Consider the following 57,671-nt stretch of genomic DNA (forward strand, 5'->3'; position numbering starts at 1 on the left):
AGTTCACGGCAAACGGCTCAGGGTCGCTGCTGATCGACCCTCCGTTCACATGAAAGGTGGTCGTGCCGGTTCCCTGAATGCGGATTTCGCATTGAGCCGGTTGAGTCGTGGTGCGAGTGTTGTACTGCATCACACCTTCCCCAACCCATTGGCCATCATCCTCCCTGCGCCGGAGCGGGACGGTCGCCTCAACATAGGCATCGAATCCATTGGAACTCATTTGCATGCCGAATTGAGGATGCATAAAATTCATCGGTTCCTGAACAATGTGTGACTTGAATTCAAGGACATAAGCCGAAGGGGCTAATTCCCATTCTCCATCCTTCTCTTCCGCCACTCCTGCACGGGAAACGGCCTTGACCCGGAACCCACTATGTGGGACCCGCGTTCCCGGCGCTCGATAGGTGAACGTGGCAGGTCTGCTGATCTCCGATCCTTCCTCCCTCGGCGACACACGGCCATTGCCCTCTCTGGGCCGCTCTTTCACCTCCTTGAATTTCGCTGGTACGAGTGCTTGGTCTTTTTTCGTACGCAGTTCGGTCTTGACGGGCGTCGATGCATTCGGCTCGAACTTCTTGGTTTTCGTGGGGGGATTGAAGATAATCTCCACGCAGGTGTTGGCTGTGGTCCATTCACCTTCAGCAGCCAAGTAGAACGGCCCGGAGAATATCGTCACGGCCAACAGCAATGTGTTCATCGCTTCACTTTGGCCTTCACTTGCCAGCGCAGAATCCCATTCCGAGACCGACCAATTTAAAAATTGCGACGGCATGCCTCCCGTCCGACGATCAGGTACGAACCGGACATGCTGCCGCTGATGCGCAAACCTGGTCGGCGTATTCGTCCCTCCCTGCCCGATCACCAACGACGCATCGAGGTCGACGTATTGCAGCATGGCATCATCACCAACGCGGCCTTTCAAGGTGGCGTGAATGCTTCGGGCGTTGTACTCCGTTCGCACGCCATTGGAATAGTTGATCGTCTGGTCCACCACGAGCGTAAATTCATAATCCCCTTCGACGGCATAGGCTCCTACCTCACCGGAGTCGGCTGAAGGACATTTCCTGGCATAGCCGCCGTTGATGAGCGAGAAACCTTTGCGGTCGCCGGCCGTTTCTTGTGTGTTGCCTTCCTCAATTCTCCATTCCCGTGATTTTCTGCCCACCGCATCGGGAGGAATGGGGATGTTCACTGAGCCCTTCGTGATGGTATACCTCTCTCGTTCACCTCCTGGCGCCATGGCCTGCGCAAGTTGAAACGAGCTGTCGGATGGCCCTGCGGCTAAGATGCGGCGAGGTGCGTGATGGGGCTTGCCGAGGCTGTTCTTTCGTCCGGACGCTGGTGAGGGGCAATCGGCGACGGTCGGACCGAGTTGTGCCTTGAAGTTGTCGAACAACTGCTGATCTAATGTTTGCGCAACCGACTCGGCCTGTGGGCCAAGCAATTGCTTGAACGACTTTCCATCTTTTCCGAAAAACAGCTGCGTACTGCCAAGGCCCTGAACAATTTTCGTCAAGGCATCGCACGGGCCTTTGACGTCTTTGAATAATTGCAGCGACTCCGGGTTAACCCGCACCTTCTTCCACTGGCCCTGTTCATTCGGTCCCGGTTCGAGGGGAGGCAACTGAATCGGCGGTGGGCCCTGTTCCACCGACTTCGCAACCGCCATAGCCGGCCCACTGGGTGGCACAGCTGATGTTGAATAAGCTTTCTTGGGATTGTACTCAGGCGGATTCGACAAAGGCAGGTGTTTGTCGCCACTGCAACTGACACTGAACAGCATCGTGGCAAGAACGATCAGTAATTGCAGGCCTCGCTCATGCATCGGTGTCACCTCTCTCCCGCTTGCTCTCCAACTCCTTCCACTACCTCCATGCTGAGCCATTCCAAAAACTCCTGATTCCTGGCGTTGAAGTCCTTCTTTATCCCGGTTCTCGTCGGCATGTTGACCGATTCCAAAATTCCGAAGAGATCATCGTGGAGCGCGTCCGTAACTCCTCCGCATGTCCAGGAGCCTTGCTCATTCGATGTGGTGAACCCAAACTGAACATCCATGGACTCGCTCTTCGGGTTGACATGTGCCGTCACAAGCCAGTGCTCAGTACGGGACGCCGATCCGCACGTTCCATATTTCACATGCCGGACTACCATGGGGCGAACCAGGTTGATTTCTCCACGAAACATGCCTTCGGCGTGCGGGACCGGTTCAAGCAGGATCTCGAACTGCACGGTGCCATCGAACTGTGCAAAGCCGCCCTTCGCCTTGAGGGACTGCGGATCAGCCTGAATCCGATTGTGAAACCGGAGCCGCAGGCCTGAGTCCGCCAATTCCCATTCTCCATCCTGGGCTTCTGCGACTCCTGCACGGGAAATGGCCTTCACCCTGAATCCACTGTGCCGCATGCGCGTCTCCCGTGTCCGATAGGTAAACGTGGCGGGCCGGTCGCGTTCAGACTTCTCCTCCCTTGGGGTCACAGTGCCATTCCCTTCACGTGGCCGCTCTTTCGCTTCCTTGAACTTCGCAGGGACGCTGGCTTGCTCCTTGTTGGTCCGCAGTTCCGTCTTCACTGGGAACGATCTGTTCGGAGCAAATCTCTGCGTCTTCGTGGCCGGGTTGAACACAATGTCCACACAGGTATTCGGGTGGTTCCAGTAGTCTTTGGCGTGGGAATACACTTGACCTGAAAAAAAGGCCACGAGCGCCGTCAACGTTCCGAGCAATTGGGCATCTTTGATCTGAGCCTCCCCTTCAGAAAAACCCGATACCGTAATGATTCTTAATTCCTCGGGAAGACCCGTTCGCTGATTGAGCGTAAAGTAGCCACGATCACTATAGGAACGGGAATAGGGCGCAAGCTCGGTGCCGATATGCTGGAGCGTGACGGTGACCTCAAAATCCACCTGTTTGACCTTGGCATCATCATCGACCTCCCCCTTCATCAGTGTAGCGACGACGTGCCGCCGATAGAGTACTGCCTGGGTGCTACCATCTGATCCCGTGATCGCCCGCATCAGTAGGAAGGACCATTCAAACGTCCCGTCCACCATTCCCTTTCGATCGGGCCCCTCCAGGTGCGGGCATTGCTCCGCCATAGGGGCAATGACCATCTCATAGTGTTCTCGAATACCTTTCGTGGGTCGGTCCTCCTTGCCGATCCGCGTCATGGCATCCGCTGTCTTGTAGCCCACCCAACCTCGAGGAGGCTCTTCTACGCGCATCGGAGGATCGTCCACATCGTAGTCGCGCCAGTACGTGTCGGGCATGGTGGTCTGCGACAAGAGGAGCGGTTGACCAGAGGTGGTGTGTGCGAGCACGACACGTGGCGACGGAGAGCGATCAATGAAGCTGCTCTTGCGTGGCCGCACCGAGATCGGACAATCCACTGCCTCTGGGCCAAGCGACTGTCTCAGCCCCTCAGCTAGTTGCTCATCCATTCTGCGCGCGATCCCGTCGGCCTCCGGGCCCAAGGCTTTCCTGAGCGCCGTCCCCTCCTGACCTGCAAAGAGCTGCGTGCTGCCGAGACCTGGCACCAGTCTGGACAAGACCTCACAGGGGCTGGTTGCTCCCTTGAACAGCTGAAACGAGTTCGGATCGAATGGGACCTTCTTCCCTTCGTCCTTCACTTTCTGGCCTGCCTCGAGCGACTCAAGCTGGGCCTTGAGCCGTTCGAATTCGGTCGGCTTGCTTACCGTAGCTGGCGTGCTGGGTAATCCAGCTGGTGTTGTATAGACCTTTTTCGGATCGTACTCCGGCGGATTGGACGATGGCAGGTGTTTATCGCCACCGCAACCGGCGGTTAGGACTAAAACTGGGAAGATGAAGAGACGTCGGAATCGCATCCGTGACTCTTCCTGCCGGGACGGTCAAAACCGCTGAAGTGGCCGCCATGCTAGCCCACGGAATGAGATTCTTCAAGCCTGTCCGAAGCGAAAGCCTTCTATTTTCAGCTTTGCTGGGCCGTTGCTATCCAACTTGCCTTTGCGTACAATCCGGGCGGTTTTCCCACGAGGTGTCTATGCGATACCTGACATTATCGCTCCTGATCGCATTCCCTCTCACCGCCTACGCCGGCAACATCATAGACACCGATCTCATTTCGAGTAACAACTTTTTTCTGCCACCGAGCACAGAGAAAACCGTCTTCATCCAGGCCCGTAATTCCTCTGATAACCAAGAGGTCTCGCTTCACGATCTGGGTGCACGGCTGAGCGCCAAGGGATATCAGGTGGTGAACGATCCGGACCGCGCGCATTACGTCGTGCTGGCAAATATCGTCTACTGCAACATCACGAAGCCGGAGATGCCGGTGGAGGCGATGGTGGCAAGTGGCTACGGCTCGGCGTTCAATACGACCTTGGGCGCCATGCAAGGCCTCGCCAGCATGGCCAGTATGGCGGGACCGTACGGAGCGATGGGCGGCGCGGCGGCCTCGATGGGGTTGAGCGCGATTCAAGGGCTAGGGGATCTCTTCAGTTCCTCGTCGTCGGCTCCCAAAATGCCGGACGACGTGAACTATGCCTGCGTCGCCGACGTCCAGATCACCGAACAAAAGACCGGACAGCTTCCCCCCGGGATGAAAACGGGAACGGGGCAGGAGCCCGGTATCTACCAGACGAGGCTGGCCGCTGATGTGCATCAAAAGAAATTGAAAGAGGCCGAAGCAACGCCGCTGCTGCAACAAAAACTGAGCGCCGCGGTGGCAGGAAATTTCTAGTCATGACTTCGCATCGTCGCCTCACCCCTCACCCTTTACCCCTCACGATCTTGCTGTTGCTCACCCTAACAACCGGTTGTTCCAACGTCATCCGATCCGGCCTCATGAACAGCAACACCATCTTCATGGACCCCAGCACCAGTCGAACGGTCTATACCCAACTTAGGAACGCGTCCGAAAATCAACAAGTGACGTTGAACGAGGTGAATACGAAGCTGAACGCCAAGGGCTATCAACTCGTCCAAGATTCGGAACAGGCGAACTACTGGATACAGGCCAAGGTGATCTATTGCCACCAGGCCGCGGATGGGGTGTCTCCGGAACAGGTGGCCAAAGCCGGGCCCGGCGCCGGTATCAGCAGCGGAGGGACCGTGATGGCCTCGGCTGGTTCCATGGGTGACGAGTCCGGCATGGGTATGGCCGGAATGCCGGACATGAGCGCCATGATGCGGCAGGCCATGGCCATGAGCGGCGGAAGAGGGGAATTCGGTGGCATGGCCGGGTTTCCCGGTATGCAGGCGCAGCCCAAAGAAGACGGCGTGACCTACCTGTGCGTGGCCGATGTCCAAATTACCGACCGGAAGATCGGCAAATCGATCGGTCGGCCGACCGGCAGTCAGTCATCAGGCGGCGCGAAGGTGCAACTGATGCGAATGGTCGGCCACGTGCGGCAAAAAAGTTTAGATATCCCCGAAGCCACGCCAATCGTCCAAGAAAAAATCGCCACCGGGATTGCAGGACTGTTCTAGCCTCGATCTTTGTTCGAGGTGCATCGATTTGTCTTGGTGAAAGGCGGGAATCTCAAGTTTTGGAAAATCGTGAACGCCAATCCAGACAAGGCCTATTCTTTCTTCATGAGCAAGAACTGCTTTGTTGTTTTCGACAGTGAACCACCTGGCGGATACCGGGCTAACTTGCCGCCGGGCGACTGGGACGGCCCATTCAAATTGCCTGTCCCTTCACAAAACAGAGTCGTAACCATCTTCGGTCGTTCGCCTGAATATCAGGCCGCCCAAGAAAATTTCATCGAGAGCATTCATGGGTAATTCATTGCCTCTTTCGCTTATAGCTGCTTGGGTCATCTTTTTTGGTTTCGTTAACACTCATCAGCGCCATGCAATGAATTTTCGTGGTGCATCGCAAGGCTATCTCCTCGCTCTTCAAGCATCGGTGCTTCTTGGTAGCTTGGTAGGTCTTGGTCTCTTGGTTTACTACTTCATGCAGGTTGCATGGTACTGGCCCATCGTATTGTTTGCGGCTGGTAGTTTGGCAGGCGGGCTTTTATTCGGCTTGCTTGATGCCAAAATTGATCAGCTCGGCATGAGTATGGCTGCCTTTGTCGGCTGGCCTGCCTCAGCAGCATGGGCATACCTCATTATTCATGACATCCACCCCTAACAAACGCTTCGAGAGGTATGCTCCTCCATTAAGCTTCGCCTGCTGTGTCAGCGTTCTTCAAGCTGCACATTAGGCCGCATGGACCTCACGCTTATGCTAAATACCAACTGTCTGCTCGCGGTTGCTGAAGATCGGCCAGAGGCCTGGCCATCCGCACGTTGATTGCTGCACATCGATCCAGGCGTGTCAACGTCCCTGTTGCAGCAATCTCTAGTTCCGAACGTCAACCGTATTAAATAGTCCTGTACTTGTAACTTATTGAAACGCTTAACGGGTAAGGCGTATTGTTCGCCAACTATTCTGGCGTATTGCATGGGCAAAAATGCGCAGATCAGCTCCTAGGCAGATCGGTCTAAACACTGTTGGGGATCTTTATGAATGAGCAGCTTGCATATACATTGGCTGCCGCGTCCGTTGGGTTCGCTGCCGCCGCTTTCTTTTGTGCTGGCACTGCGCTACTGAGGCACAAAACTATGGTCGTCCTCGCTACTTCGTATTGGGACTATAACAAGGAACATGCGATCGCAATAGTTTCTCAATCAGCTCAGTACGCAGTCGGGGGACTACTTCTACTCGTTTCGTTTCTTATGCAAGTTGTGGCAGCTCTAGCATCCCCAACCAATCTGCTATCACTACATCCAGTTCTTGCAAACGCCTACATTTTTGTTCTTGCAATTCTACTTCCAACTGGAGCAGCAGCTTTCGGTCTCTATAAGCTATTACTCCGCTGGCGACTACCACTACTATTGCAAGAGTTAGAAGAAAATACGAAGGCATCATCATGATGATCTCTGACCCCTAACTCGGTGGGCGAAGAAGGAACAGGCCCCCGCCGCATCACCACGATTGGGGCGGGGCGTTCTACATTCTGAAAAGCGAGATTCACTTTCTCTGCGATGGGGAACGTCTACGTCACCACCGTGGGGGCCTAGTTGTTCACTTGATCCGCATAAAGGCCCGTACTAAATGGTCCTGCAGCCGCAATGCATTGAAACGATACGGTCATGGCGTATTATTCGCAAACAGTAACGCCGTATTAGACGGATAGCAATGGCAGACCGGGCACTTATGCGGATCCGCCTAAAAAAGCTGGACGTCTTCGGCAAAACGGTACAGGCTATGTATATCCAGGATCTAATCGAAAAGGTTGTTCGTCTTAGAATCTTCTACGACCGAAATCTCCACACCGACTCAATGCGTGGAAACGTGATCATTCTGTCCTCTGTTAGTCACGCTCTCCTGTCGGAACTGATCGAGGACGATCACTCAATCAGAAAGGAGGCACTCAACGGATTGCGAGCCGGAAGATCGGGGCACAGCGACTTCTATCGCGCGATCAACTCCGCGCTGCTGCTTGGCATAGTTCGAGAGTCAACAGCGAGAGGTCTTCATCTGTTGCGTAAGCTTAGAAATGATTTGGCGCACGGTGTCGCACTAATGGGGGACGATGCAGAAGTCTCCCAACGTATTCAGGCTATCTCCGAAGCGCTGAGTGCTGTTCCGAACGATGAGCCGAAGTGGGTTCTCCACGGTGTTGGTATCAAGTTGATTCACGGCATTTGTTACGACTACGCGGAATCTCACGGCTCGAGCAGAGATGCCGTGATCGCCGAATGGGAGCCAATCCGAAGACGAATCCTGAGTGAGGGTGTCTGAAGGCTCTTTCTCTGATCGCCTCGTTGAAACGGCAATAAGCATGCTTGTCGTTGTGTATACGGACAGCGATGGGCAGGTTCCACTCTTATGCGGATCGGCCTGAACATTGTTGGACGGTGCCAAGGAGAAACCGATGAAGACGAATGACTCGAAGGGCTCACGTGCTTTCCCTTTACGGGAAGCATACCCCTTCGCCGAAAAGCATGGACTCGGGACCGAATCGCGACAGATCCAAGACCTAGACCCGACATGGGACCGCCCGTATCGGACTACTGTCCGTCGTGGGCTCATGATTGACTTGCTTGTACGGAACCAGCTCTTTCAAGCGTTCAAGGAAGAGCACTGGCCATATGGCCTAACACTGCGCGGTGAGAAGGAAGCACGCAGATGCGTCAAAATTAAGGAAGAATTTGAGGCATTTCGCGACGGCACCAGTTCACCACCTCCTGAGTCTGAAGATGGAGGTGAAGTCGCGACCGAGAGATTTGCCCTTGAGGCTCATCTTCGCGATTATCTTGCTAGGGCACCTAACATCATCGAGCCCGGTCTCCGTCTCTACTCCGCCGGTGAAAGCGAAGGAGTGGAATTTACCGTGGACGACGGCCGTATTGACCTTCTGTTTGTCGATCGTGAAAACAAATTCGTTGTTGTCGAACTGAAGCTCTCCCGGGGGCGCAATAGAGCGTTAGGTCAGCTTCTCTATTACATGGGGTGGGTCGACACCAATCTCGGTAATGGACCCTGCCGCGGGATGATTATCGCGCCGGAGATAACCGATGATCTCGTCACCGCCGTTGCACGTGCGCCCGGTGTGACGCTGTTCTCTTACCGCCTCAACTTCACGCTGCAAAAGGCGTCGCCGTGACCAGCCCTATAACAACGCGCTGCGTCGGATATGGGTATGAACAGCGAGTCCTCAACCGAAAGCCCACGGGGTCGTTAGGTAGCATAGTACACAATCTCCAGCTTTGTAGAAGGCAGCGAGGTCATGGCGTTCCCGATCAGCATGGACCCGCATTGAATGTGGTCGAAACACAGGTGACGGTGTTGGCGTCGAACGAAGCGAGGCAAAGCTACGGGATCACTTTGCAGCAGGGCGAAGAGGGAACAGGTTCTCTGCCGCGAGGAGCGTGGCTGCAGTACGTCTTTGGTGTGAAAGCAGTAGTTCATTTTGCTTCGCTATCGTCAGAAAAGGTGCCGAACCATGCGTTCTAGGTGACCGCAAGCGGGCTTGCACTCGATTGCTTAAAACCTGAACGGGAGCGTTAGACCTGAAAGGAAAAGATCAATGTTGCTGCGAATCGACACGAAGTCGAGCTTGGCTACTCGCGTAAGTGGGGAGCGCCTCAAAACCTTTGGACTGGACGAACGCGGCTTCCAAGACGTTCTTTTTCGATCTCTTGACCGCCTTCTGCCCGACGAAGAGCTTCTCATGATTGCCCAATCGCGCCATTGGCAGGAAGAGCCTGACCTGCTGGCGCTAGACGAGCGTGGCCGCCTGTACATCTTCGAGATCAAGGTCTGGGAATCACGATCGGAAAACCTCCTCCAAGCGTTACGCTATGGCCAACTCTTCGGCGCCTATGATTACGGTGAACTCGACCAGCTCTTCCGAAAATTTGACGAAACAGGACGGTCGCTGGCAGACGCTCATCAAGCAGCGTTCGGCACAACCCTGAGTGAAACCGAATTCAATCGAAAGCAGGTCTTTGTCGTTCTAACCAATGGCTTGGATTTTCGCACGCGCCAGGCAGTTCAATACTGGCAATGGTCAGGGCTTGAAGTCCGGCCCTGGATCTACCGCGCATATGCTGATCGCGACGGATCCCTGCTCCTAGAGATCGGACGGTTCGCCGTTCAGGATAACCCTCACGAGGACGTTGCCGCTGGCTTCTACATACTGAACACAAACTACAGCAATGACCCCGCCGATCACGAAGATATGCTCCAAAATCGAAAGGCCGCAGCGTATTTCTCGCCGTGGAAGTACAAAATCGAACGCCTTGCGAAGGGTGACACGGTGTTCCTCTATCAGTCTGGAGTTGGAATCGTTGCGATGGGGCGTACTTCCGGAAGGCTGGAGAAGGCCTCGTACCACGGAGAGCCGAAACACAAGGACGAGGAATACTTCAGAACCTTGGAGCGGTTTCAGCGAATCGATCCGCGCGGTCGGGCACTCGCGGGTCAACACCGGCGTTATGGTGCAATGGAGAAGGTAGCGCTTGAGTAAAGTTCCATTCCCGGTTGAGGCAGTCGGCGAGTGGACTGTTTTTCGACCGTTCACCGCCCCTGGGATGTTTGCCTATCGGCACATTCAGGCAGATGGCCTTTGAACTTCCCAGACCATGCTGGCGGCGACATGACGCCCGAGCAGAGGCGTGAGGCCCTTGAGCGCGCCGTAACTTTGCACCGTCCACTCCCGCTCCGATCCCTAGACGGACACGCCTACGCTTGGATTATGAGGACTACCACTAATGGCTATGCACAATCCTCCCCATCCCGGGGAGTTCATTATCCAGGTCTATCTGGAGCCGAACAATCTGAGCGGCCGCGAACTGGCTGGGAAGCTCGGTGTAGCTGCCTCAACGCTGAATCGCATTCTGACAGGTACGAGCCGTATCAGCCCTGAAATGGCGCTACGCCTGTCCAAGGGCGCTTGGCCGTTCTCCGGAGAGTTGGTTGGCCATGCAGTACAACCACGATCTCTGGCACGCCAAGCAGCATGTGAAACTTGGCAAGGTCGGAAAAGTCCGGCTCACAGCGGCCTAACCGTTGCTTCGAGGAGGCACCGACATCATGAGCATTCACCCATTTGTCCTGAGCCCCGATCAACATGAGCCCGTATTGAATGTTGTTGGAACGCAGGTGACGGTGTTGGCGTCGAACGCGGCGACGCAAAGTTACGGGATCACCTTGCAGCAGGGCGAAGAAGGAACAGGTCCTCCGCCGCATCGCCACGATTGGGACGAAGCGTTCTACGTCCTGAGAGGCGAGATTCACTTTCTCTGCGACGGGAAAGCCTACGCCTGCACCGTGGGGACTCTCGTGCACGTTCCCGGAGGAACCGTGCACGGCTTTCGTTATGGAGCCGGTGGTGGTCAGATGCTCGAGATTACAGGAGCCGGCGCGCGAGCGGCTCAGATGTTTGCGGCCATCGACAAGGAGATTCCCCCCGGCCCACCGGATGTTCCCAAGCTGCTTGATGTGCTGAAGCGTAACGGGGTCACTGTTGCGGGGTGACCACACTGCGCACTTGACGGCCACGCGTCTGCCCTCCTGCGGATCGGTCCAAACAGTGTTATGCTTCACGAAAATCGAAGGTCAACACAATGAGCACGAAAGACTTATTAGATGAGGCAATGATAGAGAGCTTGGATGGGCCGGATAAGAAGCTCGATGAAATATGGGCTGAAGAAGCGGAAAAACGACTCAAGGCTTATCGAGATGGAAAACTCAAAGGCGTCTTGGACTATGAGGACTACCACTAATGGCTATGCACAATCCTCCCCATCCCGGCGAGTTCATTATCCAGGTTTATCTGGAGCCGAACAATCTGAGCGGCCGCGATCTGGCCGGGAAGCTCGGTGTAGCTGCCTCAACGCTGAATCGCATTCTGACAGGTACGAGCCGTATCAGCCCTGAAATGGCGCTGCGCCTGTCCAAGGCGCTTGGCCGTTCTCCGGAGAGTTGGCTGGCCATGCAGTACAACCACGATCTCTGGCACGCCAAGCAGCATGTGAAACTCGGCAAGGTCGGGAAAGTCCGGCTCACAGCGGCCTAACCGTTGCTTCGAGGAGGCACCGACATCATGAGCGTTCACCCATTTGTCCTGAGCCCCGATCAACATGAGCCCGTATTGAATGTAGTCGGAACGCAGGTGACGGTGTTGGCGTCGAACGCGGCGACGCAAAGCTACGGGATCACCTTGCAGCAGGGGAGGAAGGAACAGGCCCTCCGCCGCATAGTCACGATTGGGACGAAGCGTTCTACGTCCTGAAAGGCGAGATTCACTTAACCCTGCGACGGGAAAGACTACGCCTGCACCGTGGGGGCACAAAATTGAAACGATCAATGACTGGTGGTATCCGCAGTCCGTTGAATGGGCAATGTACTCCTTCAAGGGCAGGAGGTAGAAAGGAACAAAGGGTCTGACCCGTATTTCCTCACGATCTTATGCGGATCGGCCTAAAAACATAGTTAGGCAGCACAATCATGCCATTTTTAGCGCGATCTGCCAGCGACATCGAGGCCAACTGGAGTACAGGGGCCCAATCGATTTTTCGCCCGGAAACCCGGTACCCAGATTTGAAAAGGTGCGGCACTGGTCACATTTTGCAAAGCAGTACCTGTTGGCGTCCGAGTACCTACGTACCAGAGACGTTCCTCTCCTGTTGCCTTGGTTCCAAGTTACCGGTCATGCAATAGAGTGTTCAGTGAAAGCATTTATTTGTGCTGTTGAGGAGCACGTGCCTAAGTCCCATGATTTAGTAAAGCTGTTGGATACTGCTCTCGCATCAGGATTGCTTGCATGCAGGGATGATGTAGTTCACGTGATCGAGATCAACCATATCTACAGTCGGGATCTTCAAAGCCAAACGCGTTACAAAGCAAGATTTCCAACAGACAGATGGGAACCGATCAGCGCTTCAATTCTAGAACAGCAAGTATTGGCTCGAATCGTAAACGACTTTTGCAGACAGGCGGCTGACGCCAATGAGTGTAATGAGAGACCTCGCAGCTAACGTCTTTCGGTGGAAAGCACATATTTAGAGGTCATTTCTTGACCTTGCACTTCCTTCGGCAATCAAGAGAGAGAGAGAGTTGGCAAACTCAAGAACTACCCCACCAGCATCGTTTCTCCATGGCCTGGTTAACGCTGTTGTTGCCTTTCTATCTCGCATCATTCTGATATTTCATATATATTCTCCACATGAGCGCAACTCCCCTTACCCGTGACGAGGCGATTAGGCGGCTTCACACTGTTGAGTCCGAGATTCGGAGCCTGGGTGTTCGTCGGCTGGCGCTCTTCGGGTCCGTGCTTCGTAACGAGGCTCGCCCCGATAGTGATGTGGATGTGCTTGTCGAGTTTACCCCGACCGAGAAGACATTCGATCGCTTCATGGCGCTGGCGGATCTGCTCGAAGACACGTTGCAACACCGGGTTGAAGTGATCACCACGGAGTCCCTCTCACCGTTTATCGGGCCACACATCTTGGCCGAGGCAACGGATGTCCTTCGAGCCGCGTGACTATCTGCGGCATATTCTCGCGGAAGTCGAGTACCTCCTCGATCAGGGTCGGACGCTAACCTATGAGCGATTTGTAGCCGATCAGACGCTGCGGCGTGCGTTCGTGCGCAGCTTGGAAATTATTGGCGAAGCAGTGAAGAACCTGCCCGATGAGTTCCGGGCATCGCATCCCGAGGTTGCGTGGCGTCCGATCGCTCAGATGCGCGACCGCCTGATCCACGGTTACTTTGGAGTGGATTATCAGCTTGTATGGGATGTGGTGTCCAAGAAGCTTCCGGAATTGAAACGTAGCATCCAGCGGATCCTCGATTCACAGTAACTCCTCCGCGCAACAACTCGCATCCATGGTGCCGTAAATGCCGAAGCAGCTCCTCACGTTTCATACTGCGATGGAGGCTTCCTCAAAATTTCAACCGGCAGCCCCTAACGCCTCCTGACGATTGAGTTCCAGTGCTTCCCGTAGCGTGACTCGGAGCGTCTCAACCAAAGCCTCTCGGCTTCGTTCCTGACAATTTACACCTGGTACTTCCTCGATCCATCCTATCCACCATGCTCCACACGCCCGCCTCGCATGTGGCCCATCCAAGGAAGATCCCCACCGGCATCGCCGGACTGTTATAGGTCTCTTCGCTCAACTCCGATACTCTCACCGTTTTGCTTCCTACCTGTTATACTGACCCATTCCTTTATTCACTTCGAGAGTGATCGCCATGAGCTCTCCGACCTGGGACGAATTCGCCGAGCTTGCGCTGAAACGCATTGCGGCCTCAGGCGCCGAGTACGGCGATATCCGCATTCAGGACAGCCACACGGAACATATCGAAGGCGAAGATCGTCGAATCGCCACGGTTCGGGATGCCAGAGACATGGGCTTCGGCGTGCGCGTGTTGTATCACGGCGCCTGGGGGTTTGCGGCAAGCTCGATCTTGTCGCTGGAAGAAGTACCGCGGATTGCTGATCTGGCCGTCGAAATCGCCAAAGGGTCCGCATCGGTGGCCCTGGAAAAAGTACGATTGGCGCCGGAACCGGTTCATCGTGAGCGCATCGTTACGCCGTATCGCGTCGATCCCTTCAATGTGCCGTTGGAGAAAAAAACCGACTTGTTGCTGAATACGATGGAAACGTTGCACCGTCAATCCGGTATCGCACGAAGCAGCGCAAGTCTGTGGGCACGCCGGGACAGAAAATTGTTCGTGTCAACGGAAGGGTCGCACCTGGAATTTGATTTGCTGGCCGGGCAAGGGGACTGTGCCGCGACGGCGCTCCATGAAGGCCGGTTTGCCTCCCGCAGCTTTAACACGCCGCATCTTCGGAGAGGCTATGAATTAATTGAAGAGGCAGACCTTCTGCGAGAAGCAACACGCGTTGCTGCCCAGGCGATTGAAAAGGTGAAGGCCCCGGCGGTTGATGCGGGCCAGTATGACTTGGTGCTCGATCCGGAACATCTGTCGTTAACGATCCATGAGTCCTGCGGCCACCCGAGTGAATTGGACCGGGCGCTTGGGTACGAAGCCAATTATGCCGGGACCAGCTTCCTGACGCCCGAAAAACTGGGCAACTTTCGCTATGGCTCGCGGCATGTGAATTTGGTGGCCGATAACACCGAGCCGGAAACACTGGCCGCGACCGGCTTTGATGATGACGGAGTCTTGTGCCAGAAATGGGACATCGTCCGTCACGGAGTCTTCGTCGGATACTGTACGAACCGTGAAGTGGCGCCCAAGATCGGCGAATCCCGTTCGAGCGGCTCCAATCGGGCGGACGGATGGGGAAACATTCCCATGGTACGGATTGCCAACATCGGACTTGAGCCGGGTGAGGCGACGCGCGAGCAACTCATCGCCGACGTGAAGCGCGGCATCTATATCGAGGGGCATGGATCCTACAGCATCGATCAGCGCCGCTATAATTTCCAGTTCGGCGGTGACGCGTTCTGGTTGATTCAAAACGGCAGGCGCACCCATATGCTGCGGGACGTGATTTACCACGGTATCACGCCGGAATTCTGGAACAGTTGTGACGGTGTGGCCGACCGGTCGTCGCGCCGCCGATACGGCTTCATTACCTGCGGCAAGGGCCAGCCGGGCCAGTCCGGCTGGATGACGCACGCCGCCGCTCCCGCCAGATTTCGCCGCATTCAGGTGATCCGGGGAGAAGGAAGCTCATGACCGTCCTGAGCAATACTTGGCCGAAAATGACCAGTAGCGAGGAATTTCGCTTTTTGAGCGATCTGGTGCTGACCCGCGCCACCGCTGATCATACGATCGTGAGGCTTCGCGATCACCATGCCGGAACGACCAGATTTGCCAACAATCAGGTGGTTCAGAATGTCGATACCAGGCGCGGGACGTTGGCGATCACGGTCGCCTTCGGAGGACGGCATGGTACCGCCAGCACGACGGATTTCACCGCCGGGGCGATCCAGGAAACCTTGGCGCGTGCCGAGCGGATTGCTCAAGTCTCACCGGTCGATCCCGAATACCTTCCTCCCCCCCGTCCGTTTCCGTTCCCTGTCAGAGAAACCGCGAAATCGGAGACTGTGGCGGCAGGACCGGTCAAACGTCTGGAGTATGCGAATGAAGCCATCGGTCACTGCAGGATGGAGAACCTCATGGGGGCGGGCATCGTGGCGTCATCCGGGACTGCGGTCGGGATCGCGGCGAGCAATGGGTTGTTCGGCTATGAGTTACGAGGGGACGCGCGGTTCAGTCTCACGGTCCAAGTCGGAGATGCCACCGGATGGAGCGCGGCGGCGCATCGGTCGATCGATCATTTGAAAGTTCAAGAGCGGACCTTGGCGGCCATTGCCAAAGCCAAGCGAGGTCGAGACGTGTGCGAGATGCCGGCGGGGAGGTATCCCGTGATTCTGGAGCCGGCAGCCGTGGCCGGCTTGTGGGCATGGCTGATCTGGTCGCTGGACGCCAAGTCGTACATGAAAGGGACAAGCCCCTTTGCCGGCAAGTTGGGACAGGCGATCGTCGATGAACGATTGACGCTCCGGAACATGCCGGATCATGCCGAGCTCCTTGGCGAGGGATTCACCCATGAGGGTTTGCCCAGTACGTCGTCGGTGTGGATCGACCACGGAATCCTCAAGCAACTGGCGTACGACCGATTCACCGCGAAGGCCGAGGGAGTGGAGAGCATCCCGACGCTGGAGGCTCCGGCCCTGTCGATCGACGGTCTCCCCGCACAGCCGATTCAGGAGCTCATCAAGGACACGGAACGCGCGATTCTGGTGACGAACTTGTGGTACATCCGCCCCGTGAATCCTCGGGATCTCACCCTGACGGGGATGACTAGGGACGGGACGTTTCTCGTCGAAAAAGGGGAAATTCTCTCCGCGGTAAAGAATTTCCGCTTTCATGAGAGTCCGCTTCGGGCATTTCAGCACCTTAGCGGGTGGACTGCCCCGATGGAGGCGGTCAATTCGGAAACCGGGAAGATGCTGGTTCCAGCCTTGTCGTTGCCGGAGTTTCACTTTTCCAGCGTGACACGATTTTAAGATTGTCATCTTGTCATGAGGACTCCGAACCTCCTTCAGGGTCTCTCGGAATAAAAGGGTTGACTCTTCCATCCGTGAGGAGTAGGTACATCCTAGACAGAATAATAGATCCGAATGAACGGGATCCGCCCAGATGGCCCCACGATTCAACAAAGAACCCATCAACCTGATTCATCGAATTCCATCGCAAAAGCAGATCGATGAAGCGCGTCCGGTCAGCCCGCCCTACGGGCAGATTTTGCTCAACGCCGGAGCTCTATGCTGGCGCAAGGTTGTCGACCTCTTTGCATACGTGACGCGATACGAGGACGAGGGTCGTCCGCCTGTTCATAAACCCCTTGCCTTGCCTGACCACACCATGGACCGCAGTACGATCCAAGGGGACCACATCCCGTCCAATAGGGCGGGAGACCGAGTCCGCGAAGAAGAGGGGCCGACGGGTGCGACGGTCACGATTCTCCAGAAACCGACCCTCGGGTCGACGCTTGTTCAATCGGAGGAAGTCGCCGAACTGCGAGCCTGTCTGGTCGGACAGCAGGATGAGATTGCCCGGCTGACTTCACACATTCAAGAGCTCACGTCCTTGGTCACCTCTCAACAGCAGGTCCTCGTCCATCTCGGTAAAGAACTGGAAGCCGGCACGTTTGCGACGATGCCGACCGGCACGGCGGCGGCTTCCGTCAAACGGAGCCGTATCGTTCGGAAAAAGACGACGGAAAGCGAGACCGCCGATTCTCATCATGAAACTGAACGGCCGTTTCCGCACCATGAAAGCGAAAGTTCGTCCCTCAATCTGTGAGCCGGTGCCTGGGTGCTGACCGAATTTTCGACCGCTTCCTAAGCGCTCCATAAAAAGTGGCGCGTCATCTTCACGAATACCTGTTCCTCTAGCCAGGGGCGGGTCACCTCTGCTACAAGACCATCGATGATTTCCTTTCGAGTCCTGTTATGGATGGTCCCGTGGCTTGGTCTGCTGGCCATTGATCCGACCGCAGCGGCTGAACGCAATGGTTCACGGGTCCCTCTCTTCGACAACCTCGGGACTCTGCATCACCCCATCACCACGAGCTCCAAGGAGGCTCAACAATACTTCGATCAAGGCTTGCGGCTGGCGTACGCCTTCAACCATGAAGAGGCGATCCTGGCCTTCGAAGAAGCCGCGCGACGTGACCCCTCCGCAGCGATGGCCTACTGGGGCGTGGCGCTCGCATCCGGTCCGAACATCAACGCCAGGATGGACAAGGCTGCCGAGCGGCGGGCCTGGGAGGCCGTACAAAAGGCGCGCGCTCATCGCGCCCAGGTGAGCGCCGCGGAACAGGCCTATATCGACGCGATCGGGAAACGGTACGCTCCCACCGCGCAGACACGCTCGGCTCTCGATAAAGCGTATGCCGACGCGATGCGCGTCGTGTGGCGGCAGTTTCCGAACGATCCGGATGCCGGTGTGTTGTTCGCGGAAGCGTTGATGGATCTGCATCCTTGGGATTTGTGGACGGCGGCCGGAAAGCCTAGACCCGGCACTGAGGAGCTCGTGGCCACGTTAGAGTCGATTCTGGCGCGCTTCCCGGATCATCCAGGAGCCTGCCATTACTATATCCATAGCGTGGAAGCCTCTCCCGCGCCGGAACGAGCCGCGCCCTGTGCCGAACGCTTGCCCAACCTGATGCCGGGTGCCGGGCACTTGGTCCATATGCCGGCCCACATCTATGTACGACTCGGTCGATATCATGAGGCGGCTGAACGGAATGCCCATGCCGCGGAAGTGGATCGTCACTATCTGGCTGGGCGGAAGCCAACCGGCGACTATGCCGACGGCTACTACACCCACAATCTGCATTTCCTCTGGGCCTCCTTGGCGATGGAGGGGCGAAAAACCGAGGCCGTGAAGGTGGCGCGGCAACTGACGGGAACGATCACCGAAGACGAAGCGCGGAAGCACAAATGGAAGGAATTCTACCTTCCCGTCCCTTTGTGGTCGATGATCAGGTTCGGTCAATGGGACGACCTGCTGCGCGAACCGCCGCCTCCCAAGTCGCTGCGGCTGCAACAGGGGATATGGCGACTGGGACGGGGATTGGCCCTATCGGCATCGGGTCGCCTGCCCGGAGCCGAGGCTGAGCACGCGGTGTTGGCGAGCTTGGCCAATCGCTTTGGGCGCGACCGGACATCGGAAGACAAAACCGAACGAGCCCTGCTCAAGATCGCGGAACGGCTGTTGGCCGGTGAACTCACGATGAATCGGCGCCAGTACGACGAAGCCGTCAAATCGTTCACTGATGCGCTCAAATTGGAGGACGAGTTGTCCTACACCGAACCTCCGTTCTGGCCGATTCCGATTCGGCACTACCTCGGCGCTGCTTGGCTGAGGGCCGGCCAGCCCGGTAAGGCAGAAGCCGTCTATCGGGCCGATTTGGAGAAGAACCCGAAGAACGGGTGGGCCCAGTTTGGCCTCTTGCAAAGCCTCCGCGCGCAGCGGAAAGGGCGTGACGCGGATCTCGTGGAAGAGCAGTGGAAACAAGCATGGGAACATGCGGACGTCACGCTCACGGCCTCTCGGTTTTGACGGAGAGGCAGCGGACTGAAGGAGGGAGTGATGCGACTAGTCGTTGGAGTGATGGGTCCGGCCAAAGCACCGAAGAGGGACCTCGACAATGCCAGGATTCTTGGAGAATTCATCGCCCGGCGCGGTTGGGTCGTGTTGACCGGCGGTCGAGACGTGGGCGTCATGGACGCCGCCTGCGAAGGGGCCAAACGAGTCGGCGGAAGCTTGACCATCGGGATTCTGCCCACGGCCAAGGACAAGGTGTCCCGCCATGTCGATGTGCCGATCATCACCGAAATGGGCAGCGGCCGCAACAACATCAATGTCCTGACCAGCCACGTCGTGGTGGTTTGTGGACTGAGCGGATCGGGCACGGTGTCGGAAGTCGCCTTGGCGGTGAAGGCGGGTAAACCGGTCATCCTCGTCGAGGCTTCTCCCGCGGACGTGGCCTTCTTCCGCAAGCTGGACCAGCGGTTGGTGAAAGCCGCCGGATCACCGGAGGAGGCCATTGAGCTGATCATGAAGCTCATGGATGGTCGCCAACGACGGGCGCCTCGTCCTGGACAGGATACGTACGGGTACCTCCCCGTCTGAAAGCCAACGCCTGCGGACACGAACACCGGCTGAGTCTCCCACCCGCAACCTGCTGTACCGCCATCCATCTCTCATCGATTCCCGTAGTAAGATGTAAGAACTGTCGCCGTGCGACGACGATGGAGAAAAGGAGGACATCTCTATGACGACGCTCCAACGTGTGAGAATCATGGCAGTCGGGCTTGCGGTCTGTTCGGCTCTCGCGGACTGGCCGTCAAGCGGAGTTCAAGGCGCGCCCGCCACCGCGAAAGCGTACTTTGCGGGTGGTTGCTTCTGGTGCATGGAAGAGGCGTTCGAGAAGGTGGACGGAGTCGTCGCCGTGGTGTCCGGCTACATGGGCGGCACTGTCGCCAATCCGACCTACGAGGAGGTGTCGGCCGGCCGGACGGGTCACGCCGAGTCGGTCGAAGTCACCTACAATCCATCGAAAGTCACGTACCAGAAATTATTGGAGGCCTTTTGGCGCAACGTGGACCCCGTCACGCCGAACGCGCAATTCTGCGATCATGGGACTCAGTACCGCGCGGCGATCTTTTATTCAACCGATGAAGAAAAACGGCTCGCGGAAGATTCGAAGCGGGCGATCGAAACATCCAAGCGCTTTTCCCAGCCCATCGTGACCCAGCTGGTCCCAGCATCGACCTTCTATCCGGCTGAAGAGTCCCATCAGGACTACTATAAGAAAAACCCGCTCCGCTATAAGTATTACAAGTACGGCTGCGGCCGAGCCCAACGGTTGGAAAGCTTGTGGGGGAAGTCGTAGGAGCGGCGACCGAATGCGAAATTCTGTGGAGTGCTGACGGTGCCGGATCCGGTTTTCCAGAAAGTTCTTCTACCGCCATCTACAACTCACAGATCAGCAGAAGGTGCTCGGTGAACAGCATCACATTGGAGACCGCTCAAGTATGTCAGCGAGGAGGACTGGTTCTACGGCCTGGTTTTCATGATCAGGGTTCTGAGTCGTTCTCGCTGGGCCAGGCGAATGCTGGTGAACTCCAGGCCGAACTGCGTCCCATCGATCCAGCGCACAAGGGCCTGATCGACGCGGAGCGGCCATTTAAAATCATCAAGAAACAAAGACAATTTGAAGAGCATTCCGACCTTCACCTCAACTGATGATTCGGCTCTGCATCCATTCGTCGATACCTCCTGTACCGTTGCTTCGCCCTCGAAATCATCCTCGCCGAAGAAAAACATCCGACAAGAGAGGCTAATCCGTCTGCCACGCCGATCTTGCGGGTTTGGATCGATCGGCCCGAATTCACCCGATGGCTTCGATGTCACGGTGATGATCCTCTTCAAAACCAGGTTGGATCAGCCGTCTCTAGTGTACGCATCGGAATAACCTAGGCAAGCATAATCTATATTTCACCTAGGTGGACGTTTCTATCTTGTGCTCCACACGCGAAAACTTGATCCCATCTTGACGCCGGCGTCACCCTCTGCCACAAAGGACACCGGTCAGGAACACAACGAAGGAGTAGGGCGATGCGAACGGTCAGTCGGCGGATGGCGGATCTTGCCCAATCGGAAATTCGGGCGATGACGCAGGCCTGCGCGAGTATGAAGGGTCTCAATATGGCACAGGGTGTCTGTGACACGCCCGTGCCGCCGATCGTGCTCGAAGGGGCGGAGAAAGCGATCAGAGATGGGCAGAACGTCTATACCCGCTACGATGGCTTGCCGGAATTGCGGCAGGCGATCGCCGACAAACTCGTCCACTATAACGGGATTCGGGTCGATCCGGAAACGGACGTAACGGTCAGTTCCGGGGCGACCGGGGCCTTTCACTGTGCCTGCGCCGCACTCCTCAATCCCGGTGACGAAGTCATCCTCTTTGAACCGTATTATCAATACCATATCAGTGCGCTCGTGGCCGTCGAGGCTGTTCCGGTCGTGGTCCGGATGCAGCCGCCGGCATGGACCTACTCGATGGCTCGACTGGAGGAGGTGGTCACGTCGAACACGAAGGCCATCATCGTCAATTCACCCGGCAATCCATCGGGCAAGATATTCGATCGTGGAGAACTGGAGGCCCTGGCAGAGTTTGCGTGCCGGCACGATCTGTTCGTCATGACGGATGAAATCTACGAATACTTTCTCTATGACGGGCGGCGGCACGTGAGCATGGCTTCCTTGCCGGACATGGCTGAACGGACGGTCACCATCGGAGGCTACTCGAAAACGTTCAGCGTGACGGGATGGCGGATCGGGTACAGTACGGCTACACCGGCGTGGTCCAGGGCCATCGGCGCGATGAACGATCTGCTCTACGTCTGTGCACCGGCGCCGCTTCAAATGGGCGTCGCTCGCGGGATCAGAGAACTCGGCGACGATTTTTATCGAGGTTTGGCGCGAGACTATCAGCAGAAGCGCGACATGTTTTGCCGTGCCTTGGCTAAGGCGGGACTCACTCCTACGATCCCCCATGGAGCCTATTATGTCTTGGCGGATGTGTCCGGGCTTCCAGGGGATAGCGGGAAAGCGCGTGCCATGCATGTGTTGGAAACAACCGGCGTGGCCGGAGTGCCGGGAGAGGCCTTTTTCTCCGCTTCAGCGGGGGGCAACTTTATCCGGTTCAGCTATGCCAAGACCGACTCCGATCTGGAGGAAGCCTGTCGGCGACTGACGCAAGCCCGCTGGTAGAGGTTACGCCTGTGAGCGACTGTTCTTTGTCAGAAGAAGCACCCAGCAAGCGATCTGCTCGCCCATGGATCTGTGTGGTGCGTGACGGTTGGCGGTACGACTGCTTCGGCGCAACATTGCACCATCGGAGAAGGCTTCTCATTTCACGTGACGATGAGGATCTCTTTGACGCCTTTTATCAACACCGCTCCGGCACCCTAATTCATCTGCCCAAGCGATCACGCGAGGCTGTTGTCGATTCCGCGCGTGAGGAGTTTGAGTTGTCGCGTGATCCTGTCAGGGCATTGTGGGCTGGTGGCAATGATGCCGCTGTAACGGGGTTCACGGCGATTAAACGTCAGACGTCGTCCACGGCCATCGGAAATAGTGCCCCCTGCCTCCATGATGAGGAGGGTCCCTGCCGCCACATCCCATTCGTTTTCCGGCTCCAATGTGGCCACCGCCTCAATGCGGCCGGTAGCGGTCAGCGCGAGGACCCACGCAATAGAGCGGATGGGATGCTGGCTGGCAGACGGTTCCAGAGGGGCGAATCGGCCGATCTGTCGTTCCCAAGGATTCAGGGCGATGATCGAATGCGGACTGTTTCGCGCTGCTGGCGGGGCCACCGGTCGGTCGTTGAGTCGAAGACCTCCGCCCCGAGTCGCGGTGAATAATTCATCCGTGGACGGATTGAAAACACCGGCCACGACAGGCTGCCCCCGCTCGATAAGGGCGACCGAGATACAATACTCCGGCTCACCGGTGATGAACGCCTTTGTTCCGTCGATCGGGTCCACCAGCCAGACTCTCTCATTTCGAAGCCGGTCCGGTCCGTCCGGCGATTCCTCCGAAAGCCATCCGTCTCGTGGAAATGCGGCCATGAGGTGCGAATGGAGAACGTCATTCACGGCAAGGTCCGCCGATGTGACCGGCGAGCGGTCAGGTTTCTGCCTTGTCTCGAAACCGCTGCCAGCACACTGCAAAGCCGTCGCGCCGGCCTTCCGGATCACCTCGACGAGCAGGTTTCGTTCGTCGTTCCATGCCATGATGAAAGAGTAACAGGCCCACAGGCAGATGAAAAGAAACGATTGCGTGCCCGCTTGACCCGGCCCAAGAATCTGCGTACAAGCACGTCACGATGAAACTGGTCCAAAAACGGTCGAAGAAAACGGGGCTCTCACCAGGGACGCTCATTCACATCGGCGAACAGCGGACCGAACCCGTGACCATCAACCTGTTCAATTACGTCGGTGCCCGGTGCGAGGAGCATGTTGTCACGGATGTGAAGGGCCTTCAACTGCCTGCCGACGAATCTGTCACGTGGGTGAATGTCGGTGGAGTCCATAAGGTCGACGTGCTGGAAGCCTTCGGCAAGCATTTCGGTCTCCACCCGCTGCTACTCGAAGACATCGCCAATACGGACCAGCGTCCCAAGCTCGACGATTATGAGACGTATTTCTTTCTCGTGATGAAGATGCTCACGAATTCGGAGCGCGGGGATATCGTGGTTGAACAAGTGAGTTTTGTCCTCGGGCGCAATTATGTCTTGTCGTTCCAAGAAAACGGGACCGACGTCTTTCGCTCGGTGCGGGATCGGCTGAGAGGCGGCAAGGGTCGTCTTCGGCAAAATGGGTCCGACTATCTGCTGTACGCGCTCATGGATGCCGTGGTCGACCAATATTTCGCCGTCCTCGAAATGCTCGGAGAGCGGATCGAATCGCTGCAAGAACGGGTCATCTCCGACCCGAGACCGGATATCCTCAAGGATATTCACGCGCTCAAACGGCAACTGTTGTTCGTGCGCCGCGCCGTGTGGCCTCTCCGGGAAGCGATCAACAACCTGTCCCGCTCGGAATGTTCCTTTTTACATGAACCCACCAAGGTGTTCTTTCGAGACGTCTACGACCATGTCGTGCAGATCGTCGACACTATCGAGACGTTGCGTGAAATGGTCTCGGCGAGTCTCGACATCTACCTGTCCAGCGTGAGCTATCGACTGAACGCCGTCATGCGCGTGCTGACGGTCATCACGACGGTATTCATGCCGCTCACCTTTATCGCGGGCATCTACGGCATGAATTTCGAGTATATGCCGGAGTTGAAATGGACCTGGGGCTATCCGATGGCGCTGGGCCTCATGGGAATCGTGGCGGCCGTGATGCTGATCGGGTTCCGCCGAAAGAAATGGCTGTAGCCGAAACTGCTATTCTTGGACTTCCACTTTGTCCACGAAATACGTAGTGTCACCGAAACAAGTGGTCGGAATGTAGCGATACTCTTTGTAGTGTAAGATTACTCGCTTCCCCATGACCTCGGAGAGGTGCTGCGCGACCTTATCGTCCGAGATCGAAAACTGCCAAAGGACGGGAGCCGTTCCCGGCACGGTCGTCATGGCCAACTCTCCTTCATGGGTCTTACAGAGCCAGCCCTTCGTGGAAAACTTTTGAATGTATCCCGCCCGGTTTCCATCGGAATAAGACCAGTTGAACACGACGATCAGGTACGCGGCACCGAGAAAGAGCAGGAGGGTCACGAACAGCTTCACGGCAATCTCCTCGATCTATGGATGAAGGTCGGTGAACAGCCACGGCGCTTCAGCCTTCCGTCGAACTTCATAAGACTTGATGGCGCCTTCGTGCTGAAGGGTGAGGCCGATCGAATCCAGTCCTCGATAGAGGCAATCCTTGCGGAACGGATCGATCTCGAACCGATACACGGCCTCCTTCGGAGTCGTCACTGTCTGCCGACCGAGGTCTACCGTGAGCTGGTATCCCACAGTGTCGAGGACCTCCTTGAGAAGGGCCGCTACCTCCCCGGCTTGCAAGACCACGGGCAAGATGCCGTTCTGGAAACAGTTATTATAAAAAATGTCCGCGAAACTGGGAGCAATGAGACAGCGGAACCCTTGATCCAGTAGGGCCCAAGGCGCATGCTCACGGGACGAGCCGCACCCGAAGTTGTCTCGCGTCACGAGGATGGAGGCTCCTTGATACCGGGGTTGGTTCAAAAAAAACGAGGGGTCGGGCGAACCGTCCGATCGTTTCCGCCAATCATAGAACAGCCCTTCGCGCAAGCCGGTGCGCTTGATCGTCTTCAGAAACTGCTTCGGAATGACCTGATCGGTGTCGACATTGACGCGATCGAGAGGCGCGACAAGTCCGGTGAGTGTCGTGAAAGGTTCCATGCGCAATCAACTCCAGTGTCTGATATCCACAAAGTGGCCTTCGATGGCCGCGGCGACCGCCATGGCCGGGGAGACCAGGTGGGTGCGGCCTCCGGCTCCCTGGCGCCCCTCGAAATTCCGGTTACTCGTCGAGGCGCAGCGCTCGCCGGGCTTCAGTACATCCGCGTTCATCGCGAGGCACATGCTGCACCCGGCCTCCCGCCACTCAAACCCCGCTTCGCGGAACACCCGGTCCAGTCCTTCGGCCTCTGCCTGCTGTTTGACGAGCCCCGATCCCGGAACCACCATCGCATGCACGCTCTTGGCGACTTTCTTGCCCTTCGCCAAACCGGCCGCGAGCCGAAGATCTTCGATCCGCGAATTCGTGCAGGAGCCGATGAACACCTTGTCGATGGTGATGTCGGTGATCGGCGTATTGGGTGCAAGCCCCATGTAGGCCAACGCCCGTTCGGTGGCATGCTTGGTCTTCTCGTCCGACATCGTTCGGGGATCCGGAATTGTCTGATCCACACCAAGCACCATACCGGGACTGGTACCCCAACTGACTTGCGGCGCAATCCGTTCCGCATCCAATGTGACGGTCCGATCGTACGTAGCGTCGTGATCCGTGCTGAGTTGTCGCCATGCAGCGACCGCCTGTTCGAACAGCGCTCCCTTGGGAGCAAGCGGTCGTCCTTTGATATAGGCGACCGTCTTGTCATCGGGAGCGACCATGCCCGCACGAGCCCCCCCCTCGATCGACATGTTACAGAGGGTCATACGCCCTTCCATGCTGAGGGCTCTGATTGCCGAACCGGTGTATTCGATGACATAGCCGGTCCCCCCCGCCGTGCCGATCTTGCCGATGATCGCGAGGATGATGTCCTTGGCGGAACAGCGATCGGAGAGCGATCCATCCACGCGAATTTCCATCGTCAGGGGCCGCTTCTGCACCAAACATTGAGTGGCCAACACGTGTTCGACTTCGCTTGTGCCGATGCCGAACGCCAGGGCGCCGAAGGCTCCATGGGTCGAGGTGTGTGAATCGCCGCAGACGATCGTCGTCCCCGGGAGGGTAAATCCCTGTTCCGGGCCGATGACATGAACGATGCCCTGGCGGGGGTCGCTCATGTTGAAAAGGGCGATCCCGAAATCCTTGCAATTGTTTTCCAATGTTTGAATTTGAAGGGCGCTCACTTGATCGGCGATTCCCAGCCGCCGATCGGTGGTGGGAACGTTATGATCGGGCACTGCCAGTGTCGCGGCCGGTCGTCGTGGACGGCGTCCTGCAAGCTTCAATCCTTCGAAGGCCTGCGGGGAGGTCACTTCATGCACCAACTGTCGATCGATATACAGCAATGTCGTTCCATCCGGTTCGGCCCGGACGACATGCGAATCCCAAATTTTGTCGAACAACGTCTTTCCAGCCATCTGTGCTCCTGCGTTGTTATGCGAGGGCACATTATACAGAGAAGCCCCATGGTCTTGACAAGGTGCCTGTGCGTCTCTTTATGGGTCCGCAACACCTCGCTGAAACTCGTCTCATTCACCAAAGGCTCCAGCTTGTTTCTCCATAGCCTCATAAGCCTCATAGCTTGACACCCCCTTGCCTAGGCCGGTTGAAGCTTGCCCCGGTCTGTAAGACGTGTTACCACATTACGCTTGTGGACACTGGCCCCGTGAATCCTGCGCCATGGACCGAACCCCGCATTGTGGAGTGGAGTCGCCGGCTGCTGGACAGTTATCGTCATTGGACGGGACAAGACCTGATTGAGCGGGCGGCCGATTCTACCCACCAGGCACGCACGTTGTTCGAGGCCTCCTTTGTCGTTGTGTCGCATGGCTTGGAGCCGGATCCGATTCTGAACTATGGCAATCGAATCGCCTTGGACCTGTGGGAACTGCCTTGGCGCCAATTCATCACGACGCCGTCACGGCTCACGGCCGAGGCCGATGATCGGGCTGAGCGAGAAAGGATGTTGGAAGGAGCGAAACTCAATGGCTACTTCGCCGGATATCGGGGCGTGCGAATCTCTTCAACCGGAAGGCGATTCCTTGTTGAGCAAGCCCTGATTTGGAATGTGCTCGATCCAGCGGGACACGCTATCGGTCAGGCAGCGACGTTCTCTCGATGGTCACATGTGCCGTGATCGAGAAAGGAAGGAGATACGAGTCATTCCCGGTCAGGTCCAGAGTTCCAAGGGGCCGTGGTTTGCAATACCCCGCAGCAGGTCTTGAGCCGCAACAATGCCGACCAGGCGGCGAGTTTGATCCAAAATCGGAACGGCATGAATCCGTTCATCCAACATGACGCGGGCGATCTCACGGATCTCCGTCACGGGTGTCGCAGAGATAACGCGAGAAGTCATGATTTCCGCCACTCGCCGCCGAGCGGCCTGCCGCTTATCCGCCGCCGTGATAAGTTCCGGAACATGGCGGAGGAGATCACGATAGGACACCATTCCGACGAGGGTATCGTGCATCGATGTGATGGGAATGTGGTGGAACCCTTTGTGCGACATATTCGCCCAGGCATCAAGCAAGGTGCCGTCCGACGGAAGAGAGAACACGGGCGCCCTCATCAGATCGCGTGCGAGGAGCGCAGGCTTCGGGTTGGATTGTTCTGCGCTCTGCTGTTGATATGCCGTTTGGGCTGCCAAGGCCGAGCGATCCAATGACGATGGATGTTGGTGGTGATGCTCCCGTTCGCCAGTGGAATCAGCACGGCCGTTCCGTGGACCGACCGGCTTGACTGGATACGTTTCCACCACTCCATTGACCGTCAGAATGATTGACATGCCGCGGCTCCTCAACTGCCATATCGGAACTTTCGGAAAACACTTAAGCCAGGTGGCGTCACAGAAGTGCTCCGGCGTCGTTCAATGCCCAAACCTCACAAAATCATCCATGGGATAGGGCCGGAGAACGATGCGCTGCTTCACATTCGGGTGAAAGTGTGCAGGTTCCTCGACAGGGGAGATAGCGGTGTGAGGACGGATTTGTTGTGTAACATCAGGGTCCTTGTCGCGATGGCAGTCCCAAATCGGTTGCTTCCATTTTGACCCCTATGTTATAAGGATCGCCTTGTGATGGGTTGAATAATTGGTGAACAGTATAGACAAAGGGTGCGCAGGACCAGTGTCGGCGTCCTCCATAAGTTTGGCGTCACAGATTCGCAAGCCTCTGTTTGTCTCTTCTTAATATTTGCAAGGGGGTAGTCATGGGCAAGACATTATCGGCGGTCTTTCTCGGCCTTGGAGTGGTGTTGGCCGGGGCTTCGGGCTCGTACGCGCTGCAAGCGGGAGGCGTAGAAACCGGCGATCTGGAAACCGGTTCTGTCGTCGGCCAGCCTTTCAAGGAACTGAGCGTGGATGCTTCGTTCTTTGCCATTGAAATTGGAAACATGAAGACCTGGTATCCACCGATGACCGTGATCGATTTCAAGTCTCGTCCCGGTGCCCCCGTTCTGTTGAAAGTGACGAACAATGCCGCTGCCGAACACGGGTTTCATCTGAGTGCGGCGGTCAACCAATCGGGACCGTTCGTTTTGGATACCAAGTTAGTGCTCAAGCCGGGGGAAACCCGTTACATCGGCGTTCCAACCAGCGATTTGTTCTATGCGGCAGGGAGTGTTCTCGAATATCGTTGCCACTTGCATCCGGCCCATGTCGGCGGCAAGTTGCTGATGCTGAAATAAGCCGTTCGATTCGGACCGAAAAGGCCTCGGTGACCTCACCGAGGCCTTTTTTATTTTCCGCTACGACGGCCAAAACAAAAGGGCCCTGGTGCCGTTCGGAACCAAGGCCCTCCGATACATTCCATGCGAGAGTTAGTTTCTTACCCCGCTCCACACCTTGGCGGGATCAATGGCTTTGTCAGGATTCAGCGTCTTGGCCTTTTCGAGGAGCACGTCGGTCGCTTCGGGATAGGCCGGATCGGAAATGCAGCAATTGTCGACGGGGCACACGGCGGCACACTGCGGTTCGTCAAAGTGCCCGACGCATTCCGTGCAGCGATCATGCGCGATGACGTAAATATTATCGCCGACTCCTTGTCCATCGCCGACGTGATTGCCTTTGGTCTCCGCGTCACTTCTGGTTTCAAAGATTGCTTCATTCGGGCATTCCGGCAGGCATGCTCCACAAGAGATGCATTCATCCGTAATCAACAACGCCATGACCCAAGCCTCCTTCCCACTGCAAAAGACTATAAAAGCATTTAGAACATTGACAAGTTCCTGCGGCTCGCACCATAGTGCTTCCGTCGACAATATGGTGCGTGCGCACGCGGAAAGGCATTCTATTCCGTGATTCTTTTCCGAGTCAACTGAACGGAATCCGGTCAGAGGACCTAGCTCATTCTTGCGTCTGGGCCATTGGGCCCAGCTGAAAAACCCGCATCGCCCGTCATCAATGGCATCCAATCAAGTCCAGGTCAGCGATCGAGAACAGAAGAAAAAGCGGATCATCATGATGATTCTGCTCGCGCTCCTCCTGATGAGCGCCTCGATGTTCTTGGTCGAACGCAAGGAGTCGAGCATCATCGTCGTCACGTTTCCGAGCGGCATCGAGCTGGAGGCCGAAGTGGCGGATACGCCGGAAAAATTGCTCTTCGGGCTTGCCTTTCGCGATGCATTGCCGCCGAACAGCGGCATGCTTTATATCTTCGAGCAGAACGGGACCCATCGGGTGACGACCAAGGAATATCGATTCCCCATCGATATTCTCTGGGTGGACGAGAGCCATCATGTGGTGCATATGCTGGAACATGCAGACCCATGCGCGAAAGACCCCTGCCCGTTTTTCGGCCCTCCTCCCGAAGCGGTGCGGTATGTCATCCAAGCTGAATCAGGGTTCATTCAAAAAGCTCGAGTTGCAAAAAACGACGAGCTCAAGTATGCCCTTCGTATGTAGAGTCGACGGCGGCAAAGAGGGAAGCGCATGATGGACGGATTCCAAAAGGTTGCACAAGTCGATGAATTGCCACCTGGAAAGTCGAAGGTGGTCAAGGTCAATGACCGCCCGATCGCCTTGTTCAACGTGGAGGGAAAGCTGTACGCCATTCATAACAGCTGTCCCCATGAGGGGGGACCGCTCATTGAAGGGAGGCTCAAAGGGCATGTCATTGCCTGCCCTTGGCATGATCTGGCCTTCGATATCCGAAACGGGCAAGGCATCGACGGGGGCGGCTACTGCGTAGGCAGCTACGAAGTACGGGTGGACGGGAGCGATATTCTGATCGGTCCTCGGCGGAAAATATAATCAAGGAATTCGGGCTGACCCAGTGTCTTCACGACGCGGATCAGGATATCGACGTGAGTATCGCCAACATCGACCACAACCCGGCTTTGGACGACGGCGACTGCCGCAGGGTGACCGTCGACCAACCGTTTGTCATTCGTCTATGGGAAGATCGCACCAGAGGCGAACAGTGGGTGCCGTCTTACGATCCCAAAGCGATGGCCCTGCTCGGCGATGAGTTCCTCCGCATCGCCAGCAATAACGCCGTGGACAATGGACAGCGTATCTTCGAGTTCAAAGCCGTGCAAGCAGGGGTGCATCAGCTGATTTTCGAAAAGCGCATGGGGTGGAAATTTACGGCGGAAGATCGACGGTTGTTTCGAATAGAAGCAGAGCCACCATCATCCGGGAATTGAACTCATGCCCGATATCGCGTTCATCAACGGCCGCTTTCTTCCTTGGGACGAGGCGACCATTTCCATCGATGATCGAGGGTTCCAGTTCGGTGATGCCGTCTATGAAGTGATTCGGACCTATCGAGGACGGCCGTTCGAGCTCTCGGCGCATCTTGCGCGGCTGGATCGGAGTGCCAAAGAACTGTCGCTTCGGCAACCCTATACCAAGGACCAATGGACCGGGTGGATTCACCAAGGACTCAATCTGGCAGGGTACCAGGATGCCAAAATCTACATCCAGCTGACGAGGGGCCCAGCTCCGCGCGAACATAGTTTCCCCTCCGATGTTCTTCCCACGGTCGTGATGACGATCAGGGAGTTTCATCCCTTGGCGCCTGAAATCCGCCGTGCCGGCGTCAGCGCATGTACAAGGGAAGATCTTCGGTGGGGGCGCTGCGACATCAAAAGCGTCAATCTTCTGGCCAATGTCCTTGCCCGTGAAGAAGCGAAGAAGGCCGGCGTCTTCGAAACGATACTGATCAGGGATGGTTTTGTGATGGAAGGCGCGGTGAGCAATGTCATGGCTGTTCACGGCGGGGTTGTCCTGACGGCGCCCGAAGGGCCTCGAATTCTATCCGGCGTCACACGGACCGTGGTGTTGGAGTTGGCGAAGAACGAGGACGTCACGATCGAGGAACATTTCATACCCGTCGACATGCTGTACCGAGCGGACGAGGTATTTCTGACCGGGACGACGATCGAAGTACTCGGGGTGGTCCAAATCGATGGGAAAACCATCGGCTCCGGCCAACCGGGAGCGATCACAAAAACACTGGCTGCTCGTTGGGCATTGTTGACCGGATAGTGCCCTTGCTTTGCACCGGGGTGCATGGTATGGTTCACGTTCTGTAAGTGGGCCCATGCCCACTTTTTTGTTTGGACACATGTCAAAGAGAAATGGGTTGAGCATACCGGGCCAGGGTTCGCAGCCGGTGGCCGACCGATTGCGCGAAATCATTTCGCCGATCCTATGGACGCTCGGACTTGAGTTGGTCGATGTGGTGTGTGTGGGACAAGGTCCCCGCTCGGTCGTTCGCGTCCTGATCGATAAGTCAGGGGGAGTCAGTATCGCAGACTGCGAACAGGCACATAAGGCCTTAGGACCGGCGCTCGACGTCGCCGATCCGTTTCCCCACGCCTATACCCTGGAAGTCTCTTCTCCGGGTCTTGATCGGCCCTTCAAGAGATCGCAGGACTACCAACGAGCCATCGGAAAAGAGGTGAGCTTCAAGCTTCGGCAACCGCTCGAAGGGCAGTGGCGGATCACCGGACAGCTGGTACAAGCGGACGAGCAGGCGGTGGTCCTGTCCATGGGGTCGGCGCGAGCGCCTCAGACGGTGCGATTGAGCCGAGAGACGATCGCCGAGGCGAAGCTGGTCGTGAAAGTGTAGAGATCGAGAGTGAGAAATCATGAGCGGTAACCGGATGCAGGAGCGTGATGTATGAACCGAGAACTGATCTCAGTGATCGACGAAATCGGGCGTCAGAAAGGAATCGACAAGGCCCGAGTCATCGGGGCCATTGAGTCCGCTCTGCAGACAGCCGCGAAGAAACGCTTCGGCCAGGCCGAAAACATCCAAGTCGAAATCGATCCCAAGACCGGAGAAATCTCCGTCGTTTCCAAGAAGATCATCGTCGAAACAGTCAGCAATCCCAAAGCGGAGATCTCTCTTCAGGAAGCCCGCCAATACGACAGCGAGGCGGAGATCGGGGACGAAATCGGATCACTGATCGAAATGAACGAGTTGGGCAGGATTGCCGCACAAACGGCGAAACAAGTCATCTTCCAGAAAGTGCGCGAGGCGGAATGGGAAGCGGTTCAAAAAGAGTATTCGACGCGTCAGGGGGATCTCATGACGGGGATCATCCTCGGCATGGAACGCCGGAATTACCTTGTGGATCTTGGCAAGACGGAAGCCATCCTGCCGATCCAAGAGCAGATTCCGCGTGAAACGTATCGGCGCGGCGATCGCGTAAAGGCGATGCTGCTGGAAGTGCGCCGCACGCCCAAGGATGTGCAAGTCATTCTGTCCCGCAGCCATCCGCAGTTCGTAGCGAAACTCTTCGAGCTCGAAGTGCCGGAAGTCATGGAAAAAATAATTGAAATCCGATCGGTCGTTCGTGAGCCGGGAGACCGGACGAAGATCGCGGTCACCTCGCGGGAAAAGGCCGTGGATCCGGTCGGGGCCTGCGTCGGTATCAAAGGGTCTCGCGTGCAAGCGGTCGTCCGCGAGTTGCGGGGGGAAAAGATCGACATCATTACCTGGACTCAGGACCCGCGCGTCTTTATCGCCGAAGCCTTGAACCCCGCGACCATCGAAAAGGTCGGGATCGATGAAGAGAAGAAGTCGGCGCTCGTGGTCGCGGCCGACTCGCAACTGTCCTTGGCGATCGGCAAGAACGGTCAGAACGTCCGGCTGGCGGCACGGTTGACGGGATGGAAAATCGATATCATCAGCGCGACCGAATACGAAAAAGAAAAAGTGGAACGCGACAAGGAGATCAAAGCAGCGCTCGCAGAGGAAGCCGAGGCGCAACGTCTGCAAGAGGAAGCTCGGCAGGCGGCCAGGGCGGAAGAAGCAACGAGCGGATAGAACACGGAACTATCTCATGGCTATGCGTGTATACGAACTTGCAAAGAAGTTGGGAATGGAGAATCGAGTGCTCATCCCCGAACTCAAAAAGATGGGGGTGACGGTTTCATCGCATAGCAGTACGCTGGACGATGAGATTGTCCAGAAGGTTTCCGAGAAATTAGGCGCAAAGTCGAAAAACCAAGGCGCGGGAGTCGAAGGAGATGTTGCCGCCAAGTCGGCGCATGTGGGTCACGGCAAAGCGACGGGTCATGTTGTCGAGGAACCGTCCAAGCCCGACAAGCGACGTATTCTGATCAAACGCAAGAAGGACGAGGAACAGATCGAAGCCGTGTCCCCGTCTTCGGTTGTCGAGGGCGAGCGGTCGGCACCGCCGATTCCCGCGCCGACCCATCCCCCATCCGTTGAGCATCCCGGTAGTGGCGGACCTGTCGATCACACCCTTCCAGCGGAAGAAACTCCTGCCGAACTAGCTCCGCCTGTTCCAGCGCCGTTGGTTGCCAAGCAGGACGGGACTCCGGCAAAGCCGACGGTCACCCCACCGACGCTCGGAACGACGACTCCCGAACCGGTGACCGGCAAAAAGAAGAGCATGGCGTTCGAGGTCATCGAGGCGGAAGGACAAAAGGACAAGCTGAAGAAAGCACGGAAGACCGGTCGTGTCAGAGATGATGAGCAGGATGTGAAATTCCGCGAGGACGCCGCCCGGTGGCAAGACCTTCGCGCGATTCCGGTGCAGCGCCGCGATGATCGATCCAAACATGTCCATCATAGCGCTCCGGCAGAGATCACCAAGCCGCGCCGGAAGAGCGTCAAAGTCACCACGCGGACGACGGTCAAGGAATTCGCCGAGTTGATCGGACAACGTCCGGCGGATATCGTTCGGAAGCTCATGGATATGGGGCAGATGCTGACATTCCATCAACCGATGAACCTCGATGCCGCCTCGATCATTGCCGAGGAAAGTGGAGTCAAAATTGAAATATCAGTCGAGAAAGTCGGGGACGAGTTGCTGCAAGACGTAGTGGAGACGGGCGGTGAAGAACGGCCGGAACCTCGGCCGCCGGTCGTGACCATCATGGGGCACGTCGATCACGGCAAGACGTCCCTTCTGGATGCCATTCGCCAAACCAACGTGGCGGAAGGAGAAGCCGGGGGCATCACCCAGCATATCGGTGCCTACACGGTCTCGGTGCGTGGCAAGCAGGTGACGTTCTTGGATACGCCCGGTCATGAAGCCTTTACGGCCATGCGAGCTCGTGGAGCCAAGGTCACGGATATCGTGATTTTAGTCGTCGCGGCGGACGACGGAGTGATGCCCCAAACCATCGAAGCGATCCACCATGCTAAGGCGGCAGGCGTGCCGTTGATCGTGGCGATGAATAAGATCGATAAGCCCACCGCCAATCCTGATCGGGTCAAGAACGCGCTGTCGGAACATGGATTGATTTCCGAGGCATGGGGCGGGGATACCATTATGGTCGAGGTATCCGCCAAGCAGAAAACTGGGCTCGATACCCTCCTGGAGATGATTCTGCTTCAGGCGGAAGTGCTTGAACTCAAGGCGGATCCGCACCGACAAGCCAGAGGCACCGTCATCGAAGCCAAGATCGAACGGGGAAGAGGCCCCGTTGCGACGGTATTGGTCCAGAGTGGGACCCTACGGGTCGGGGATGCCTATGTCGTGGGAACATTCAGTGGGCGTGTCCGGGCCCTTATCAATGATCGAGGCGAAAAGGCACAGCAGGCGGGGCCTTCCATTCCGGTGGAAGTGATCGGATTGCCCGGCGTTCCATCGGCGGGAGATGTCTTCCACGTCGTCTCGAATGAAAGAGTTGCGCGAGAAATTGCGGAGGAACGGGCTCAGAAACGGCGGGCGGCTGAACTCTCCGGTCCTGCAAAGGTATCCTTAGATGATCTCTTTGCAAAGATCCAAGAAGGGTCCGTGAAGGAGTTGGCCATCGTCATCAAGGCCGACGTGCAAGGATCCTCCGAAGCATTGGCCGGCGCCGTCGAAAAACTGTCGACGGATGCCGTCAAGCTTCGTGTGATTCACAACGGAGTCGGTGGAGTTATGGAGTCCGATGTGCTGCTGGCCGCCGCGTCACGAGCCATCATTATCGGTTTCAATATCAGACCGGAACCGAAAGCGACCGCGTTGGCCGAGCAACAGGGTGTCGATATCCGGCTCTACACGATCATTTACGACGCGATTGCCGACATCAAAGCGGCGATGGAAGGTTTGCTGGAACCCACGTTGAAAGAGCGCGTGTTGGGCCGGGCGGAAGTTCGGCAGGTCTTTACGATTCCAAAGATCGGTGCCGTGGGAGGCTCCTATGTGATCGATGGAACGATCACCCGATCCAGCGCAGGGGTCCGGGTGATTCGCGACAACGTGGTGGTCTATCAGGGGAAACTCGCTTCGTTGCGGCGGTTCAAAGATGATGTCCGTGAAGTGCAGCAGGGGTATGAATGTGGTCTGAGTATCGAGAACTTCAACGACATCAAGGCGGGCGACATCGTCGAAGCCTATGCCATCGACAAGATCGCTGCGAAGCTGTAATGGAAGTCTCAACATGGTGAGTGCCGCCCGTTGCCAAAGGCCGGTCGCGTCTATTCGATCATAGACCTTCCGTTGTGAGTCTACGTGAACCGTTCCTGACCATGATCGTAGGTCTCTGCACGGTGGAATTATTCATTTCTGAGAGCCAATCGCTCAAGGATAAGCGTCAGGTCATTCATGGGCTTAAGGATCGGCTTCGCGGCAAATTCAACCTCTCCATAGCCGAAGTGGATGGTCAGGATCTCTGGCAAAAGGCCGTCCTTGGAATGGCTTGCGTTTCGAATGAGGGGCACCACGCGAATCAAGTGCTCGAACAAGCGTTGAATCTGATCAAAAGTGTGCCGTCGGTCGAAGTGGTCAGAACCCAATTAGAATTGCTCTAGGTTCCGTGCAATGTCGGCGATCGACCATGTTGAGAGAGCACGATGTCGAAGACGACCTATAAACGAGCAGACCGGGTGGCCGACCAGATCCGAATGGAAGTGGCGGACATTCTCATGCGAAAAATCAAGGATCCTCGAGTTCATGGCGTTACGGTCACCGATGTCGAGCTGACTGGGGATTTGCGCATCGCTCATGTTTTCGTGACGACCATGGAAACGGGCGAAGCCGAGCGCGATGTTTTTGCCGGCCTCTCGAAGGCCAGTGGGTTCGTGCGGTCGGAACTGGGACGGCGGCTTTCGCTCCGCTACCTTCCCGATGTGATTTTCAAGAAGGATGTCAGTGGTCCGCGCGGCGACCGTATCATGCGGATCCTGGAGGGATTGCACGGGGAGTCCGACCAGCCTGAGACCCAGCATCCTGAGAACAGTGAGCGGAAAGCCACGGACGCATAGGCATGAATTGGACGGACATCACAAAGGGCCAGGGAGACGAGCCGGAAGGAGTCCTCATTGTCCACAAGGAAAGCGGCTGGACTTCACACGATGTCGTCGCCAAGCTCAGGAGACTGCTGGGCAACAGCAAGGTCGGTCATGCCGGCACGTTGGACCCGAGCGCCACGGGTGTCTTGCCGATCCTGGTCGGACGAGCCACGCGAATCGCCGAGTACTTGATCGAGTGGGATAAGGAGTACCGGGCCGTCTTGCGCCTCGGAGAAACGACCGACACCCAGGATGCAACCGGGCAGGTGTTAACCAGAACGGATGTCGGTGAAGTGACGGAGGAAGCGCTGCTCGAAGTGATCGCACGATTCCGTGGAGCCCAACGGCAACTGCCGCCGATGTATTCAGCTGTGAAAGTCGGTGGTCAGCCGCTTTACAAAGCGGCCCGTGCAGGCAAAACCGTGGATCGCGCGGACCGATCGATCGCCATTCATCGGCTGGAGATCGCGGCCGTGCATGGTCATGACGTGACGCTGAACATCGTATGCTCGAAAGGCACGTATGTGCGCACGTTATGCGCCGACATCGGACAGGCGTTAGGCGTGGGCGGACACCTCCATGCTCTCGAACGTCGCCGTGTCGGTCCGCTCTCGATCGACCGAGCGATGACGATCGATCAAGTCGTCGGCCATCTCGGAACGGGCACGCTCGGTCGGCAGTTCGTCTCGTTGGACCAACTTCTCTGCGAACTCCCGGCGGTGGTTGTGAACGAGGAGCAGGCCCAGCGTGTCTTGCATGGTTCGCCCATTTATCCGGTAGGAGTCGGGCACCTGCCCGCCGCTTCCACCGGCATGTCCGTGCGTCTGAAGAATGAAGCAGGCCGATTGTTGGCCATTGGCACCCACGACACCGGCAATGTGGGACCGATTAGGGTTCGTAAAGTGCTGGCTCACTTGAGTTCTTAATGTGGAAGGAGCAGGTATGGGATTACTGAAAGAAGCGAAGAGCGAGCTCATCAAGCAATATCAGCAGCATGACAAGGATTCCGGTTCGCCGGAAGTGCAGATTGCCGTGTTGACCAACCGGATCACGTATCTCACCGAACATTTCAAGAGCCATAAAAAGGATCACCATTCACGGCGTGGATTGTTGCAGCTTGTCGGACGGAGGCGCCGGTTGCTCGACTATCTCCGCGGTGTGGATGACGCGCGTTACCGAGCCGTGATCGACCGACTCGGCATTCGCAAGTAACCGGTCGTACGAACAGCGGCGTTGACCGGCGCCATTGCATCATTCGAATGTCCCACAGATGAACACCGATATGCGCTCTGACGGCGTACGGTTCTCTCATGGACGTGTGCGGTTGAGTGGAAAACGGATCGCCCATGGTTCCATCCCGGCTGAGTGTTGAAGGAGTCGGTCCGAGCGTATCTCAGTGGGCATCTGTGGATCTAACCAGAGGAGACCATAGATGGTACACGTCGTAGAAATCGACATTGCAGGCCGTACTCTCCGCCTCGAAACCGGTCGCGTCGCCAAACAAGCGGACGGATCGATCTGGGCCTCGTACGGGGACACCGTCGTCCTCGCCACGGCCGTCGCGGCTCAAACGGCCAAGCCCGGGACCGATTTCCTGCCATTGACCGTCGACTACCAGGAAAAGGCCTATGCCGCCGGAAAAATCCCGGGCGGGTACTTCAAGCGGGAAGGTCGGCCGGCTGAAAAGGAAGTGCTGACCAGTCGTTTGATCGACCGTCCGATCCGACCGCTGTTTCCCGAAGGCTACTATTATGAAACGCAGGTCATCGCCTCCGTGTTGTCGGCGGATAAGACCGGTTCTTCCGACGTGATCGGAATCACCGCGGCATCGGCCGCGCTCGCGGTATCGAACATTCCCTTCAACGGTCCCGTCGCGGGAGTGAAGATCGGTCGGGTCAACGGCCAGCTCCTCGTCAATCCCGACCTGGAAACCATGGAGCAGAGTGAACTGCACCTGGTTGTGGCAGGCACGGCGGACGCCGTGATGATGGTGGAAGCAGGCGCCAATGAGTTATCCGAGCAGACGATGCTCGAGGCGCTGGAATTGGCCCACGCTGAAATCAAGAAAATCGTTCGAAAGATCGAGGAACTGGCCAAGAAGGTCGGGAAGGTGAAACGGGAGGTGACAGCGGAATCGATCGACTCCGCGTTGCAAGCGGAGATCAAGGCATTGGTCGCACAGCCGATTCGTGATGCCATCATGATTGCCAACAAGACCGCCCGGCAGGAACGGTTGGACCAAATTCTGACGGACGCAGTCGAAAAACTGAAGAAGCCGGACGATCCCTCACGCGAACGGCACGTCAAGATCGTGTTCCATGGATTGGAATATACGGAAGTCCGGAAGATGATTTTAGAGAACCGATCCCGCGCCGATGGACGCGGTCCTTCCGATATTCGACCGATCACCTGCGAAGTGGGCGCCCTGCCGCGCGCCCATGGCTCCGCTATCTTTACCAGAGGCGAAACGCAGAGCTTGGCGGTGGTGACGCTCGGGACGACCGACGATGAGCAGCGCATCGACGCCTTGGAGGGTGAGTACACCCGGACATTCATGCTGCATTACAACTTTCCGCCGTTCAGCGTCGGAGAGGCACGCCCGCTTCGCTCGCCGGGAAGGCGCGAGGTTGGCCACGGAGCGTTGGCCGAACGGGCGTTGAAGCCCGTCATTCCGAACAAGGATGTGTTCCCATACACCCTGCGGATTGTTTCAGAAATTCTGGAATCCAATGGATCCTCCTCGATGGCAACCGTATGCGGCGGAACGTTGGCCATGATGGATGCGGGTGTTCCCATCAAGGAGCCGGTCGCCGGGATTGCCATGGGATTGATCAAAGAAGGCAACGACGTCATTATCTTGTCGGACATCCTGGGCCTTGAGGATCACTTGGGTGACATGGACTTCAAGGTATGCGGGACCAAGAACGGCGTGACGGCCCTTCAAATGGACATCAAAATCGGCGGTATTACCACGGGGCTGATGCAGCAGGCTCTGGAGCAAGCCAGACTGGGACGTCTCCATATTCTCGACCATATGTCGAAGGCCCTCGCCGGCTCCCGTGCCGACCTGTCGCCCTTTGCCCCTCGTATCTACACGATGAAGGTCAAGCAAGATAAGATTCGGGACATTATCGGTCAGGGCGGCAAGACCATCCGCGGGATCCAGTCCGACTGCGGAGTCAAGATCAGCGTGGAGGATACCGGTATTGTGACCATCGCATCAGCGGATGGTGCGTCGTTGCAGAAAGCCAAGGACATCATCAACCGCTTGACCGAGGAGGTCGAAGTCGGAAAGGTCTATCTGGGTACCGTGAGAAAGATCATGGACTTTGGTGCATTCGTGGAGGTGTTGCCGGGTACGGATGGGTTGGTGCACATCTCTCAGCTGGCGCACCACCGCGTGAAGGCCGTCTCCGACGAGGTAGCTGAAGGCGATCAAATTCTTGTGAAAGTGTTGGAGATCGACAAACAGGGCAAGATCAGGTTGAGCCGAAAAGAAACCATCCCCGCACCGACCGGAAGCGGCACAAACGATACAGCGGGCGGGTAACACTTGTACCGCAAGCTTATTCTCGACAACGGGATTCGCTTGGTCAGCGAGCGAATCCCGACCCTCAAATCCGTTACGGTCGGTATCTGGATCAATGCGGGCTCTCGTGACGAGAGCCCCGCAGAGGCTGGGTACTCTCACTTCATTGAGCATATGCTTTTCAAGGGGACGACCGCTCGATCGGCCGCGGACATCTCCCGTGAAATCGATGCGCTCGGAGGCGAGATGAACGCGTTCACGACGCGCGAAACAACGACGTACTACGTGAAGGTGTTGGATCAACATCTTCCCAAGGCCCTTGATCTGCTCGCGGATATCTTTCTCCGGTCCCGGTTCGGTAAAAAAGAAATCGAGAAAGAGAAACAGGTGGTTCTTGAAGAGATTCGAATGGTTCAAGACGACCCGGAAGACCTCGTTCAAGAGCTGCATACCAAGTTGGTCATGGGACGCCATCCGCTGAGTCGGTCGATCCTGGGGCATGAATCGACGATCACTCGGATCACCCGACAAGCACTCCTCGAGTATATCGAGACCCACTATCGTCCCGAAGAGATCGTGCTCGCCGTCGCAGGCAATTTCAATCAATCGCTGCTTGAAAAGACCATAGCGGGCACGTTCGGACGCTTTCCTAAATCGCACCGCATCATCTCGCAGGCACGTCGTCCGCCGGAGTTGTGTGGCGGTGTGACCATGAAACAAAAACCATTGGAACAGGTGCATCTCTGCGTAGGGTTCAAGGGAGTGGCCGCCGGGCATAAGGACCGGTATGCGGTCTATGCGCTGAACAGCGTGTTAGGGGGCAGTGTCAGTTCCAGGCTGTTCCAGGAGATCCGGGAAAAACGTGGTTTGTCCTATTCGGTCTACTCATTTTTGTCCGGCTATTCGGATGGGGGCACGCTGACCGTATACGCCGGGACACGTGCGCGCGAGGTCGGACAAGTCCTGGATTTGATCCATCGAGAAATTCGGAAGTTGGCCAGACAGGGGATCGACGGTCCTGAATTGGAACGCACGAAGGACCAAATGAAAGGAAGCCTCATGCTGAGTCTGGAGAGCTCGCATAGCCGCATGAACAAGCTCGCCAAGGATGAATTGATTGCCGGGAGACATACGACTTTGGAGCAGCTGATTGCCGAAATTGACGCCGTGACCGAACAGCAAGTATTTCAGACGGTTCAGACCTTGTTCGGCAGCGACAAGCACGCGTTGACAGGATTAGGTCCACTTTCAACACGTCAAGTGGGAGAGTTAGGCGCCAAATTCTCCTGAACACCTCGATGCACGCACATCTTCGCGCGCGGTCTACTCGCTGAAACATCACAACCTATTGTTATACATAGTGTTTTGTCTGTCATGCCCTGAATGCCAATCCATCAAACATTTTCTTGACAGGACATCGCAGTTTCAGTACCGTTCCGGTACTACCGGAACGGCCATCCGTTCGGTGTTGGATTGCGAGCCTGTCGATAACACAAGATTTTTTGAAGGTTTCCATGGACCATATTGAACTTTAGAACGAATAACGTTTGATCGGATTCTCATGTTAAAAATTTGATGAAGGAGGGATTACGCATGAAAAGGGCTGTCGTTCTAGCTGCCGTGGCGGTGTTTTCGGGGTTCGGCTTGCTAGCGGCCGAGGTTTCCCTAGCTGCCGGTGATATAGAGAAATTAGGCCTCGCCGACGCGGTCGTCGGTGGAAAACCCATGAGGGCCGAAGCTACCAAGACGCTGCAAGGCCGTGTCTGGTCGCAGTGGGCTGATAATCCGGATGGGGAACTTCTGTTCGGCATTCAATATTGGAATACGGGAGAGCCGGGATCCGGCACACCCGGGGGCCGTTCATCGACGATGCTGGATGTGAAGCCGCCTGATCCGTTGTTCAGTTGCTGTGCCTGGGGGTTTTCCGGTGGGAGCGAGAAAAACTCAACCTATTCCGGCTGGTACCATGCGGCCACCACAGTCCGCCTTGCGGTCAAGGATAAGGCTCTGATGGACCAAATTATCAAGGCCTCTCAAGAATTGGTTGCCATGGAAGTCACGCTGGACGGCAGAACCATCACCGGTTTTAAAGTCATCAAGGACTAGCCACTTCAAAGCGTACGATGTTGTCGAAGGAGGACGCGATTATGATGTTGCAGAAGCAAGGTGCCGCCATTCTGGCAGCCGTTGCGCTGGTAGCCGGTCTGGCTTCAACCGCCTCGGCTATTGAGTCATTTCAAGAACGATTCGAATGGGGTGACATGAGCAAACCGACCACCATTCAAGGTCGGGTGATCATCCTAGATCCCTACGATGAAGCCGTCTGGATCAACACTGCTGTCTTTGGAGGGAACGCCGAGAGCGGGTTGTATTGGCAAAAGGTTCACCCGGGTAAAACGCTGAAGTTCTATGCCGATAAGTCTGCTTGGCAAGAACTGAAAAAGATGGGCCGTTCTCATGCCGGACCTGCAGCGGCGAAAGAGGTTCCTCCCGGCAGCACGACGGATTTGATCGAATTCGTCGCGACGGAAACGGAACAAAATCATCGGGTCATTTCATCGGTGAAGAGAATTCCGGAGGTATCCGGTTCGGTGGGCAAGCCGCTGAGTATTTCCGCGCTTCGCTTGAAGGAGTGCGCGGGGAAAAGCGAATTTGATTCGGCTTGTGCCAAAGGCATGGCAAGTCTTAACAGCTCGCCGGTGACGCCGGATGGAAGCAATGTCGGCATGCAGTATGATGTGATGCTTCCCGGGGGGAAAACCGTCGGGGGGTTGATCCATTCGACCGCACCATATAATCAAGCGCACTGAAAGCTTCCGAATAGAACGGGCGGCATCCCCCCAACAGGAGATGCCGCCCGTTTCATTTTGGCAGCCGCATCCCTGATTAGGATCATCGACCGGATGGATTGTCGCTGCCAGAGATTACCATGCGTTGCAGTTCGGCGAGGCGATTCAATGCGTCAAGCGGCGTCATGGAAAACAAGTCGATCTGTTTGACTTCCTCGATGATCGGGTGGGGTTGGGGAAGAGGCTCAGACCCCATGGGAAGCGGTTCCTGAATCAACGTCGAGCGAGTCGCCTCCGGCAATTCAAGCTGCGACAGCACTGTTTGCGCACGGAGGATGACCTCGGTGGGGAGCCCCGCCAGTTTGGCCACGTGAATCCCGTAACTTCGATCCGCTTTGCCCGCCACGATTTTCCTGAGAAACACGACGTCCCCGCCGCGTTCCTGAACGGCCACGCGATAATTCTTGATCCCGGTCCGCTGGTATTCCAACTGTGTCATTTCATGGTAATGGGTGGCGAACAATGTACGGGCGCCTAACCGTGCGCGGTCGTGGATATGTTCCGCGATCGCCCAGGCGAGACTCAGACCATCGTAGGTGCTTGTCCCTCGTCCGATTTCATCCAACAGAATCAGGCTTCGTCGAGTCGCGTGTTGAAGGATATTCGCCGTCTCAACCATTTCGACCATGAACGTGCTCTGGCCCCCGGCCAGATTGTCCGCGGCGCCCACGCGGGTGAAGATGCGATCGGTCAATCCGATTCGGGCGTCCGCGGCCGGCACGAAGCTCCCTATTTGTGTCATCAGGACAATGAGGGCGACCTGGCGAAGATAGGTGCTTTTGCCGGCCATGTTTGGCCCGGTAATGATCAGCAGTCGATTCTGATCGAGATCCAACGTGGTATCGTTCGGGACGAAGACCGAATCGGCACAGAGCCGCTCGACCACGGGGTGACGACCCTCTTGTATGGAGATGGCGCCTCCGTCGATAATCGTCGGTTTCGTATACCGATGCAGAGCGGCGGCCTCGGCCAATCCGGCTAGAACATCGATGAGCGAAAGAATGGTCGCCATGGCGTCCAATCGATGGGCTTCCTTCGCCAACCGTGTGCGAAGCTGAACAAAGATCTCCTGCTCGCGCGCGAGCAGTCTGACATCCGCTCCGGTGACACGTTCCTCCAGTTCTTTCAGCTCCGCGGTCATGAATCGTTCGGCATTGACCAAGGTCTGCTTGCGAATGTAGTCGGCGGGGACGCGGGCCAGATTGGCTTTGGTGATCTCGATATAATAGCCGAACACCTGATTGTAGCGGACCTTCAAGGATTCGATGCCGGTTCGATTCCGCTCTTGCGTCTCAATCGCGGCGATCCAACTTTTTCCTTCCTTGCTGGTCTTGCGCAACTCGTCAACGACCGGATCATACCCTTCCTTGAAGATGTTCCCATCGCGAAGGGAAACCGGAGCATCTGGCTGAATGGCTTGTTCAATCAGATCGTACAGGTCCTGGCCGTTGTCCCATGAGGCTTGTGCCTCAAGGAACAACTGACTCCGGAGCGGAGTCAGCTGGAGCGAGATCTCCGGTAAGATCGACATGGATTGTTTGAGAGCCAGAAGCTCTCGTGGACCGGCCAGGCCGAGTACGAGGCGACTGCCCAGCCGCGCGATGTCCTGAATCTCCCGCAAGCCGGCCCGTAAGGCGGTCCTCAGCTGCATGTGGTTCCTGAGTTCCTCCACCGCGTCCAATCGAAACTGAATGTGATCACGACGGAGTAACGGTCTCACCAGCCATTGGCGCAGGAGTCGGCTTCCCATGGCGGTGGTGGTTCGATCCAGCACGCTCAACAGCGTGGTTGGTTTCGACCCAGATGCGGTCCCGTCCGGTACGAAGGGCTTGAGGAGTTCAAGATTACGGATGGTCGTTCCGTCCAGGCGCATGAAGTCATCCTGAGACCGGACCATGAATCGGCGAACATGGCCCAGGGACACCGTCGGGTGGGTCTCGCGGAAATAAGAAAGGACCGCGCCGGCAGCGCGATTCGCGGCTGGGAAATCAGCGCATCCCAAGGACTCCACCGTCGGTACGCGGAAGTGCTCGCTCAAGATACGATCGGACGACGGTTGGCTGAACGATGCCGGTGGTCGCTCACACAGGCGTGCGCCCGCGATCCGCCCGATCCACGCGGAGCATTGCGGAACAAGGTCCGCGGAGACGAGCACTTCACGGGGCTCCAGTCGAGCGAGTTCATTCAATAATTGGGTGACGGCCTGAGTGCCGAGAAACTCCATCCCCCAAAATTCGCCTGTTGAAACCTCAAGGACAGCCAACCCCATGGGAAGTTCAGAAGCCGTGTCAGGAACGGCAAGCGCGGCGAGATAGTTGAGCTCCGAAGGAGTGAGAAATTCCGTATCGACGAGTGTGCCGGGCGTATACAGTCGAACGACTTCTCGCCGGACCAAGCCTTTGGCGACCTTGGGATCTTCGACTTGCTCGCACAATGCGACGATGCGGCCGGCCTTCAATAACTTGGCAATATAGCCGGTCGCAGCATGATAGGGGACACCGCAAAGGGGGACAGGCTGGGAGCTGTGCTTGTCGCGCGACGTGAGGGCGATCGACAAGAGTCGGGATGCCTCTTGTGCATCCTCGTAGAACATCTCATAAAAATCGCCGACCCGAAAAAACAGTATGGCTTCCGGGTATCCGCGTTTGATATCCCGATATTGCTTCATGAGCGGGCTCAGGGCGGCATCACTCATCGGCGAGGTCTCTCGTGGACTCCATGTGCGCGGCGGTGTGAGTTCGTCCGGACATCTTCTCCAGTGATTCCCGAAGTCGCTCCAGGTTCACTTCGGCTTCCTGTAGGGCTTTCGTTTTTCGCCGAAGATCGATGCGCCCTCGTATCCAAGGAGGAAACAACAAGATCGCTGCAACCAAAAGGCCGACGACAAATCCGGCCATGATGGGCTTGTAAATAGGAGTGGAAGCTTCGAGCAATCCGAAGAAATACCGGAGGGTCACCTCCTGTTCTTGATTCTGAAGAAAGAAAGCCAACGAAAGGAGCACAAGAATACCGATCAGAATAAGGCGAGTCATGGCGGCGAAGCCTTTCTGCCGGTTCGGGAGTTCAAGTCGGATGATCGAACGGCCGGATGCCAGACTTCGCTGAGGCGTGCGAGCAGTGAGCGAGCGAGCGGACCTCGTGCGTCCAGCCGGATGATTCTGGTCCTCCTGGTCCGATGATCAATCCGCACGTCTAGGCGGTCTTCCGGAAGCCACCGGGGAAACCGGTCCGCCCACTCAATGGCGACGGCACAGTCGTCCGCAAGATAATCCGCCAGTCCAATCGACTCAATTTCATGGGACTTCTGCAACCGGTAGAGGTCCATGTGAATGAGAGGGAGCCGACCCTGGTATGTATGAACAATCATGAATGTCGGGCTGGTGACGGTGCCGGCCGGTATTCCGGCACCGGCGGCGATCCCGCGAACCAGCGCGGTCTTGCCGACGCCCAATTCACCGATCAAGGCGAGCACCTCCCCACCGTGAAGCAGTCGGCCAATGGCGTTCCCGAACGACTCTGTCTCACCGGGGGACGAGAGAAGAAAGTCCAAAGAATTGCCCGATATCGCCATGGACACACCCTCACAGGGGATCGTTCCATATGGCGTTGGTCTCGTGCGGGGAGATCTCCTGCATGAGCTTGAGGGCATAAGGAATTTCCTCAATTATGTCTCCGGCGACCAATCCGGCTTGTCCTTTTTTGGCAGCGGCCAAATCACCGGAGGCTCCGTGCAGATAGGTCGCGGCACAGGCCGCCTCCCAGGAGGGTAAGCCTTGGGCCAAGAGCCCCACCAGCATGCCGGTCAACACATCACCTGATCCGGCTGTCGCCATCCCTGGATTACCGGTCGGACAAATAGCCACGGCTCCGTCCGGTCTGGCAATGACCGTCCGGGCCCCTTTCAAAACGACGAAGATGCCTCGTTCTCGCGCGAAACGGGTGGCCGTGCCGATTCGATCGTTGTTGACGGTCTGAGCCGTGGCGTCCGCCTCCAGCCGAGCCATCTCTCCCGGATGAGGTGTGATGATCGGCGGTGTTTTGCACGACGCCAGGAGCGCTGTCCTCCCGGTCAAGGCGTTCAAGGCATCGGCATCCAGAACCGTGGGCCGGTCAATTTGTTTCATCAAGGCCTGGACCAGTTCAACCGTTTCGTGGTGAGTGGATAAGCCCGGACCGAGGGCGACAGCGGTTCGTGCCTCCATGAATGCGACGAGTCGATCCAGGGCGGTCCGGGCAAAGGTGCGCGCTTTGGTTTCCGGCATCGGCACCGTCATCGCTTCCAGGAGTTTGGCTTCCAAGATGTCGTTGACGCTGGCAGGAATGGCAACGGTCACGAGACCGGCGCCGACACGCAGGGCGGCCCGTGCGGTCATGGCGGCGGCTCCGGTTTTTCCCACGGAACCTGCGATGATGCCGACATGGCCGAAGGTACCTTTGTGGCTCGATCGCTGCCGACTCGGGAGGTATGAACGCACCGCCTGCGGCGTAATCAAGGTCGTGCGGCTCTCGACCGCGTCAATGTAAGCTGGGGGAATTCCTATGTCGACGAGAGTCACCTCCCCGACCAGATCAATCCCGTGATTTTGATAGAGACCCAACTTCGGAAGTCCAAAGGTCACGGTGAGGGAAGCCTGAACCGCTCGGCCAAGGATCGCGCCGGTATCGGCATGGAGACCGGATGGAAGGTCGACCGCGACCACAGGGTGACCGGCTTCGTTGATACTGTCGATGGCCTCGGCATAACGCCCGGCGACCGCAGCGGAGAGTCCTGTTCCGAGAAGGGCGTCGATCAGGATGTCACTGTCCCGCAACAGAGCTTGCGCCTGAAGTTTGGAGGTATAGAGGAGGACGGACGATTTTCCTGCGCCGCGAACGAATTGCTTATACATCGCGGCTGCTTCACGACTCAATTCAGCAGGGGGCGTCATCGCGAGGACTCGCACGATCGCATGCCGCCGACGGAGGAGTCGGGCGGCGACGAATCCATCTCCTCCATTGTTGCCCTTGCCGCATACCACGGTCACCTTCTTGCCCCGGACTGGTCCGAACCGCTGCTCAAGGCGGGAGACAATGCCCGTTCCCGCACGTTCCATCAATGTGGTCGCCGGAATACGAGACTCCCTGATCGTGCGGCGGTCGAGCTCCTGCATCTGCGCGGCGGTAATGATCTTCATCATGATGAATCGAACGTGGCGAACGGGCGGACCCGGCGGGTCGGCGGCATCAGGATCAACCGAGCAAAGCCTTCATCTCTTTGACGGCCTGTACGAGACCGACGAGGACCGCCCGTGCGACGATACTGTGCCCGATGTTGTACTCGACGATTTCAGGAATATGCGTCAAGCGTTTGATGTTGCGATAATTCAGCCCATGCCCGGCATTAACCCCGATGCCGAGCTTGTAGGCCAGCTTGGCGGCGTGGGTAATGGCTTCGAATTCCGCATCGGCTTCTTTGGAACGTGTGGCATTCGCATAACGACCGGTATGTAATTCCACAAAGTCAGCGGCGATTTTATGAGCGGCTCTGATCTGGTTCAGATCCGGCTCGACGAAGACACTGACGGGAATCCCTCCATTATGCAAAAGGGCGACGATGTTCTGGATGCGATCGCGCTGCCCGGCGATATCGAGGCCCCCTTCAGTCGTAAGTTCCTGCCTCTTTTCCGGCACCAAGGTGACAAGGTCCGGTTTGATGTTCACGGCGATCTTCGCCATTTCCACATCGGCTGCCATTTCAAGGTCGAGCTTAGTTCGGGCAATTTCGCGAAGGAGTTCCAGATCACGGTCTTGAATATGGCGCCGATCTTCCCGCAAGTGAACGACCAGACCGTCCGCTCCTGCCAGTTCCACCAGCACGGCAGCCGCCAAGGGATCCGGATCGGTTCCTCCACGCGCCTGCCGTAGCGTCGCCACATGGTCGATATTCACGCCAAGCCGGGCCATCTACCCTCCTTTATCCGGTATCGAATCAGTCTGATCACGAGCGTATGAGACAGGTTTGAGTCAGCCACCGGTATTAGTAGCAGAAAGGAATGAGAGGGGGCAAGAACGGGGTGCGGGACTACACGAAAAGAGAACGAAGACTCTGTCGTCGCCCAAAACGGGATAGAAAACGGGCAAATTGACTCGCCAAAAGCCCTCCATTAAAATAACCCCTCCCTGCATCCCTTCGCTCATTGACCGTGATGGGCCAATGGGGACACATCTGGCAACAGTCAAAGGAAGTTCATGGGGTTAGGCGAAGGTTTTTATCGAATCAAGCGACTCCCGCCGTACGTCTTCGCACAGGTTCAGTCGCTCAAGCTCGAGGCTCGCCAGCGCGGGGAAGACATTATCGATTTTGGGATGGGAAATCCCGATCAACCGACCCCGCCTCATATCGTCGAGAAAATGATCGAGGCGGCTCGGAAAGCGAAAAATCATCGCTACTCGGCCTCGCGCGGCATCACGAAGCTGCGGCATGCGATTTGTGGATGGTACAAGCGCAACTACGATGTCGATCTGGATCCGGAAACCGAAGCCATCGTGACGATCGGGTCCAAAGAAGGTCTTGCTCATCTGGCCTTGGCCATGATAGGTCCGGGGGATGTGGTCTTGACGCCGACGCCGACCTACCCCATCCACATGTACAGCTTCATCATCGCCGGCGGCGAGGTCCGCGGCATCGAGCTCCGACAGGACAGCGATTTTTTCGAAGATCTGACGCGCGTCTATCGGCAGACGTTTCCGAGGCCGAAGATTCTCGTGATCAATTTTCCGCACAATCCCACCACGGCAGTGGTCAATTTGGATTTCTTTAAAAAGATCGTCGCGTTTGCCAAGGACCACAACGTCATCGTCATCCACGATCTCGCCTACGCCGATCTGGTGTTCGACGGCTACAAGGCTCCGAGTTTTCTTCAGATCCCGGGCGCGAAGGATTGCGGTGTGGAATTCTATACCTTGTCCAAAGCCTATAACATGCCCGGTTGGCGGGTGGGTTTTTGTGTGGGAAACCCGGAGGTCGTCGGAGCCTTGGCAAAGATCAAAAGCTATCTCGACTACGGCATTTTCCAGCCGCTTCAAATCGCGAGCGTGATTGCCTTGAACGGTCCTCAGGACTGTGTCAAGGAGACCGTGCTTCGGTACCAGAAACGAAGAGATGTGCTGGTCGGCGGGCTGAACCGGATCGGGTGGCCGGTCGCGAGGCCCCTGGCCACGATGTTCGTGTGGGCGCGCATTCCCTTGCCCTATCGCCACATGGGATCATTGGAATTCTCGAAGCTCTTGCTCAAAGAGGCGAAAGTCGCCGTCTCTCCCGGGATCGGATTCGGCGAGGGCGGCGATGAATACGTGCGATTCGGCCTGGTCGAGAACGAACATCGTACCAGGCAGGCCGTCAGGGGAATCCGCAAAGCCCTCAAGCTCGACGGGAGCGAAGAATGAAATCTCGGATCGGAGTCGGGATAGTCGGGTTCGGCACGGTCGGCACCGGTGTCGCCAAGATTCTTTTGAACAATGCCGCCCTCATCGGCCGCCGCGCCGGGGTGCCGATCGACCTGGTTCGCGTGGCGGATGTGGACATTGCAAGAGATCGCGGGGTCGCCTTGGCGCCGGGAATCCTGACCACCGACGTCACCCAAGTTCTGACGGACCCCAACATCGATATCGTGATCGAACTCATCGGCGGATACGAGGCGGCGAAGCGGGTCATCTTGGACGCGATCGTCGCGGGGAAACATGTCGTCACCGCAAACAAGGCGCTCTTGGCCCTTCACGGAGAGGAGATTTTTGACGCCGCCACCCGCAACGCGGTGGACTTGGGGTTTGAAGCCAGCGTCGGCGGCGGGATCCCTGTGATTCGAGCGTTGACTGAGGGGTTGGCCGGCAATAGGATCGAATCCATCTACGGCATCATCAATGGAACGTCCAACTATATTTTATCGAGAATGACCCACGAGGGGCACAGCTTCAAGAAAGTGCTTCAAGATGCACAGCGAGCCGGGTATGCCGAGGCCGATCCGACCTTTGATGTCGCCGGAATCGATTCGGCGCATAAGCTCGCCATTCTGGTCAACCTAGCGTATGGAACCCCGGTCAACTTCAAGGAGATCTACACGGAAGGGATTACGGACATCACGCCGACCGATATCACCTACGCCAAGCAGTTTGGGTATACGATCAAATTGCTGGGGATCGCCAAGCTCGTGGACGGCGCGATCGAGGCTCGGGTTCACCCCACCATGCTTCCCGCCGCGTCACCCATCGCCCAAGTCGAAGACGTGTACAATGCCATACAACTGGTCGGCGATGCCGTCGGAGACGTGGTGCTGTATGGTCGAGGCGCGGGATCCATGCCGACGGGGAGCGCCGTGGTGAGCGACGTGATTGCGATCGGCCGGAATCTGCTGAAAGGCGCGGTCGGTCGGGTGCCGGCGGCGTCGTTTCAACAGGATCAGCGGAGACCGCTCCGGCTACGATCGATGGAAGAAATCGGCTCGCTCTATTACCTGCGGTTCACGGTGGTGGATCGGCCCGGCGTGTTGGCGCAGATCGCTGGTGAATTGGGCCGCTGCGGGATCAGCATCTCTTCGATGGTGCAACAAGGACGTCGAGAAGGGCAGACGGTGCCGGTGGTGATCAAGACCCATATGGCCAAGGAACGGGACGTGCAAACCGCCCTCCGTGAAATCAACCGGCAGGCGTTCGTTTCCGAACCGACGATACTCATTCGAGTGGAAGGCAAGGACGAGTGATCCATGAATCGTTGGCGCGGAGTCATTGAGGAATACCGAAAATTCCTTCCCGTCACGGAAAAGACCCCGGTGATCAGCCTGGGGGAGGGAAACACGCCGCTGATCAGGGCCACGAGGCTTGCCAAGGCGATCGCCCCCGGAGTCGAACTCTATCTCAAGTTTGAAGGCGTCAACCCCACCGGTTCGTTCAAGGACCGCGGGATGACGTTGGCTATTTCGAAGGCCGTAGAAAACGGCGCGCGAGCCGTGATGTGCGCGTCCACCGGCAATACCTCCGCGTCGGCCGCCGCCTATGGGGCGCGAGCGGGATTGTCCGTCTACGTGTTGATCCCTGCCGGCAAGATCGCGATGGGAAAGCTGTCCCAGGCCATGATGCACCAGGCGACGGTGATTCAGATCGAGGGGAATTTCGATCAAGCACTGACGCTGGTGAAAGATTTTTCGGCGTCGCTGCACATAGAATTAGTGAACTCGGTCAATCCATTCAGAATTGAAGGTCAGAAGACCGCGGCGTTTGAGGTGTGCGATCAACTCGGCGACGCTCCGACGCTCCATGTCCTACCGGTCGGGAACGCAGGGAACATCACCGCCTATTGGAAAGGGTACCGGGAATATCGGGCGGCGAATCAGATCATGCGGGTGCCCCGTATGATGGGATTTCAAGCCGCGGGTGCCGCGCCGATCGTCTTGGGCCGCGTGGTCGATCAACCCCAGACCATTGCGACCGCCATTCGAATCGGTAACCCCGCCAGTTGGGCTACGGCTTTGAAGGCCGTGGAGGAATCAGCGGGCGTGATCGACATGGTTACCGATGAAGAAATTCTTCAGGCCTACGCCATGGTGGCGGCTACCGAAGGAGTGTTTTGTGAGCCGGCCTCCGCTGCGTCCGTGGCAGGCGTCGCCAAATTGCATCGAACCAAGGCCCTACGGGAGGGAGAGACCGTCGTATGTACGTTGACAGGGCATGGGTTGAAGGATGCCGATACGGCCATCAGCGTGTCCAAGCCGCCGATGACCGTCAAGGCTACGCGAGAGGATGTCGCTCGTCTCTTGGATATCTGATGGGCGTGTGGACCGCATGAAATACGTGATCGTGCATGCCGGTGGGATGGCAGACCGCCCACATGCGGAACTCAATGGTCGAACACCGCTGCAAGCGGCGGCGACGCCTCATCTCGATCAGCTCGCTCAAATCGGGGAACTCGGCCTGCTCATGATTCCGAGCGAGGGAATTCGCCACGGGGGTGGATTGCTCGGTGCGGCGATCCTCGGCTATGACCCAAAGAAGTACTACCAGGGGCCTGGGCCCCTGGAAGCGGCGAGCTTGGGGGTCTCGGTGACGGAACATGACGTGGTCTATCGCTGCACGATGGTGACGTTGCGTCCGGAGGGCGGGAAGGGCGCCGAGATCAAAAAATTAGGCCCCAACGTGATCTTGGACGACGCGACAGCCGGCCTGATCGAGACGGAAGAGGCGCGCGAATTGATCGAAGCGCTCAACGAGCAAGTCGGGTCTGAAGCCATTCAGTTCTATCCGGGCGCCGGTCATCGTCACCTCATGGTCTGGGTGAACGGCAAGCCGCGGGCCGTCTGCAGCGATCCGCAGTCGGTCCTCGGTCGCTCCATCGCCGATGCATTACCGACTGGGGATGGTGCCGATATTCTTCGGAAACTCATGGATGCGGCCCATGTGATCATGCGAGATCATCCGGTTAATGAAGAACGAATGGCTGAGGGGAAGAAGCCGGCAAACTGCGTGTGGTTGTGGGGCGAAGGGCGAGCCGTCATGTGGCCCAGCTTGACGGAAAAACATGAGATTGCCGGGGCTATCGTGGCGACCAGCGACGTCTATCGAGGTGTCGGGATCTGTGCCGGCCTCGATGCGGTCGATCCGGATCGACTGGCCGACGGCGATCTCCGCACCAGGGCCTCCGTGGCGCTCGCCGAGTTTGCCAAGAAGGATTTTGTGTATGTCCATGCCAGGTTGACGGACGAGATCATCCACGGCACCGATATCAAGGCCAAAGTTCGCGGCATCGAGGAGTTTGATCGTCACCTGGTTGGTCCGCTCGTCGAAGGATTGACCAAACAAGGACCCTATCGTTTCCTGATCGTGTGCGAGCATGGGAGAGGGGTGGACGGTCAACCGTTCTACGCGTTCGGTGAGGGTGGTAAAAAGGTTTCCGGATCGGTCAACCGTCGCTTCACCGAGTCGGATGCTCAGGCAGCCGACACACCAGCTCGAGACGCCACCAAGTTTGCGAACAAATTCTTCTCCAAAAGCTGACCATTGTGGCGTTGATCGTACAAAAATATGGCGGAACCTCGGTCGGAACGGTCGAACGCATCCACCGAGTCGCCGACCGAGTCTCTCGAACGCAGCAAGAGGGCAATCAGGTCGTCGTCGTGCTCTCCGCCATGAGCGGGGAGACCGATCGACTGATCAAGCTCGCTCACGAGGTCACGGCCGCCCCTGACGAACGAGAGATGGACATGTTGCTCTCGACGGGAGAACGCGTCACCATCGCCCTGCTGGCGATGGAATTACGAGGGCGAGGCATCAATGCACGGTCCTTTACGGGTCGCCAGGTCGGCATCATGACCGACAGTGCCCATACCAAGGCACGGATCGCGCGCGTGACGGCGGACCGGCTCCGCGAGGCGCTGGACCACGGGATTGTCCCCATTGTTGCTGGTTTTCAGGGCATCAACGAGCGGTCGGATGTGACGACGCTCGGACGAGGCGGGTCCGATTTGTCCGCCGTCGCAGTGGCGGCGGCGCTGAAAGCCGATCGGTGCATTATCTTCACCGATGTGGATGGGGTCTATACTGCGGATCCGAACATCGTGCCGGCCGCGAAACGGATCGATAAGATTGCCTATGAAGAAATGCTCGAGATGGCAAGCCTGGGGGCCAAAGTGCTCCAGACTCGGTCGGTGGAATTCGCGGCCAAATTCAACGTCCCGGTCGAAGTGAATTCCAGCTTCAAGGAAGGAAAGGGAACGCTCGTGACGAAGGAAGACACGGACATGGAAGCGGCGGCGGTCGCCGGAGTCACCGGGGACCGAAATCAAGCGAAAATCACGATCGTCGGCGTCCCGGACAAGCCAGGCATCGCCGCCAGGATTTTTGGTCCGGTCGCGGAATCCCATATCAATGTCGACATGATCATCCAGAACGTAAGTCAAGCGGCTATGACGGATATGTCCTTTACCGTGCCCCGCGCCGACCTCAAGAAAGCCGTGCCGCTCATCCAAGCCGTGGCGAAAGACATCGAAGCCAAGTCTGTGTCGGTGACGGAAGCCATCGCAAAAGTCTCGCTCATCGGCGTGGGCATGCGGTCGCATTCAGGCGTGGCGGCGAAGATGTTCGAGGTGCTGTCCCGCGAGGGCATCAACATCATGATGATCAGCACGTCGGAGATCAAAATCTCCTGCGTCATCGATGAGAAATACCTCGAACTGGCCATGCGCTCTCTCCATTCAGCCTTCGATCTCGATCAAGCGCAGGCCTGAGAGAGCCGACCAAGGCCTGACACTTGTCGATTGATCAGTGACGGGTGAAAGCATTCCTTCCCGTCGACGTCCAGCCCACTCTGTTGAGCTGTCAAGAATAGAACGTTCGTTTCATTTATAGAAGGCTTATTTGCCTGTGACGCAAGGGAAAGCATCCGGAACAGTCAACTTGGAGAAACCAACGATTCAAGGCTATGAACATGCCGCTTGTGCCGTCGGCCCCATGTGGCATGCCTATTGACAGTCACTCAGGTTCCCGCGAACCGCTCGGCCCTTGACGTCTCGACAGGGGAGCCCTTCTCCTGATACCCTTCCTTCCCATGGCTCGAAAATCCTCACGATCCCGCGCTGCTCGCGCGTCGCATGAGTCGCAGCCGGTGCTTACAGGGAAACCGTCTGCGCAGCGTATGGCCGCGTTGGAAATCTACGATACGACCTTGCGTGACGGCGCCCAGGCCGAGGATGTCAGTTTTTCGGCCGAAGACAAAGTACTTATCGCGCAAAAGTTGGACAGTCTCGGGGTGCATTTTATTGAAGGCGGCTGGCCGGGCGCGAATCCGAAAGACATTGAGTTCTTCCGGATGATCAAGACGATTCCGCTGAAACATGCCGACGTCATCGCGTTCGGATCGACCAGGAAAGCCAGCAATGCCGTGCGCAAAGATCCCAATCTCCAGGCCTTGCTCGCGGCCGAGACCACAACGATCACACTCTTCGGGAAAACCTGGTCGCTCCACGTCACTGATGCGCTCGGCATTTCGCTGACGAAAAACTTAGAACTGATCGACGATTCCATCGCATACCTTCGGGAGAAGGGCCGTCGGGTGTTCTACGACGCGGAGCATTTCTTCGACGGCTACAAGACCAATCCGGAGTATGCGCTCGCCACCATCAAGAAAGCGGTGGAGGCTGGTGCGGAGCGAGTGATTCTGTGCGACACGAACGGCGGGACGATGCCATGGGAAATACGTGAGATCTGCGGCGTGGTCCAACGCGCGTGTCAGGTGCCACTGGGCATTCATGCCCATAACGACTGTGACATGGCCGTGGCCAATTCCTTGGTGGCGATCGAAATGGGCATCGTCCAGGTCCAGGGGACAATCAACGGGATCGGAGAGCGTTGCGGCAATGCCAATCTTTGTTCGATCATCCCCAATCTTGAACTGAAGATGAAGCGTCCGGCTTTGACCGATCGGTTGAGCCATCTGAAGGACGTGTCAGGGTTCGTGACCGAGATCGCGAATTTGATGCCGAACAAGCACCAACCCTATGTCGGGGATTCCGCCTTTGCCCACAAGGGAGGCGTCCATATTCATGCGGTGCTCAAGAATCCGGCGACCTATGAGCATATCGATCCGGCTCAGGTCGGGAATCGCCAGCGGATGCTGATCTCCGATTACGGAGGCCGGAGCGGTCTCCTGGACAAGATCGAGGCCTACGGAATCCAGCTCCCCAAGAACCACTCCAAGGTCGATGAGCTGATCCACACGCTGAAGCATCGGGAGAGTCAAGGCTATCAATTCGAGGGAGCCGAAGGCTCGTTCGAACTCCTCATGCGGAAGGCGATGGGAAGCCATCGGCCGTCGTTTCAATTGCTTGGGTTTCGCGTGATTGTCGAAAAAAAACAAGAAGATGGACAACCCCTTTCCGAGGCGACCGTCATGGTCAAGGTCGGCGAGGCGGTCGAGCATACGGCGGCGGTCGGGGCCGGACCGGTCAATGCCCTTGACCACGCCTTACGCAAGGCATTGGAAAAATTCTATCCCCAACTCCGAGAGGTGAGACTTCTAGACTATAAGGTGCGGGTGTTGGCGGCCAATCGAGGGACCGAATCGAAGGTGCGGGTCTTGATCGAGTCCGGAGACCACAAGGATAAATGGG

Annotated in this window: 56 protein-coding genes and 3 pseudogenes (1 of these 59 running past the window's edge); 45 read left to right on the forward strand and 14 right to left on the reverse strand. The window is 57.1% G+C overall.

Annotation, left to right across the window (positions count from 1 at the left end):
* Together A4E19_02325 and A4E19_02330 are read right to left on the reverse strand one after the other, a co-directional pair.
* A pseudogene (locus A4E19_02325) lies at positions 1 to 1,825 on the reverse strand (hypothetical protein).
* A gap of 5 nt (positions 1,826 to 1,830) precedes the next feature.
* The gene (locus A4E19_02330) at positions 1,831 to 3,840 is read right to left on the reverse strand and encodes a hypothetical protein (GenBank protein ID OQW33708.1); all 2,010 of its coding nucleotides are present in this window, start codon (positions 3,838 to 3,840) and stop codon (positions 1,831 to 1,833) included.
* Positions 3,841 to 4,016: 176 nt separating this feature from the next.
* Between A4E19_02330 and A4E19_02335 the strand changes: the two genes are divergently transcribed.
* The 20 genes and pseudogenes from A4E19_02335 (at position 4,017) to A4E19_02430 (ending at position 20,421) form a co-directional block, all read left to right on the forward strand.
* Positions 4,017 to 4,715, forward strand: coding sequence for a hypothetical protein (locus A4E19_02335; GenBank protein ID OQW33709.1), 699 nt, complete (start codon positions 4,017 to 4,019; stop codon positions 4,713 to 4,715).
* Positions 4,716 to 4,717: 2 nt separating this feature from the next.
* The gene (locus tag A4E19_02340; GenBank protein OQW33710.1) at positions 4,718 to 5,464 is read left to right on the forward strand and encodes a hypothetical protein; all 747 of its coding nucleotides are present in this window, start codon (positions 4,718 to 4,720) and stop codon (positions 5,462 to 5,464) included.
* A gap of 9 nt (positions 5,465 to 5,473) precedes the next feature.
* Positions 5,474 to 5,761 carry a hypothetical protein gene (locus A4E19_02345; protein OQW33711.1) on the forward strand — a complete coding sequence of 96 codons (288 nt, stop codon included), beginning with the start codon at positions 5,474 to 5,476 and terminating at the stop codon, positions 5,759 to 5,761.
* A complete protein-coding gene (locus A4E19_02350; GenBank protein ID OQW33712.1) occupies positions 5,754 to 6,113 on the forward strand; it encodes a hypothetical protein in 360 nt (119 codons plus the stop codon). The genes A4E19_02345 and A4E19_02350 overlap by 8 nt, the downstream gene beginning before the upstream one ends.
* A gap of 374 nt (positions 6,114 to 6,487) precedes the next feature.
* Positions 6,488 to 6,898, forward strand: coding sequence for a hypothetical protein (locus A4E19_02355; protein ID OQW33713.1), 411 nt, complete (start codon positions 6,488 to 6,490; stop codon positions 6,896 to 6,898).
* 265 nt (positions 6,899 to 7,163) lie between these two features.
* On the forward strand, positions 7,164 to 7,769 hold the full coding sequence (locus tag A4E19_02360; protein OQW33714.1) for a hypothetical protein: 606 nt from the start codon (positions 7,164 to 7,166) through the stop codon (positions 7,767 to 7,769).
* 133 nt (positions 7,770 to 7,902) lie between these two features.
* The gene (locus tag A4E19_02365) at positions 7,903 to 8,634 is read left to right on the forward strand and encodes a hypothetical protein (protein OQW33715.1); all 732 of its coding nucleotides are present in this window, start codon (positions 7,903 to 7,905) and stop codon (positions 8,632 to 8,634) included.
* A gap of 423 nt (positions 8,635 to 9,057) precedes the next feature.
* Positions 9,058 to 9,999 carry a hypothetical protein gene (locus A4E19_02370; GenBank protein ID OQW33716.1) on the forward strand — a complete coding sequence of 314 codons (942 nt, stop codon included), beginning with the start codon at positions 9,058 to 9,060 and terminating at the stop codon, positions 9,997 to 9,999.
* Positions 10,000 to 10,243: 244 nt separating this feature from the next.
* A pseudogene (locus A4E19_02375) lies at positions 10,244 to 10,538 on the forward strand (transcriptional regulator).
* 27 nt (positions 10,539 to 10,565) lie between these two features.
* Positions 10,566 to 11,009, forward strand: coding sequence for a cupin (locus tag A4E19_02380; GenBank protein OQW33717.1), 444 nt, complete (start codon positions 10,566 to 10,568; stop codon positions 11,007 to 11,009).
* Positions 11,010 to 11,256: 247 nt separating this feature from the next.
* Entirely contained in the window at positions 11,257 to 11,550 is a 294-nt protein-coding gene (locus A4E19_02385) for a transcriptional regulator (GenBank protein ID OQW33718.1), read from the forward strand.
* 27 nt (positions 11,551 to 11,577) lie between these two features.
* The gene (locus tag A4E19_02390) at positions 11,578 to 11,766 is read left to right on the forward strand and encodes a hypothetical protein (protein ID OQW33719.1); all 189 of its coding nucleotides are present in this window, start codon (positions 11,578 to 11,580) and stop codon (positions 11,764 to 11,766) included.
* Between the two features lie 933 nt (positions 11,767 to 12,699).
* Complete coding sequence (locus A4E19_02395) at positions 12,700 to 13,017, forward strand: nucleotidyltransferase (GenBank protein ID OQW33720.1); 318 nt, start codon at positions 12,700 to 12,702, stop codon at positions 13,015 to 13,017.
* Complete coding sequence (locus tag A4E19_02400; GenBank protein ID OQW33721.1) at positions 12,998 to 13,336, forward strand: hypothetical protein; 339 nt, start codon at positions 12,998 to 13,000, stop codon at positions 13,334 to 13,336. The genes A4E19_02395 and A4E19_02400 overlap by 20 nt, the downstream gene beginning before the upstream one ends.
* Before the next feature lie 391 nt (positions 13,337 to 13,727).
* On the forward strand, positions 13,728 to 15,185 hold the full coding sequence (locus tag A4E19_02405) for a hypothetical protein (protein OQW33722.1): 1,458 nt from the start codon (positions 13,728 to 13,730) through the stop codon (positions 15,183 to 15,185).
* The gene (locus A4E19_02410) at positions 15,182 to 16,522 is read left to right on the forward strand and encodes a hypothetical protein (protein ID OQW33723.1); all 1,341 of its coding nucleotides are present in this window, start codon (positions 15,182 to 15,184) and stop codon (positions 16,520 to 16,522) included. Before A4E19_02405 ends, A4E19_02410 begins: the two co-directional genes overlap by 4 nt.
* 133 nt (positions 16,523 to 16,655) lie before the next feature.
* Complete coding sequence (locus A4E19_02415; protein ID OQW33724.1) at positions 16,656 to 17,321, forward strand: hypothetical protein; 666 nt, start codon at positions 16,656 to 16,658, stop codon at positions 17,319 to 17,321.
* 126 nt (positions 17,322 to 17,447) lie between these two features.
* Positions 17,448 to 19,085 (forward strand): hypothetical protein, encoded by a 1,638-nt coding sequence (locus A4E19_02420; GenBank protein OQW33725.1) that lies wholly within the window; start codon positions 17,448 to 17,450, stop codon positions 19,083 to 19,085.
* Positions 19,086 to 19,112: 27 nt separating this feature from the next.
* A pseudogene (locus A4E19_02425) lies at positions 19,113 to 19,595 on the forward strand (cytochrome).
* Positions 19,596 to 19,800: 205 nt separating this feature from the next.
* Entirely contained in the window at positions 19,801 to 20,421 is a 621-nt protein-coding gene (locus A4E19_02430) for a peptide-methionine (S)-S-oxide reductase (GenBank protein OQW33726.1), read from the forward strand.
* A gap of 164 nt (positions 20,422 to 20,585) precedes the next feature.
* Here A4E19_02430 and A4E19_02435 read toward each other — a convergent pair whose 3' ends face one another.
* A complete protein-coding gene (locus tag A4E19_02435) occupies positions 20,586 to 20,942 on the reverse strand; it encodes a hypothetical protein (protein ID OQW33727.1) in 357 nt (118 codons plus the stop codon).
* Positions 20,943 to 21,146: 204 nt separating this feature from the next.
* Here A4E19_02435 and A4E19_02440 point away from each other — a divergent pair, with 204 nt between their 5' ends.
* Positions 21,147 to 22,304: an aminotransferase gene (locus tag A4E19_02440; protein ID OQW33728.1), complete on the forward strand. Its 1,158-nt coding sequence runs from the start codon at positions 21,147 to 21,149 to the stop codon at positions 22,302 to 22,304.
* Positions 22,305 to 22,522: 218 nt separating this feature from the next.
* Here A4E19_02440 and A4E19_02445 read toward each other — a convergent pair whose 3' ends face one another.
* On the reverse strand, positions 22,523 to 23,329 hold the full coding sequence (locus A4E19_02445; GenBank protein ID OQW33729.1) for a hypothetical protein: 807 nt from the start codon (positions 23,327 to 23,329) through the stop codon (positions 22,523 to 22,525).
* 92 nt (positions 23,330 to 23,421) lie between these two features.
* On the opposite strand from A4E19_02445, the gene A4E19_02450 reads away from it, so the two are divergent.
* Complete coding sequence (locus A4E19_02450; GenBank protein ID OQW33730.1) at positions 23,422 to 24,477, forward strand: magnesium and cobalt transport protein CorA; 1,056 nt, start codon at positions 23,422 to 23,424, stop codon at positions 24,475 to 24,477.
* Positions 24,478 to 24,486: 9 nt separating this feature from the next.
* On the opposite strand, the gene A4E19_02455 is transcribed toward A4E19_02450, so the two are convergent.
* From A4E19_02455 to A4E19_02465, 3 genes are read right to left on the reverse strand one after another with little or no spacing between them, the layout of a single operon-like run.
* Complete coding sequence (locus tag A4E19_02455; protein ID OQW33731.1) at positions 24,487 to 24,828, reverse strand: hypothetical protein; 342 nt, start codon at positions 24,826 to 24,828, stop codon at positions 24,487 to 24,489.
* 15 nt (positions 24,829 to 24,843) lie between these two features.
* Positions 24,844 to 25,467, reverse strand: a complete 624-nt coding sequence (locus tag A4E19_02460) for a 3-isopropylmalate dehydratase (protein OQW33732.1) — start codon at positions 25,465 to 25,467, stop codon at positions 24,844 to 24,846.
* A 6-nt stretch (positions 25,468 to 25,473) separates the two neighbouring features.
* Complete coding sequence (locus A4E19_02465; protein OQW33733.1) at positions 25,474 to 26,877, reverse strand: isopropylmalate isomerase; 1,404 nt, start codon at positions 26,875 to 26,877, stop codon at positions 25,474 to 25,476.
* Between the two features lie 248 nt (positions 26,878 to 27,125).
* Between A4E19_02465 and A4E19_02470 the strand changes: the two genes are divergently transcribed.
* Entirely contained in the window at positions 27,126 to 27,596 is a 471-nt protein-coding gene (locus A4E19_02470) for an MEKHLA domain-containing protein (GenBank protein ID OQW33734.1), read from the forward strand.
* Between the two features lie 33 nt (positions 27,597 to 27,629).
* Here the strand turns inward: A4E19_02470 and A4E19_02475 are convergent, their stop codons facing one another.
* Positions 27,630 to 28,244, reverse strand: coding sequence for a hypothetical protein (locus A4E19_02475; protein ID OQW33735.1), 615 nt, complete (start codon positions 28,242 to 28,244; stop codon positions 27,630 to 27,632).
* Positions 28,245 to 28,666: 422 nt separating this feature from the next.
* Between A4E19_02475 and A4E19_02480 the strand changes: the two genes are divergently transcribed.
* Positions 28,667 to 29,143 (forward strand): hypothetical protein, encoded by a 477-nt coding sequence (locus A4E19_02480; GenBank protein OQW33736.1) that lies wholly within the window; start codon positions 28,667 to 28,669, stop codon positions 29,141 to 29,143.
* Positions 29,144 to 29,275: 132 nt separating this feature from the next.
* On the opposite strand, the gene A4E19_02485 is transcribed toward A4E19_02480, so the two are convergent.
* Positions 29,276 to 29,623, reverse strand: coding sequence for a 4Fe-4S ferredoxin (locus tag A4E19_02485; GenBank protein OQW33737.1), 348 nt, complete (start codon positions 29,621 to 29,623; stop codon positions 29,276 to 29,278).
* Between the two features lie 235 nt (positions 29,624 to 29,858).
* On the opposite strand from A4E19_02485, the gene A4E19_02490 reads away from it, so the two are divergent.
* From A4E19_02490 to A4E19_02560, 15 genes are all read left to right on the forward strand, one after another.
* Positions 29,859 to 30,359, forward strand: coding sequence for a hypothetical protein (locus A4E19_02490; GenBank protein ID OQW33738.1), 501 nt, complete (start codon positions 29,859 to 29,861; stop codon positions 30,357 to 30,359).
* 30 nt (positions 30,360 to 30,389) lie between these two features.
* Positions 30,390 to 30,707: a hypothetical protein gene (locus tag A4E19_02495; protein OQW33808.1), complete on the forward strand. Its 318-nt coding sequence runs from the start codon at positions 30,390 to 30,392 to the stop codon at positions 30,705 to 30,707.
* Between the two features lie 53 nt (positions 30,708 to 30,760).
* Entirely contained in the window at positions 30,761 to 31,102 is a 342-nt protein-coding gene (locus tag A4E19_02500) for a hypothetical protein (protein OQW33739.1), read from the forward strand.
* A gap of 4 nt (positions 31,103 to 31,106) precedes the next feature.
* Positions 31,107 to 31,946, forward strand: a complete 840-nt coding sequence (locus A4E19_02505) for a hypothetical protein (GenBank protein ID OQW33740.1) — start codon at positions 31,107 to 31,109, stop codon at positions 31,944 to 31,946.
* A gap of 97 nt (positions 31,947 to 32,043) precedes the next feature.
* Positions 32,044 to 32,532, forward strand: a complete 489-nt coding sequence (locus tag A4E19_02510) for a hypothetical protein (protein ID OQW33741.1) — start codon at positions 32,044 to 32,046, stop codon at positions 32,530 to 32,532.
* 51 nt (positions 32,533 to 32,583) lie between these two features.
* On the forward strand, positions 32,584 to 33,735 hold the full coding sequence (locus tag A4E19_02515) for a transcription termination/antitermination protein NusA (GenBank protein OQW33742.1): 1,152 nt from the start codon (positions 32,584 to 32,586) through the stop codon (positions 33,733 to 33,735).
* A gap of 22 nt (positions 33,736 to 33,757) precedes the next feature.
* Positions 33,758 to 36,298: a translation initiation factor IF-2 gene (locus A4E19_02520; GenBank protein OQW33743.1), complete on the forward strand. Its 2,541-nt coding sequence runs from the start codon at positions 33,758 to 33,760 to the stop codon at positions 36,296 to 36,298.
* A gap of 101 nt (positions 36,299 to 36,399) precedes the next feature.
* Positions 36,400 to 36,681 carry a hypothetical protein gene (locus tag A4E19_02525; protein ID OQW33744.1) on the forward strand — a complete coding sequence of 94 codons (282 nt, stop codon included), beginning with the start codon at positions 36,400 to 36,402 and terminating at the stop codon, positions 36,679 to 36,681.
* Positions 36,682 to 36,723: 42 nt separating this feature from the next.
* Entirely contained in the window at positions 36,724 to 37,134 is a 411-nt protein-coding gene (locus A4E19_02530; GenBank protein OQW33745.1) for a hypothetical protein, read from the forward strand.
* Positions 37,135 to 37,136: 2 nt separating this feature from the next.
* A complete protein-coding gene (locus A4E19_02535; GenBank protein OQW33746.1) occupies positions 37,137 to 38,087 on the forward strand; it encodes a hypothetical protein in 951 nt (316 codons plus the stop codon).
* Positions 38,088 to 38,103: 16 nt separating this feature from the next.
* Entirely contained in the window at positions 38,104 to 38,373 is a 270-nt protein-coding gene (locus A4E19_02540) for a 30S ribosomal protein S15 (GenBank protein ID OQW33747.1), read from the forward strand.
* A 220-nt stretch (positions 38,374 to 38,593) separates the two neighbouring features.
* On the forward strand, positions 38,594 to 40,711 hold the full coding sequence (locus A4E19_02545; GenBank protein ID OQW33748.1) for a polyribonucleotide nucleotidyltransferase: 2,118 nt from the start codon (positions 38,594 to 38,596) through the stop codon (positions 40,709 to 40,711).
* Positions 40,712 to 40,714: 3 nt separating this feature from the next.
* On the forward strand, positions 40,715 to 41,980 hold the full coding sequence (locus A4E19_02550) for a peptidase M16 (protein OQW33749.1): 1,266 nt from the start codon (positions 40,715 to 40,717) through the stop codon (positions 41,978 to 41,980).
* A gap of 303 nt (positions 41,981 to 42,283) precedes the next feature.
* The gene (locus A4E19_02555; GenBank protein ID OQW33750.1) at positions 42,284 to 42,796 is read left to right on the forward strand and encodes a hypothetical protein; all 513 of its coding nucleotides are present in this window, start codon (positions 42,284 to 42,286) and stop codon (positions 42,794 to 42,796) included.
* A 41-nt stretch (positions 42,797 to 42,837) separates the two neighbouring features.
* Entirely contained in the window at positions 42,838 to 43,500 is a 663-nt protein-coding gene (locus A4E19_02560) for a hypothetical protein (GenBank protein ID OQW33751.1), read from the forward strand.
* A gap of 82 nt (positions 43,501 to 43,582) precedes the next feature.
* Here A4E19_02560 and A4E19_02565 read toward each other — a convergent pair whose 3' ends face one another.
* From A4E19_02565 to A4E19_02585, 5 genes are read right to left on the reverse strand one after another with little or no spacing between them, the layout of a single operon-like run.
* A complete protein-coding gene (locus A4E19_02565) occupies positions 43,583 to 46,234 on the reverse strand; it encodes a DNA mismatch repair protein MutS (protein ID OQW33752.1) in 2,652 nt (883 codons plus the stop codon).
* Positions 46,227 to 46,571, reverse strand: a complete 345-nt coding sequence (locus tag A4E19_02570) for a hypothetical protein (GenBank protein OQW33753.1) — start codon at positions 46,569 to 46,571, stop codon at positions 46,227 to 46,229. The genes A4E19_02565 and A4E19_02570 overlap by 8 nt, the downstream gene beginning before the upstream one ends.
* On the reverse strand, positions 46,568 to 47,110 hold the full coding sequence (locus A4E19_02575) for a hypothetical protein (protein OQW33754.1): 543 nt from the start codon (positions 47,108 to 47,110) through the stop codon (positions 46,568 to 46,570). Before A4E19_02575 ends, A4E19_02570 begins: the two co-directional genes overlap by 4 nt.
* A 10-nt stretch (positions 47,111 to 47,120) precedes the next feature.
* Positions 47,121 to 48,716 (reverse strand): bifunctional ADP-dependent (S)-NAD(P)H-hydrate dehydratase/NAD(P)H-hydrate epimerase, encoded by a 1,596-nt coding sequence (locus tag A4E19_02580; protein OQW33755.1) that lies wholly within the window; start codon positions 48,714 to 48,716, stop codon positions 47,121 to 47,123.
* A 52-nt stretch (positions 48,717 to 48,768) separates the two neighbouring features.
* Positions 48,769 to 49,482, reverse strand: a complete 714-nt coding sequence (locus tag A4E19_02585; GenBank protein ID OQW33756.1) for a pyridoxine 5'-phosphate synthase — start codon at positions 49,480 to 49,482, stop codon at positions 48,769 to 48,771.
* A 285-nt stretch (positions 49,483 to 49,767) separates the two neighbouring features.
* On the opposite strand from A4E19_02585, the gene A4E19_02590 reads away from it, so the two are divergent.
* From A4E19_02590 to A4E19_02615, 6 genes are all read left to right on the forward strand, one after another.
* A complete protein-coding gene (locus A4E19_02590) occupies positions 49,768 to 50,964 on the forward strand; it encodes an alanine transaminase (GenBank protein ID OQW33757.1) in 1,197 nt (398 codons plus the stop codon).
* Entirely contained in the window at positions 50,961 to 52,274 is a 1,314-nt protein-coding gene (locus A4E19_02595) for a homoserine dehydrogenase (GenBank protein ID OQW33758.1), read from the forward strand. Before A4E19_02590 ends, A4E19_02595 begins: the two co-directional genes overlap by 4 nt.
* Positions 52,275 to 52,277: 3 nt before the next feature.
* Positions 52,278 to 53,336 (forward strand): threonine synthase, encoded by a 1,059-nt coding sequence (locus A4E19_02600; protein OQW33759.1) that lies wholly within the window; start codon positions 52,278 to 52,280, stop codon positions 53,334 to 53,336.
* Positions 53,337 to 53,343: 7 nt separating this feature from the next.
* The gene (locus tag A4E19_02605) at positions 53,344 to 54,561 is read left to right on the forward strand and encodes a hypothetical protein (GenBank protein ID OQW33760.1); all 1,218 of its coding nucleotides are present in this window, start codon (positions 53,344 to 53,346) and stop codon (positions 54,559 to 54,561) included.
* 5 nt (positions 54,562 to 54,566) lie between these two features.
* Positions 54,567 to 55,790, forward strand: a complete 1,224-nt coding sequence (locus tag A4E19_02610; protein OQW33761.1) for an aspartate kinase — start codon at positions 54,567 to 54,569, stop codon at positions 55,788 to 55,790.
* Positions 55,791 to 56,197: 407 nt separating this feature from the next.
* Positions 56,198 to 57,671 carry the 5' portion of a citramalate synthase gene (locus tag A4E19_02615; GenBank protein OQW33762.1) on the forward strand. It continues 107 nt past the right edge of the window, so only the first 1,474 of its 1,581 coding nucleotides appear in the window; it begins with the start codon at positions 56,198 to 56,200; the stop codon falls past the right edge of the window.

It is taken from the genome of Nitrospira sp. SG-bin1 (genome assembly GCA_002083365.1).
GTDB lineage: Bacteria > Nitrospirota > Nitrospiria > Nitrospirales > Nitrospiraceae > Nitrospira_D.

What these genes read in the sequence shown, in the direction of transcription:
- A4E19_02600 (OQW33759.1), top strand. Translation starts at nt 52,278, where the DNA reads ATGAATCGTTGGCGCGGAGTCATTGAGGAATACCGAAAATTCCTTCCC.
- A4E19_02480 (OQW33736.1), top strand. Translation starts at nt 28,667, where the DNA reads ATGGGCAAGACATTATCGGCGGTCTTTCTCGGCCTTGGAGTGGTGTTG.
- A4E19_02430 (OQW33726.1), top strand. Translation starts at nt 19,801, where the DNA reads ATGACGACGCTCCAACGTGTGAGAATCATGGCAGTCGGGCTTGCGGTC.
- A4E19_02335 (OQW33709.1), top strand. Translation starts at nt 4,017, where the DNA reads ATGCGATACCTGACATTATCGCTCCTGATCGCATTCCCTCTCACCGCC.
- A4E19_02585 (OQW33756.1), bottom strand. Translation starts at nt 49,482, where the DNA reads ATGGCCCGGCTTGGCGTGAATATCGACCATGTGGCGACGCTACGGCAG.
- A4E19_02580 (OQW33755.1), bottom strand. Translation starts at nt 48,716, where the DNA reads ATGATGAAGATCATTACCGCCGCGCAGATGCAGGAGCTCGACCGCCGC.
- A4E19_02365 (OQW33715.1), top strand. Translation starts at nt 7,903, where the DNA reads ATGAAGACGAATGACTCGAAGGGCTCACGTGCTTTCCCTTTACGGGAA.
- A4E19_02460 (OQW33732.1), bottom strand. Translation starts at nt 25,467, where the DNA reads ATGGAACCTTTCACGACACTCACCGGACTTGTCGCGCCTCTCGATCGC.
- A4E19_02590 (OQW33757.1), top strand. Translation starts at nt 49,768, where the DNA reads ATGGGGTTAGGCGAAGGTTTTTATCGAATCAAGCGACTCCCGCCGTAC.
- A4E19_02505 (OQW33740.1), top strand. Translation starts at nt 31,107, where the DNA reads ATGCCCGATATCGCGTTCATCAACGGCCGCTTTCTTCCTTGGGACGAG.
- A4E19_02525 (OQW33744.1), top strand. Translation starts at nt 36,400, where the DNA reads ATGATCGTAGGTCTCTGCACGGTGGAATTATTCATTTCTGAGAGCCAA.
- A4E19_02395 (OQW33720.1), top strand. Translation starts at nt 12,700, where the DNA reads ATGAGCGCAACTCCCCTTACCCGTGACGAGGCGATTAGGCGGCTTCAC.
- A4E19_02555 (OQW33750.1), top strand. Translation starts at nt 42,284, where the DNA reads ATGAAAAGGGCTGTCGTTCTAGCTGCCGTGGCGGTGTTTTCGGGGTTC.
- A4E19_02545 (OQW33748.1), top strand. Translation starts at nt 38,594, where the DNA reads ATGGTACACGTCGTAGAAATCGACATTGCAGGCCGTACTCTCCGCCTC.
- A4E19_02520 (OQW33743.1), top strand. Translation starts at nt 33,758, where the DNA reads ATGCGTGTATACGAACTTGCAAAGAAGTTGGGAATGGAGAATCGAGTG.
- A4E19_02355 (OQW33713.1), top strand. Translation starts at nt 6,488, where the DNA reads ATGAATGAGCAGCTTGCATATACATTGGCTGCCGCGTCCGTTGGGTTC.
- A4E19_02385 (OQW33718.1), top strand. Translation starts at nt 11,257, where the DNA reads ATGGCTATGCACAATCCTCCCCATCCCGGCGAGTTCATTATCCAGGTT.
- A4E19_02420 (OQW33725.1), top strand. Translation starts at nt 17,448, where the DNA reads ATGATTTCCTTTCGAGTCCTGTTATGGATGGTCCCGTGGCTTGGTCTG.
- A4E19_02330 (OQW33708.1), bottom strand. Translation starts at nt 3,840, where the DNA reads ATGCGATTCCGACGTCTCTTCATCTTCCCAGTTTTAGTCCTAACCGCC.
- A4E19_02400 (OQW33721.1), top strand. Translation starts at nt 12,998, where the DNA reads ATGTCCTTCGAGCCGCGTGACTATCTGCGGCATATTCTCGCGGAAGTC.
- A4E19_02540 (OQW33747.1), top strand. Translation starts at nt 38,104, where the DNA reads ATGGGATTACTGAAAGAAGCGAAGAGCGAGCTCATCAAGCAATATCAG.
- A4E19_02465 (OQW33733.1), bottom strand. Translation starts at nt 26,877, where the DNA reads ATGGCTGGAAAGACGTTGTTCGACAAAATTTGGGATTCGCATGTCGTC.
- A4E19_02495 (OQW33808.1), top strand. Translation starts at nt 30,390, where the DNA reads ATGGACGGATTCCAAAAGGTTGCACAAGTCGATGAATTGCCACCTGGA.
- A4E19_02530 (OQW33745.1), top strand. Translation starts at nt 36,724, where the DNA reads ATGTCGAAGACGACCTATAAACGAGCAGACCGGGTGGCCGACCAGATC.
- A4E19_02535 (OQW33746.1), top strand. Translation starts at nt 37,137, where the DNA reads ATGAATTGGACGGACATCACAAAGGGCCAGGGAGACGAGCCGGAAGGA.
- A4E19_02445 (OQW33729.1), bottom strand. Translation starts at nt 23,329, where the DNA reads ATGGCATGGAACGACGAACGAAACCTGCTCGTCGAGGTGATCCGGAAG.
- A4E19_02475 (OQW33735.1), bottom strand. Translation starts at nt 28,244, where the DNA reads ATGTCAATCATTCTGACGGTCAATGGAGTGGTGGAAACGTATCCAGTC.
- A4E19_02415 (OQW33724.1), top strand. Translation starts at nt 16,656, where the DNA reads ATGGCCCCACGATTCAACAAAGAACCCATCAACCTGATTCATCGAATT.
- A4E19_02390 (OQW33719.1), top strand. Translation starts at nt 11,578, where the DNA reads ATGAGCGTTCACCCATTTGTCCTGAGCCCCGATCAACATGAGCCCGTA.
- A4E19_02575 (OQW33754.1), bottom strand. Translation starts at nt 47,110, where the DNA reads ATGGCGATATCGGGCAATTCTTTGGACTTTCTTCTCTCGTCCCCCGGT.
- A4E19_02565 (OQW33752.1), bottom strand. Translation starts at nt 46,234, where the DNA reads ATGAGTGATGCCGCCCTGAGCCCGCTCATGAAGCAATATCGGGATATC.
- A4E19_02410 (OQW33723.1), top strand. Translation starts at nt 15,182, where the DNA reads ATGACCGTCCTGAGCAATACTTGGCCGAAAATGACCAGTAGCGAGGAA.
- A4E19_02340 (OQW33710.1), top strand. Translation starts at nt 4,718, where the DNA reads ATGACTTCGCATCGTCGCCTCACCCCTCACCCTTTACCCCTCACGATC.
- A4E19_02440 (OQW33728.1), top strand. Translation starts at nt 21,147, where the DNA reads ATGCGAACGGTCAGTCGGCGGATGGCGGATCTTGCCCAATCGGAAATT.
- A4E19_02595 (OQW33758.1), top strand. Translation starts at nt 50,961, where the DNA reads ATGAAATCTCGGATCGGAGTCGGGATAGTCGGGTTCGGCACGGTCGGC.
- A4E19_02570 (OQW33753.1), bottom strand. Translation starts at nt 46,571, where the DNA reads ATGACTCGCCTTATTCTGATCGGTATTCTTGTGCTCCTTTCGTTGGCT.
- A4E19_02350 (OQW33712.1), top strand. Translation starts at nt 5,754, where the DNA reads ATGGGTAATTCATTGCCTCTTTCGCTTATAGCTGCTTGGGTCATCTTT.
- A4E19_02490 (OQW33738.1), top strand. Translation starts at nt 29,859, where the DNA reads ATGGCATCCAATCAAGTCCAGGTCAGCGATCGAGAACAGAAGAAAAAG.
- A4E19_02515 (OQW33742.1), top strand. Translation starts at nt 32,584, where the DNA reads ATGAACCGAGAACTGATCTCAGTGATCGACGAAATCGGGCGTCAGAAA.
- A4E19_02370 (OQW33716.1), top strand. Translation starts at nt 9,058, where the DNA reads ATGTTGCTGCGAATCGACACGAAGTCGAGCTTGGCTACTCGCGTAAGT.
- A4E19_02380 (OQW33717.1), top strand. Translation starts at nt 10,566, where the DNA reads ATGAGCATTCACCCATTTGTCCTGAGCCCCGATCAACATGAGCCCGTA.
- A4E19_02405 (OQW33722.1), top strand. Translation starts at nt 13,728, where the DNA reads ATGAGCTCTCCGACCTGGGACGAATTCGCCGAGCTTGCGCTGAAACGC.
- A4E19_02485 (OQW33737.1), bottom strand. Translation starts at nt 29,623, where the DNA reads ATGGCGTTGTTGATTACGGATGAATGCATCTCTTGTGGAGCATGCCTG.
- A4E19_02560 (OQW33751.1), top strand. Translation starts at nt 42,838, where the DNA reads ATGATGTTGCAGAAGCAAGGTGCCGCCATTCTGGCAGCCGTTGCGCTG.
- A4E19_02360 (OQW33714.1), top strand. Translation starts at nt 7,164, where the DNA reads ATGGCAGACCGGGCACTTATGCGGATCCGCCTAAAAAAGCTGGACGTC.
- A4E19_02450 (OQW33730.1), top strand. Translation starts at nt 23,422, where the DNA reads ATGAAACTGGTCCAAAAACGGTCGAAGAAAACGGGGCTCTCACCAGGG.